58 protein-coding genes and 1 riboswitch (2 of these 59 running past the window's edge) are annotated in these 55,828 nt (G+C 72.6%); of the genes, 34 read left to right on the top strand and 24 right to left on the bottom strand.

The window, feature by feature from the left end; all coding sequences use genetic code 11:
• A protein-coding gene (gene dnaA / locus IEX42_RS10840) for a chromosomal replication initiator protein DnaA (protein ID WP_229660785.1) crosses the window boundary here: on the bottom strand, window positions 1–433 show its start. 1,046 nt of this gene lie to the left of the window's left edge; the window shows 433 of its 1,479 coding nt (coding positions 1–433); its start codon is at window positions 431–433; the stop codon falls past the left edge of the window.
• 449 nt (window positions 434–882) lie between these two features.
• Here dnaA and rpmH point away from each other — a divergent pair, with 449 nt between their 5' ends.
• From rpmH to IEX42_RS10800, 8 genes are all read left to right on the top strand, one after another.
• Window positions 883–1,020, top strand: coding sequence for a 50S ribosomal protein L34 (gene rpmH, locus IEX42_RS10835; RefSeq protein WP_188779780.1), 138 nt, complete (start codon window positions 883–885; stop codon window positions 1,018–1,020).
• A gap of 10 nt (window positions 1,021–1,030) precedes the next feature.
• Window positions 1,031–1,381 carry a ribonuclease P protein component gene (gene rnpA / locus IEX42_RS10830; RefSeq protein WP_188779779.1) on the top strand — a complete coding sequence of 117 codons (351 nt, stop codon included), beginning with the start codon at window positions 1,031–1,033 and terminating at the stop codon, window positions 1,379–1,381.
• Window positions 1,378–1,608 (top strand): membrane protein insertion efficiency factor YidD, encoded by a 231-nt coding sequence (gene yidD / locus IEX42_RS10825; protein WP_188779778.1) that lies wholly within the window; start codon window positions 1,378–1,380, stop codon window positions 1,606–1,608. Before rnpA ends, yidD begins: the two co-directional genes overlap by 4 nt.
• A gap of 1 nt (window position 1,609) precedes the next feature.
• Window positions 1,610–2,602, top strand: a complete 993-nt coding sequence (gene yidC, locus IEX42_RS10820) for a membrane protein insertase YidC (protein WP_188779777.1) — start codon at window positions 1,610–1,612, stop codon at window positions 2,600–2,602.
• Between the two features lie 38 nt (window positions 2,603–2,640).
• Window positions 2,641–3,129 (top strand): Jag family protein, encoded by a 489-nt coding sequence (locus tag IEX42_RS10815; RefSeq protein ID WP_188779776.1) that lies wholly within the window; start codon window positions 2,641–2,643, stop codon window positions 3,127–3,129.
• 71 nt (window positions 3,130–3,200) lie between these two features.
• Window positions 3,201–3,845: a 16S rRNA (guanine(527)-N(7))-methyltransferase RsmG gene (rsmG, locus tag IEX42_RS10810; RefSeq protein ID WP_308422224.1), complete on the top strand. Its 645-nt coding sequence runs from the start codon at window positions 3,201–3,203 to the stop codon at window positions 3,843–3,845.
• A 119-nt stretch (window positions 3,846–3,964) separates the two neighbouring features.
• On the top strand, window positions 3,965–4,837 hold the full coding sequence (locus tag IEX42_RS10805) for a ParA family protein (RefSeq protein ID WP_229660979.1): 873 nt from the start codon (window positions 3,965–3,967) through the stop codon (window positions 4,835–4,837).
• On the top strand, window positions 4,834–5,790 hold the full coding sequence (locus IEX42_RS10800; RefSeq protein WP_188779773.1) for a ParB/RepB/Spo0J family partition protein: 957 nt from the start codon (window positions 4,834–4,836) through the stop codon (window positions 5,788–5,790). The genes IEX42_RS10805 and IEX42_RS10800 overlap by 4 nt, the downstream gene beginning before the upstream one ends.
• Window positions 5,791–5,807: 17 nt before the next feature.
• Here the strand turns inward: IEX42_RS10800 and IEX42_RS10795 are convergent, their stop codons facing one another.
• The 6 genes from IEX42_RS10795 to IEX42_RS10770 all read right to left on the bottom strand — a co-directional run bounded on the left by IEX42_RS10795 (window position 5,808) and on the right by IEX42_RS10770 (window position 13,726).
• Window positions 5,808–6,563, bottom strand: coding sequence for a lysophospholipid acyltransferase family protein (locus tag IEX42_RS10795; protein WP_188779772.1), 756 nt, complete (start codon window positions 6,561–6,563; stop codon window positions 5,808–5,810).
• Between the two features lie 126 nt (window positions 6,564–6,689).
• The gene (locus IEX42_RS18360) at window positions 6,690–6,851 is read right to left on the bottom strand and encodes a thioredoxin domain-containing protein (RefSeq protein WP_308422223.1); all 162 of its coding nucleotides are present in this window, start codon (window positions 6,849–6,851) and stop codon (window positions 6,690–6,692) included.
• Window positions 6,852–7,054: 203 nt separating this feature from the next.
• Window positions 7,055–8,065 (bottom strand): thioredoxin-disulfide reductase, encoded by a 1,011-nt coding sequence (gene trxB / locus IEX42_RS10785; protein WP_188779771.1) that lies wholly within the window; start codon window positions 8,063–8,065, stop codon window positions 7,055–7,057.
• A 111-nt stretch (window positions 8,066–8,176) separates the two neighbouring features.
• Window positions 8,177–9,706 carry a protein kinase family protein gene (locus IEX42_RS10780; protein ID WP_188779770.1) on the bottom strand — a complete coding sequence of 510 codons (1,530 nt, stop codon included), beginning with the start codon at window positions 9,704–9,706 and terminating at the stop codon, window positions 8,177–8,179.
• Between the two features lie 73 nt (window positions 9,707–9,779).
• On the bottom strand, window positions 9,780–11,627 hold the full coding sequence (gene murJ / locus IEX42_RS10775; RefSeq protein WP_229660784.1) for a murein biosynthesis integral membrane protein MurJ: 1,848 nt from the start codon (window positions 11,625–11,627) through the stop codon (window positions 9,780–9,782).
• Complete coding sequence (locus IEX42_RS10770) at window positions 11,624–13,726, bottom strand: DUF6049 family protein (RefSeq protein WP_229660783.1); 2,103 nt, start codon at window positions 13,724–13,726, stop codon at window positions 11,624–11,626. Before IEX42_RS10770 ends, murJ begins: the two co-directional genes overlap by 4 nt.
• A 169-nt stretch (window positions 13,727–13,895) precedes the next feature.
• Here IEX42_RS10770 and IEX42_RS10765 point away from each other — a divergent pair, with 169 nt between their 5' ends.
• The 3 genes from IEX42_RS10765 to IEX42_RS10755 are packed head-to-tail and all read left to right on the top strand — an operon-like array spanning window position 13,896 to window position 18,366.
• Window positions 13,896–15,332, top strand: a complete 1,437-nt coding sequence (locus IEX42_RS10765; RefSeq protein WP_268236440.1) for a CCA tRNA nucleotidyltransferase — start codon at window positions 13,896–13,898, stop codon at window positions 15,330–15,332.
• On the top strand, window positions 15,329–16,204 hold the full coding sequence (locus IEX42_RS10760; RefSeq protein ID WP_229660782.1) for an ATP-grasp domain-containing protein: 876 nt from the start codon (window positions 15,329–15,331) through the stop codon (window positions 16,202–16,204). The genes IEX42_RS10765 and IEX42_RS10760 overlap by 4 nt, the downstream gene beginning before the upstream one ends.
• Window positions 16,205–16,263: 59 nt before the next feature.
• Complete coding sequence (locus IEX42_RS10755) at window positions 16,264–18,366, top strand: RecQ family ATP-dependent DNA helicase (RefSeq protein WP_188779767.1); 2,103 nt, start codon at window positions 16,264–16,266, stop codon at window positions 18,364–18,366.
• Here IEX42_RS10755 and IEX42_RS10750 read toward each other — a convergent pair.
• The gene (locus IEX42_RS10750) at window positions 18,337–19,611 is read right to left on the bottom strand and encodes an acyltransferase family protein (RefSeq protein ID WP_188779766.1); all 1,275 of its coding nucleotides are present in this window, start codon (window positions 19,609–19,611) and stop codon (window positions 18,337–18,339) included. The genes IEX42_RS10755 and IEX42_RS10750 overlap by 30 nt on opposite strands.
• Window positions 19,608–21,566: a glycosyltransferase family 2 protein gene (locus IEX42_RS10745; protein WP_229660781.1), complete on the bottom strand. Its 1,959-nt coding sequence runs from the start codon at window positions 21,564–21,566 to the stop codon at window positions 19,608–19,610. The genes IEX42_RS10750 and IEX42_RS10745 overlap by 4 nt, the downstream gene beginning before the upstream one ends.
• 252 nt (window positions 21,567–21,818) lie before the next feature.
• Between IEX42_RS10745 and IEX42_RS10740 the strand changes: the two genes are divergently transcribed.
• Window positions 21,819–22,676: an LLM class flavin-dependent oxidoreductase gene (locus tag IEX42_RS10740; RefSeq protein ID WP_188779765.1), complete on the top strand. Its 858-nt coding sequence runs from the start codon at window positions 21,819–21,821 to the stop codon at window positions 22,674–22,676.
• On the top strand, window positions 22,673–23,278 hold the full coding sequence (locus tag IEX42_RS10735; RefSeq protein ID WP_188779764.1) for a histidine phosphatase family protein: 606 nt from the start codon (window positions 22,673–22,675) through the stop codon (window positions 23,276–23,278). Before IEX42_RS10740 ends, IEX42_RS10735 begins: the two co-directional genes overlap by 4 nt.
• A 72-nt stretch (window positions 23,279–23,350) precedes the next feature.
• On the opposite strand, the gene IEX42_RS10730 is transcribed toward IEX42_RS10735, so the two are convergent.
• From IEX42_RS10730 to IEX42_RS10720, 3 genes are all read right to left on the bottom strand, one after another.
• Window positions 23,351–23,923, bottom strand: a complete 573-nt coding sequence (locus tag IEX42_RS10730) for an RDD family protein (RefSeq protein ID WP_188779763.1) — start codon at window positions 23,921–23,923, stop codon at window positions 23,351–23,353.
• A gap of 288 nt (window positions 23,924–24,211) precedes the next feature.
• The gene (locus IEX42_RS10725) at window positions 24,212–25,303 is read right to left on the bottom strand and encodes an inositol-3-phosphate synthase (RefSeq protein ID WP_188779762.1); all 1,092 of its coding nucleotides are present in this window, start codon (window positions 25,301–25,303) and stop codon (window positions 24,212–24,214) included.
• Between the two features lie 25 nt (window positions 25,304–25,328).
• Window positions 25,329–25,949 (bottom strand): PadR family transcriptional regulator, encoded by a 621-nt coding sequence (locus IEX42_RS10720; protein WP_188779761.1) that lies wholly within the window; start codon window positions 25,947–25,949, stop codon window positions 25,329–25,331.
• A 190-nt stretch (window positions 25,950–26,139) separates the two neighbouring features.
• Between IEX42_RS10720 and IEX42_RS10715 the strand changes: the two genes are divergently transcribed.
• Both IEX42_RS10715 and IEX42_RS10710 read left to right on the top strand, forming a co-directional pair.
• Window positions 26,140–28,383, top strand: coding sequence for a transglycosylase domain-containing protein (locus tag IEX42_RS10715; RefSeq protein ID WP_188779760.1), 2,244 nt, complete (start codon window positions 26,140–26,142; stop codon window positions 28,381–28,383).
• On the top strand, window positions 28,355–29,812 hold the full coding sequence (locus tag IEX42_RS10710; protein ID WP_188779759.1) for a glycosyltransferase family 87 protein: 1,458 nt from the start codon (window positions 28,355–28,357) through the stop codon (window positions 29,810–29,812). The genes IEX42_RS10715 and IEX42_RS10710 overlap by 29 nt, the downstream gene beginning before the upstream one ends.
• Before the next feature lie 34 nt (window positions 29,813–29,846).
• Here the strand turns inward: IEX42_RS10710 and IEX42_RS10705 are convergent, their stop codons facing one another.
• The 5 genes from IEX42_RS10705 to IEX42_RS10685 all read right to left on the bottom strand — a co-directional run bounded on the left by IEX42_RS10705 (window position 29,847) and on the right by IEX42_RS10685 (window position 35,419).
• Window positions 29,847–30,920, bottom strand: coding sequence for an alanine racemase (locus IEX42_RS10705; protein WP_188779758.1), 1,074 nt, complete (start codon window positions 30,918–30,920; stop codon window positions 29,847–29,849).
• Window positions 30,921–30,925: 5 nt separating this feature from the next.
• Entirely contained in the window at window positions 30,926–32,098 is a 1,173-nt protein-coding gene (locus IEX42_RS10700; RefSeq protein ID WP_188779757.1) for a lipid II:glycine glycyltransferase FemX, read from the bottom strand.
• 234 nt (window positions 32,099–32,332) lie between these two features.
• Window positions 32,333–33,184, bottom strand: coding sequence for an alpha/beta hydrolase family protein (locus IEX42_RS10695; RefSeq protein ID WP_229660780.1), 852 nt, complete (start codon window positions 33,182–33,184; stop codon window positions 32,333–32,335).
• Complete coding sequence (locus IEX42_RS10690; protein WP_188779756.1) at window positions 33,181–33,978, bottom strand: deoxyribonuclease IV; 798 nt, start codon at window positions 33,976–33,978, stop codon at window positions 33,181–33,183. Before IEX42_RS10690 ends, IEX42_RS10695 begins: the two co-directional genes overlap by 4 nt.
• 31 nt (window positions 33,979–34,009) lie before the next feature.
• Complete coding sequence (locus tag IEX42_RS10685; protein WP_229660779.1) at window positions 34,010–35,419, bottom strand: MFS transporter; 1,410 nt, start codon at window positions 35,417–35,419, stop codon at window positions 34,010–34,012.
• A 203-nt stretch (window positions 35,420–35,622) separates the two neighbouring features.
• Between IEX42_RS10685 and rpsF the strand changes: the two genes are divergently transcribed.
• From rpsF to rplI, 4 genes are all read left to right on the top strand, one after another.
• Window positions 35,623–35,913, top strand: coding sequence for a 30S ribosomal protein S6 (rpsF, locus tag IEX42_RS10680; RefSeq protein WP_188779755.1), 291 nt, complete (start codon window positions 35,623–35,625; stop codon window positions 35,911–35,913).
• A gap of 120 nt (window positions 35,914–36,033) precedes the next feature.
• Window positions 36,034–36,591, top strand: a complete 558-nt coding sequence (locus IEX42_RS10675) for a single-stranded DNA-binding protein (RefSeq protein WP_188779754.1) — start codon at window positions 36,034–36,036, stop codon at window positions 36,589–36,591.
• Between the two features lie 113 nt (window positions 36,592–36,704).
• Window positions 36,705–36,941 carry a 30S ribosomal protein S18 gene (gene rpsR / locus IEX42_RS10670; RefSeq protein WP_188779753.1) on the top strand — a complete coding sequence of 79 codons (237 nt, stop codon included), beginning with the start codon at window positions 36,705–36,707 and terminating at the stop codon, window positions 36,939–36,941.
• Between the two features lie 14 nt (window positions 36,942–36,955).
• Window positions 36,956–37,405 (top strand): 50S ribosomal protein L9, encoded by a 450-nt coding sequence (gene rplI / locus IEX42_RS10665; protein ID WP_188779752.1) that lies wholly within the window; start codon window positions 36,956–36,958, stop codon window positions 37,403–37,405.
• A 136-nt stretch (window positions 37,406–37,541) separates the two neighbouring features.
• Here rplI and IEX42_RS10660 read toward each other — a convergent pair whose 3' ends face one another.
• Window positions 37,542–38,132, bottom strand: a complete 591-nt coding sequence (locus IEX42_RS10660) for a hypothetical protein (RefSeq protein ID WP_188779751.1) — start codon at window positions 38,130–38,132, stop codon at window positions 37,542–37,544.
• A 490-nt stretch (window positions 38,133–38,622) separates the two neighbouring features.
• Here IEX42_RS10660 and dnaB point away from each other — a divergent pair, with 490 nt between their 5' ends.
• The 5 genes from dnaB (at window position 38,623) to bla (ending at window position 42,082) form a co-directional block, all read left to right on the top strand.
• Entirely contained in the window at window positions 38,623–40,020 is a 1,398-nt protein-coding gene (gene dnaB, locus IEX42_RS10655) for a replicative DNA helicase (RefSeq protein ID WP_188779750.1), read from the top strand.
• A gap of 109 nt (window positions 40,021–40,129) precedes the next feature.
• A complete protein-coding gene (locus IEX42_RS10650) occupies window positions 40,130–40,552 on the top strand; it encodes a hypothetical protein (protein ID WP_188779749.1) in 423 nt (140 codons plus the stop codon).
• Entirely contained in the window at window positions 40,549–40,911 is a 363-nt protein-coding gene (locus IEX42_RS10645; RefSeq protein WP_229660778.1) for a winged helix-turn-helix domain-containing protein, read from the top strand. The genes IEX42_RS10650 and IEX42_RS10645 overlap by 4 nt, the downstream gene beginning before the upstream one ends.
• Window positions 40,912–40,958: 47 nt before the next feature.
• Window positions 40,959–41,135, top strand: a complete 177-nt coding sequence (locus tag IEX42_RS10640; RefSeq protein WP_188779747.1) for a hypothetical protein — start codon at window positions 40,959–40,961, stop codon at window positions 41,133–41,135.
• Window positions 41,132–42,082, top strand: coding sequence for a class A beta-lactamase (gene bla / locus IEX42_RS10635; protein ID WP_308422221.1), 951 nt, complete (start codon window positions 41,132–41,134; stop codon window positions 42,080–42,082). Before IEX42_RS10640 ends, bla begins: the two co-directional genes overlap by 4 nt.
• A gap of 82 nt (window positions 42,083–42,164) precedes the next feature.
• Here the strand turns inward: bla and IEX42_RS10630 are convergent, their stop codons facing one another.
• Window positions 42,165–44,342: an MMPL family transporter gene (locus tag IEX42_RS10630; protein WP_188779745.1), complete on the bottom strand. Its 2,178-nt coding sequence runs from the start codon at window positions 44,340–44,342 to the stop codon at window positions 42,165–42,167.
• Between the two features lie 58 nt (window positions 44,343–44,400).
• Here IEX42_RS10630 and IEX42_RS10625 point away from each other — a divergent pair, with 58 nt between their 5' ends.
• From IEX42_RS10625 to thiE, 7 genes are all read left to right on the top strand, one after another.
• Window positions 44,401–44,874, top strand: a complete 474-nt coding sequence (locus IEX42_RS10625) for a MarR family winged helix-turn-helix transcriptional regulator (protein WP_188779744.1) — start codon at window positions 44,401–44,403, stop codon at window positions 44,872–44,874.
• Window positions 44,875–44,965: 91 nt separating this feature from the next.
• Complete coding sequence (locus IEX42_RS10620) at window positions 44,966–45,577, top strand: GNAT family N-acetyltransferase (RefSeq protein WP_188779743.1); 612 nt, start codon at window positions 44,966–44,968, stop codon at window positions 45,575–45,577.
• Between the two features lie 7 nt (window positions 45,578–45,584).
• Window positions 45,585–46,076, top strand: coding sequence for a hypothetical protein (locus tag IEX42_RS10615; RefSeq protein ID WP_188779742.1), 492 nt, complete (start codon window positions 45,585–45,587; stop codon window positions 46,074–46,076).
• A 2-nt stretch (window positions 46,077–46,078) separates the two neighbouring features.
• Window positions 46,079–46,186: riboswitch (TPP riboswitch) on the top strand.
• Window positions 46,155–47,318 (top strand): glycine oxidase ThiO, encoded by a 1,164-nt coding sequence (gene thiO, locus IEX42_RS10610; RefSeq protein WP_188779741.1) that lies wholly within the window; start codon window positions 46,155–46,157, stop codon window positions 47,316–47,318. Its footprint overlaps the riboswitch before it by 32 nt.
• On the top strand, window positions 47,315–47,548 hold the full coding sequence (gene thiS / locus IEX42_RS10605) for a sulfur carrier protein ThiS (RefSeq protein ID WP_188779740.1): 234 nt from the start codon (window positions 47,315–47,317) through the stop codon (window positions 47,546–47,548). The genes thiO and thiS overlap by 4 nt, the downstream gene beginning before the upstream one ends.
• Before the next feature lie 5 nt (window positions 47,549–47,553).
• Entirely contained in the window at window positions 47,554–48,381 is an 828-nt protein-coding gene (locus tag IEX42_RS10600; RefSeq protein ID WP_373286187.1) for a thiazole synthase, read from the top strand.
• Complete coding sequence (gene thiE / locus IEX42_RS10595; RefSeq protein ID WP_188779739.1) at window positions 48,378–49,028, top strand: thiamine phosphate synthase; 651 nt, start codon at window positions 48,378–48,380, stop codon at window positions 49,026–49,028. Before IEX42_RS10600 ends, thiE begins: the two co-directional genes overlap by 4 nt.
• 9 nt (window positions 49,029–49,037) lie before the next feature.
• On the opposite strand, the gene IEX42_RS10590 is transcribed toward thiE, so the two are convergent.
• Window positions 49,038–49,484: a VOC family protein gene (locus IEX42_RS10590; protein WP_188779738.1), complete on the bottom strand. Its 447-nt coding sequence runs from the start codon at window positions 49,482–49,484 to the stop codon at window positions 49,038–49,040.
• Entirely contained in the window at window positions 49,481–50,359 is an 879-nt protein-coding gene (gene metF / locus IEX42_RS10585) for a methylenetetrahydrofolate reductase [NAD(P)H] (RefSeq protein ID WP_229660776.1), read from the bottom strand. Before metF ends, IEX42_RS10590 begins: the two co-directional genes overlap by 4 nt.
• Window positions 50,360–50,451: 92 nt before the next feature.
• On the opposite strand from metF, the gene IEX42_RS10580 reads away from it, so the two are divergent.
• Both IEX42_RS10580 and IEX42_RS10575 read left to right on the top strand, forming a co-directional pair.
• Window positions 50,452–51,462 carry a MerR family transcriptional regulator gene (locus IEX42_RS10580; protein ID WP_188779737.1) on the top strand — a complete coding sequence of 337 codons (1,011 nt, stop codon included), beginning with the start codon at window positions 50,452–50,454 and terminating at the stop codon, window positions 51,460–51,462.
• 119 nt (window positions 51,463–51,581) lie between these two features.
• Window positions 51,582–52,814, top strand: a complete 1,233-nt coding sequence (locus IEX42_RS10575; protein WP_188779736.1) for a DUF222 domain-containing protein — start codon at window positions 51,582–51,584, stop codon at window positions 52,812–52,814.
• A gap of 8 nt (window positions 52,815–52,822) precedes the next feature.
• On the opposite strand, the gene IEX42_RS10570 is transcribed toward IEX42_RS10575, so the two are convergent.
• Window positions 52,823–53,947, bottom strand: coding sequence for a citrate synthase (locus IEX42_RS10570; RefSeq protein WP_188779735.1), 1,125 nt, complete (start codon window positions 53,945–53,947; stop codon window positions 52,823–52,825).
• A 108-nt stretch (window positions 53,948–54,055) separates the two neighbouring features.
• On the opposite strand from IEX42_RS10570, the gene IEX42_RS10565 reads away from it, so the two are divergent.
• Window positions 54,056–55,036: a DUF2332 domain-containing protein gene (locus IEX42_RS10565; protein WP_229660775.1), complete on the top strand. Its 981-nt coding sequence runs from the start codon at window positions 54,056–54,058 to the stop codon at window positions 55,034–55,036.
• Here the strand turns inward: IEX42_RS10565 and IEX42_RS10560 are convergent.
• Together IEX42_RS10560 and IEX42_RS10555 are read right to left on the bottom strand one after the other, a co-directional pair.
• The gene (locus IEX42_RS10560) at window positions 55,020–55,622 is read right to left on the bottom strand and encodes a TenA family protein (RefSeq protein ID WP_188779734.1); all 603 of its coding nucleotides are present in this window, start codon (window positions 55,620–55,622) and stop codon (window positions 55,020–55,022) included. The genes IEX42_RS10565 and IEX42_RS10560 overlap by 17 nt on opposite strands.
• 20 nt (window positions 55,623–55,642) lie before the next feature.
• A protein-coding gene (locus tag IEX42_RS10555) for an alpha/beta fold hydrolase (RefSeq protein ID WP_188779733.1) crosses the window boundary here: on the bottom strand, window positions 55,643–55,828 show its 3' portion. It continues 1,197 nt past the right edge of the window; the window shows 186 of its 1,383 coding nt (coding positions 1,198–1,383); the start codon falls outside the window, past its right edge; the stop codon is at window positions 55,643–55,645.

The raw sequence follows: 55,828 nt of genomic DNA, 5'->3' as shown, positions 1-55,828 counted from the left end.
GACCGTCGACCTGACTATTTGTCGACAAGTCTGCAGATCGATTAAGTGACTCCGGTGACTCCACGGGCGGTGGGCCCGGAGCGGGCGCGGCGGTGCCGGCCGGGTCCGGGGACACGGCGCTCGCTGCGTGGTCGTCCCGGGAGCTGTCGTCGTTCGCCGGGCCCTCGCTGAACAGGTCGGTGTCGAGGGACTCGTCGACGCTGACCAGCAACCGGGTCTGCGTCCCGTACGACACCGTCAGCGCGTCCTCGACGAACGTGCGCAGCCGACTGACGAACTGGTTCTGGGTGAACTCGTTGGGGACGGCGACGATGAAGGTGTTCTCGGCGTGGACCACCGGTCGGCTGTTGCGGAGCCAGACCCGCTGCGACGGGGAGGTCTGCTCGGCGATCTCGTCCCAGATCCGCTGCAGCTCGGTGCTGTTCGGATCCACGAGTGCGCTCACTTCCGTTGGCTCTCGGCGGACCGCTCCGTGTCCACCAGGTCGTCGCGGATCGCTTCGACCCGGCTCGCCGTGGGTCCACCCTGCTCCCCCAGCGACGGTCGTGCACAGACTTGTCCACAGGCTGTGCACGGACGCGATCCAGAAAACTAGCAACGACCTCGCCACGGCATCAACCGGATCGCGGGAACCCTGTGATGGTCGTCGGCGTGTCGCCGACGTCGTCCGAGTCGGGTGTGCGACGTTGCCCGCTTTCGTTCGCGGTGGCGCAACTTTTGACCGGCGTTTCCCGGCGCCCGTACCGTTGAGCGGTCGAGGTGGACACCGCCTCGGGCGAGATGGCGTTCGGTCGCCTGCGCCCGGCGCCCTGCGCCACCCTTCCCTGCACTCGACCTGATCACCATGGCGGCCTCGGCCGACCAGCGACACCGGAGAAACCAGTGAGCAAGCGGACCTTCCAGCCCAACAACCGTCGCCGGCACAAGACGCACGGCTTCCGTCTGCGGATGCGCACCCGCGCCGGGCGGTCGATCCTCTCCTCGCGCCGCCGCAAGGGGCGCAACCGCCTCGCTGCCTGACGCCGCCTCGGTGCTCCCCCGCTCGGCACGACTGACGCGGTCGGCCGACTTCGGGTCGACGGTGCGCGAGGGCGAGCGCGCCGGGAGCCGGCTGCTGGTCGTGCACCTCCGCCCCGCCGCCCGGACCGACGAGACGCCGCGTGCGGGCTTCGTGGTGTCCCGGGCCGTCGGTGGTGCCGTGGTTCGCAACCGCGTCGAGCGCCGCCTGCGCCACCTCGTACGGGACCGGTTGGCGGCCCTGCCCGCTGGGTCGCTGCTCGTCGTGCGCGCGCTGCCGGCGGCGGCCGCTGCCACCTCGGAGGAGCTCGGCCGCTCCCTCGACCGCGGTCTGGAGCGGGTGGCGGCGGCGGTCGCGTCGTGAAGTACCCGCTGATCTGGTTGCTCCGCGGCTACCGCTTGCTCGTCTCGCCGCTCTACGGTCAGGTCTGTCGGTACCACCCGTCGTGCTCGGCGTACGCGCTCGAGGCCGTGACCGTTCACGGCAGTCTGCGAGGCTCGTGGCTGTCGGTCCGTCGTGTGCTGCGCTGTCATCCCTGGGCGCGGGGCGGGTACGACCCCGTTCCGTCCCGATCCACCCGAGGAGCTTGAGTTGTTCGACTTCTTCAGCGACGTCGGCACGTTCATCATCACGCCGCTGTACTGGATCATCTCGGTGGTCCTCATGGGCTTCCACCACGTGCTCGGTGCCGTGTTCGGTGACGCGAGCGGTGCCTCCTGGGCGCTGTCGATCATCGGCCTGACCATCGTCATCCGGGCTGCCCTGATCCCGCTGTTCGTCAAGCAGATCAAGTCCAGCCGGAACATGCAGCTGGTGCAGCCCAAGGTGAAGGAGCTGCAGAAGAAGTACGGCCACGACCGCGAGCGTCTCGCCCAGGAGACGATGACGCTGTACAAGGAGACCGGCACCAACCCGTTCGCCTCGTGCCTGCCGCTGATCGTGCAGATGCCGATCTTCATCGCGCTGTTCCGGCTGATCGACCACGCGTCGAAGGGGGAGACGCGAGGGATCCTCACCAAGGAGAACGTCGAGAACCTCAGCGCCGCGAAGATCTTCGGCGCGCGGATCGCCGACACCTTCACCGGTGCGGACGACATCAGCGTCAAGGTCCTCGCGGGCCTGCTGATCGTGGTGATGATCGCGACGACGTTCCTGACCCAGCGCCAGCTGATGAGCAAGAACATGCCGGCGGACGCGATGACCGGTCAGTACGCCCAGCAGCAGAAGCTGCTGCTCTACGTGCTGCCGCTGGTCTTCGCTGTCGGCGGTGTGGCGTTCCCGATCGGCGTCGTCCTCTACTGGACCACGTCGAACCTGTGGACCATGTGCCAGCAGTTCTACGTGATCCGGAACAACCCTGCGCCGAACACCGAGGCGTTCCGGGCGAAGGAGAAGCGCGACGCCGAGAAGCGGCGGCGCAAGGGCGAGGACGGCCCCGAGGGTTCCGGAGGCATCGTGGCGAAGGACGCCGAGCCGCCGAGCTCCGACGGTGGGGGAGCCGCGAAGCAGCCCCCGCAGCGGCAGCAGCCGCGTAAGCAGACCCGCAACCAGCGCAAGAAGGGTGGTGGGTCGGCCAACGGCTGACCACCGCCCCACGACGACGCGCCGACCAGAGGAGAGAGATGACCACCACCGAGGGTGTGGACCCGCTCGAGCAGGAGGGCGAGATCGCCGCGGACTACCTCGAGGAGCTCCTGGAGATCGCTGATCTCGACGGAGACATCGACATGGACGTCGAGGGCGATCGCGCGACGGTCTCGATCGTGGGCGCGGAGCTGCCTCAGCTCGTGGGGGACAGCGGCAAGGTGCTCGAGGCGCTCCAGGAGCTGACCAGGCTGGCGGTGTACCGCGAGACCGGGTCGCGCTCGCGACTGATGCTCGACGTCAGCGGGCACCGCGCTCAGCGGCGTACGGACCTCGAGACGTTGGCCGCCGAGGTGATCGACCGGGTCAAGGCGTCCGGCGAGGAGGAGCCGATGGCGGCGATGACGCCGTTCGAGCGCAAGGTGGTCCACGACGTCGTGGCGGCTGCAGGACTGGGGTCGTCGTCGGCCGGTGTCGAGCCGCACCGGCACGTGGTCGTCCAGCCAGCTCCCGGTGGAGACGAGTGAGCGACGCGGTTTCACGTGAAACACCCCCGGCGCCCGAGGTGGCGGCGGGGGTTTTCTCGTCTCGGCTCCCGGTGGCGCAGGCCTACGCCGACCTGCTGGCTGGGGCCGGGATCACCCGGGGGCTGATCGGCCCGCGTGAGGTTCCTCGGCTGTGGGACCGGCACCTCGTGAACTGCGGGCTGCTGGCGGCGGCGTTCGACGACGGTACGACCGTGGCGGACATCGGCAGCGGCGCCGGCCTGCCGGGGATCCCGATCGCGATCGCACGACCGGACGTCTGCGTGGTGCTGGTTGAGCCGCTGCTGCGCCGTGCGACGTTCCTGCAGGAGGCGGTCGCCGCGCTCGGCCTCGACAACGTCGAGGTCGTCCGCGCCCGGGCGGAGGAGCTGGCCGGCCACCGCGCGTTCCCGGTCGTCACCGCGCGCGCCGTCGCCCGGCTCGACAAGCTGGCGGGCTGGACGCTCCCGCTGGTGGCGCCCGGCGGCTGGCTCGTGGCGATGAAGGGAGCGGCAGTGACCGAGGAGCTCGATGGCGCCCGGCGGGCGATCCAACGCCTCGGGGGAGAGGTGGTCGGTGTCGAGCAGTACGGTGCTGACCTGGCGACGGAGCCGACGACGGCGGTGCGCGTGCGAGTGTCGGACACTCGTGCGGCAGGATCGTCGTCAGGTGGTCGGAGCGCGCGGCGCAAGCGAGGACGAGGGAGCGGCAAGCGATGAACGAGGCGCAGGTTTCACGTGAAACCGGGCCCAGGACCGTGCCGACGGCAGCCGATCTGGACAAGGACGCGACCGGCTTCGACGACTCCACCCCGCTGGCGCGAGCGGTCGCCCAGCAGATGGCAGCCCGCGAGGGAGCGGTGCAGGACGACCCCGTCGCCCGCCCGTCGCGCACGCGAACCGTGGTGGTCGCCAACCAGAAGGGCGGCGTCGGGAAGACGACGACCACGGTGAACCTCGCGGTGGCGCTGGCCCAGCTCGGACAGCGCGTCCTGGTCATCGACCTCGACCCTCAGGGCAACGCCTCCACCGCCCTCGCCGTCGAGCACGGTCGCGGGACGCCCGGAACGTATGAGGTGCTGGTCGACGGGACCCCGCTGCGCGATGTCACGCAGCCGGTCGAGGAGGTCCCGAACCTCTGGCTGGTGCCCGCGACCATCGACCTGGCCGGAGCCGAGATCGAGCTGGTCAGCGTCGTCGCCCGGGAGAGCCGCCTGCGCAAGGCGCTCGACGCAGCGCGGCTGATCGGGGAGGAGGACACGCGGTACGACTACGTCCTCGTCGACTGCCCCCCGTCGCTGGGCCTGCTCACCCTGAACGCGCTCGTCGCCGGAGCGGAGATCCTGATCCCGATCCAGGCCGAGTACTACGCGCTCGAGGGGCTCGGTCAGCTGCTCGAGACCGTCGAGATGGTCCGGGCGCACCTCAACGACAAGCTGAGTCTCGGCGCGTTCCTGATCACGATGTACGACTCGCGCACGAAGCTCGCCTCGGGCGTGGCTCGGGAGGTCCGCGAGCACTTCGGCCCACGGGTGCTCCGGACGATGATCCCGCGCTCGGTGCGGGTCTCCGAGGCGCCGAGCTACGGGCAGAGCGTGCTGGGCTACGACCCGACGTCCACCGGGGCCCTCGCCTACCTCGCCGCTGCCCGCGAGCTCGCGGTGATCGGGCAGCGGCCTCCGGCCCCGCAGGACGGAGGTGGGCGCGGATGAGCCCGAAGCCCCCGCAGCGCCGAGGACTCGGCCGCGGTCTCGGTGCCCTGATCCCGACGGAGCCCGAGGCCCCCGAGCGTGCGTCAGCCGCCGCGTCCGGCAGCGAGTCAGCCGTCGACGAGGACGCGCCCACGGTCGGCAGCGTGCCCGGCGCTCACTTCGCGGAGCTGCCCGTCGAGGCGATCGTGCCCAACGCACGCCAGCCTCGCGAGGTCTTCGACGAGGACGACATGGCCGAGCTGGTCCACTCGATCCGCGAGGTGGGCCTGCTGCAGCCGGTCGTCGTGCGCCGGCGGGCCGAGGAGGACGGCTACGAGCTGATTATGGGGGAGCGCCGCTGGCGCGCCTCCCAGGCCGCGGGACTGGAGCGGATCCCTGCGATCGTGCGGGACACCGGCGACGAGGACATGCTCCGCGACGCCCTGCTGGAGAACCTGCACCGCTCGCAGCTCAACCCCTTGGAAGAGGCCGCGGCCTACCAGCAGCTGCTGGAGGACTTCGACTGCACGCACGACGAGCTGGCGGACCGGATCGGTCGCAGTCGCCCGCAGATCTCCAACACCCTCCGGCTGCTGCGACTCTCGCCGGCCGTCCAGCGGCGGGTCGGCGCAGGGGTGCTGTCGGCCGGCCACGCCCGTACCCTGCTCGCCGTCCAGGACCCGGACCTGCAGGACCGCCTGGCCCACCGGGTCGTGGCCGAGGGCATCTCCGTGCGCGGGCTCGAGGAGATCGTCGCGGTCGGCGACGACCGACGGGACAGTCGCGCCCAGCGCGCTCGCCCGGTGGCTCCGGGCCTCGCCGACATCGCCGACGAGCTCAGCGACCTCCTGGAGACCCGGGTCCGCGTCCAGCTCGGCAAGCACCGCGGCAAGATTACGGTCGACTTCGCCAGCCTGTCGGACCTCAAGCGGATCCTCGAGGTGATCAGGAGCGACTCGTCAGCAAAACCATGAAGTGATTTGTCGACAAGTCAGTTTTTTCGCCGACGCTCGGCCCGTCGGCGCTTCTCGGCCGCGTCCAGCTCCTCGGCCTCGGCGGGCGTAGGAGCCGACCCGCCGTACGACGCGGGCAGCCACCAGCTGCCCTCGGGCTGCTCGTCGGCCGGGTACGCCTCGATCGCCTCCCGCACCAGGGCGGACATCGCCTCGTGCAGCGCAGCGGTCTCCGCCGCCGGGTCGTCGCCGGTGGGGTGCATCGGCTCGCCGACGAGGATGCCGATCGTCTTGCGCCCGGCGAGGTCGCGCGGGTGGTCCTTGGTCATCAGCCGCTGGGTGCCCCACAGGACGACGGGAAGGAGCGGGACGCCCGCCTCGGCCGCGATCCTCGTGGCACCGGACTTGAGCTCCTTGACCTCGAAGGAGCGCGAGATGGTCGCCTCGGGGAAGATGCCGACCAGCTCACCCTCGCGCAGGTAGCGCACCGCGTCGCGGAAGCTCCCGGCTCCGTCGGACCGGTCGACCGGGATGTGGTGCATCGAGCGCATCACCGGTCCCGCGACGGAGTGGTCGAAGATCTCCTTCTTGGCCATGAACCTGACCACGCGACCGGCCGGGACAGCGGCGTAGCCGGCGAGCACGAAGTCGACGTACCCGATGTGGTTGATGGCCAGCAGCGCGCCCCCCTCGCGCGGGACGTGCTCGGTGCCCGAGCGCTGGAAACGCAGTCCGAGCAGACGGAACATCACCTTGCCGAAGGTGATGATGGACGGGTACGTGAAGTCGCGCACGGGGCTCCTCGTCGAGGATCGGGGGTCGGCGCCCATCCTCGCAGCCCGGACCCGGCGTAGCGGCGCCGCACGCACGAACGGCGTGCGCCCCGCAGGGACGCACGCCGTCGCGTGGAGGGGCCGGGATCAGCCGATGAACTCCTCGAGCTCCTTGAGGATCGCGGACTTGGGCCGCGCGCCCACGATCTGGCGCACCTGCTCGCCGCCCTGGAAGACGATGAGGTTCGGGATGCCGGTGACGCGGTACGACGACGGCGTCACGGGGTTCTCGTCGACGTTCATCTTCACGAACGTCACCTTGTCGCCGTGGCTGGCGTTCAGCTCGTCGAGGATGGGGGAGACCTGGCGCGGGCTTGTCGGACTTGAGCACCTCCGCGTCGAAGGTGTCGTCGGTGACGGCCTGGAGATCAGCCATGGTGTGCTCCTTGATCAGTGGTGGGTGTGTCGTGCAACGGCGCTCGTGGCCGTGGTGTTCCCCGGGGTGAGGACGCTCAGACGACGCCGGCGCCGGCGACGACCTCGTCGCGGGTCTCGGCCGCGTCGCCCGCGGTCGAGGCCTCGTGGTCCCGGGCGGCGAGCCAGCGCTCGGCGTCCAGCGCTGCGGCGCAACCGGTCCCGGCGGCGGTGATGGCCTGGCGGTAGTGGTGGTCCACGAGGTCACCGCAGGCGAAGACGCCGTCGAGGTTGGTCGCCGTCGACGGAGCGTCGACGAGGACGTACCCCTCGTCGTCGAGGTCGACCTGGCCCGGCAGCAGCTCCGAGCGCGGGTCGTGACCGATCGCGATGAACAGGCCGGTGGCGGGCAGCGTGCGCTCCTCGCCGGTCTCGGTGTCGCGCAGGACGACACCGGTGAGCTTGTCGTCGCCCTCCAGCGAAGCGACCTCGCTGTTCCAGGCGAAGTCGATCTTCGGGTCGGCGAAGGCTCGCTCCTGCATGATCTGCGACGCACGAAGCTCGCCACGGCGGTGGATCAGGGTGACCTTCGAGCCGAAGCGCGAGAGGAACGTCGCCTCCTCGATCGCCGAGTCGCCACCGCCGACGACGGCGATGTGCTGCTCGCGGAAGAAGAAGCCGTCGCAGGTCGCGCACCAGGACACGCCGTGGCCGGAGAGCCGGTCCTCGCCCTCGACCCCGAGCTTGCGGTAGCCCGACCCCATCGCCAGGATCACCGACCGGACCGCGAACGTTCCCTCCTCGGTGCGGACCGTCTTGGTCTCCCCGCGCAGGTCCACCTCGACGACGTCGTCGGCCACCAGCTCGGCGCCGAACCGCTCGGCCTGGGCTCGCATCTCGTCCATCAGGGCCGGGCCCATGATGCCGTCGCGGAAGCCTGGGTAGTTCTCCACCTCGGTGGTGTTCATCAGCGCACCGCCAGCGGTGACGGCGCCCTCGAAGACCAGCGGGCGGAGCCCAGCACGGGCGGCGTAGACCGCCGCGGTGTAGCCGGCGGGGCCGGAACCGATCACGATGACGTCTCGGGTCTCGGACAAGGTGGCGGACATCGGCAGTGCTCCTCCTGATGGGTACGACGTCCCGCCGCGCGGTCGCGTCGCGGGACGATCACGTGAACACAGCCTAGGCAGGCTCCATTCCACCCGGGCGCACCGAACGGGTCAGGAACCGCCGCCGTGGAAGGCCAGCAGGAACGCCACCACGATGGCGAGCACCGCGACCAGCCCGAGGATGAGCGGCAGCCGGAGCCAGTGCGACTGCGGCTCCGCGTCGGGAGGCAGGTCGGGCAGGGCGTCGACGTGGTCCCCGCCGAAGGGCCAGCGGGGCTCCTCGTCGCGGCGGTCACCGGCCTCCCACTCGCGGACCGGGTGCGAGCGCGACCAGTCCGTGGCCCCCCAGGACTCGGTGGCGGACGAGCGCACGGCCGCCGGGCGCGTCCGGCGGGGGCCGTCATCGGGGGCGAACAGCGGCCTCTCCGGAGGAGCCTCGAGGTCCGGCGCGGGTGGGCGCGGTCCGGGGCGCGGCTTGTGCCAGTCGGGGTCGTCGTCGGGCCCGGTCGGGCGGTGCTTGCCCACCAGCGTGCGGTCGGGGTCGTCGTCCGCGACCTCGGCGGCCCGGTCGGCGCCGTCCTCGACATCGTCCGCGGTCGCCTCGGCGGCGCGGTGGTTCCCGGGCAGCTCGGAGCCCTCGTCGGCAGTGGTGGTGCCGGAAGCCGCCGCGGGGGTCGCCGAGGACGGTCGGGGCTCGGGCCGTTCCCCCACGGGGGAGCTCACCGGCGGCACCGGCACGTCGTCCGGCACCACGGCCGGCTCGCGGTCCTCGGTGACCGGCGCAGCGGGATCGCCGGAGTCGGACGGTCCGCCGTCCTCGAGCACGGGCACGCCGGGGGTCGTCGCAGGCAGCAGCGAGGGATCGGCGGCGGCGAGCTCACCGAGGTACTCGGTCAGGACGGCGGCCATCCGCTGCGCGTCCAGGTCTCCACGGCGCCGCGAGAGCACCCGGTCGCACAGCGCGTCGAGCGGGCGGGGTACGCCGGCGCGTACCTGGCGGGGGCGCAGCGGTCCGTGGCCGTCGCGCGGTGCGGCGTCGACCCGTGAGCCCGACGCGCCGGGCCACCGGCCGACGAGACCGGCGTAGAGCAGGCCGGCGAGGTCGAGGACGTCCGCCTCCGCGTCGGTGACCTCGGGGTAGTCGCCGCTGCGGCGCAGCGTCTCCTGCACCGCGGCGTCGATCGCGAAACCCACGAGCCGGACGGTGCCCGAGGTGGTGACCATGACGTTCTCGGGGGCGAGGCGCCCGTGGGCGAGCCCGTGGCCCGCGGCCGAGGCGATCGCGGTCGCGACCTCCCGGGTCAACCAGGCGGAGCGGTCCGGCGGCAGCACCCCCCGACCGACCATGTCGGCCAGGGTCCTGCCCTCGCCCCACTCGCTGACCACCCAGGCGAGCCCGTCGCGCACGTCGGCGTCGAGGACCCGGAGCAGGTGCGCGTCGGTGACGCGCGCCGAGACCCGCGCCGCCTCGAGGACCGCCTCCACCCGAGGGTCCTCCTCGGGCAGTGCCCACACCCGGACGTCACGGACCAGGACGGTGTCGGTCGCGCGCCACGCGCGCGCGCCGTCGACGTCGTCGAGGAGGTCCTCCAAGCGGTACCGGCCGCCCAGCACGACGCCGGCGCTGCTCGCGGTGCTCACGTTCGCCTCCTCCTGGCAGGGCGTGTCGCGAGTCTAGGGCGTGGTGGCGCCGTCGGTCGCGGGACGCGCCAGGTCACGCACGGTGTCCGCCGCGGCGGCGCAGGCCCAGCCGCCGGCCGATCAGGTCCAGCACGCTGGTCAGCTCCACGATCCCGGCCATCCGGGCGAGGACCAGCAGCACCGCCCCGTCGACGGCGGCGGTCACGAGCAGCGAGACGAGGGCTGCGACCTTGCCGTCGCCGGACAGGAGGCTCCCCACCGCCTCGTGGGCGGCCCAGGCGAGACCGGCGGCGATCGCGGCAGCGGGCACGATGCGCAGCGCGAACTCGAGCAGCCGGCCGCCCTGCAGCCCTCCGACGAGCCTGGAGAGGACGACGTACGAGAGCACCGCGCCGACGGCGTACGCCCCCGAGTAGGCGAGGACCAGCCGCGGTGAGGTCTGGCCGGCGGTGATGCCGCGGGTGAGGGCGACCGCCAGCACGATGTTGACCGCGGAGACCACCACCTGGATGAAGAACACCGTCCGCGTGCGCTCGAGGGCGTAGAACCCGCGCAGGACGAGGTAGTGGCTGGTGAAGAAGACCAGGCCGAGCGCGAAGAGCGACAGGGTCGGCCCGAACAGTCCCGCGGTGCCGCTGCCGGCTCCGTACCCGAAGACCAGGGTGGGGACGTCGCGGGAGACGACCGGGATCAGCAGGGCGAACGGCACGATCAGCGCGAAGGTCGTCCGCATCATCTGCCCGATCCCGCGGCCCACCTCGCCGAGGTCGCGGTCCGCGGCGGTCGACGAGAGCCGCGGGAGCATCGCGGTCGCGAGCGAGACGGTCACCACGGCGTGCGGGACCATGATGAGCAGGAACGAGTTGGAGTAGACGGTGTAGCCGGTCCCGCCCGAGGAGCCGGACGCGGTCCCGCTCGAGGCGATCCGGACGACGACCGTGTACGCGACCTGGTTGGCGATCACGAACAGCACCGTCCACACACCCAGACGCAGCGTGTGCCCCAGCCCCGAGCCACGCAGGTCGAAGCGCGGGCGCAGCCGGACCCCGGCGCGGCGCAGGTACGGGACGAGGACGGCCAGCTGGGCGGCGATGCCGAGCGTCGAGCCGAGGCCGAGCACCAGCTCCTGCGCCGAGGTGAACGCGCTGCTCAGCTCGGACTTCGACACCGGGCCGAAGGTGCTGAGGTACGCCACCAGCACGACGACCGAGATCACGTTGTTGGCGATCGGGGCCCACATCATCGGGCCGAAGCTGCGCCGGGCGTTCAGCACCTGGCCGAGCAGCACGAACATGCCGTAGAAGAAGACCTGGGGCAGGCAGTAGCGGGCGAAGGCGATCACCGAGTCGCGCTGGTCGGCCAGTGCCGGCGAGTCGTAGGACGGGTCGAGGAACAGTCGCATCAGCAGCGGCGCCGCCACCACCAGCACGACCGAGACGACGAGCAGGAAGACCGCGGCGACGGTCACCACTCGCTCGGTGTACGCCGTACCGCCGTCGGCGTCCTGCTTGGTCGCCCGGACCAGCTGCGGCACGAGCACCGCGTTGAACACCCCGCCCGCCAGCAGGATGTAGAGCATGTTCGGCACGGTGTTGGCGACGTTGAAGATGTCGGCGTGCAGCTGCGCGCCGAGCGCAGCCAGGAGCAGCGAGCTGCGGGCGAACCCGCTCAGGCGCGAGACCACGGTGCCGGCCGCCATCACCGCGCTGGAGCCCAGCAGGCCGCTCGCGGAGTCCTTGCCCTCCACCGTGACAGCGGCCGTCTCCGCGGCCGGCCCGTCGGCGCGGTCCTCGGCGGACCCGAGCACCGGTGCCTGGATCGGGGGGATGCTCCCGGTCTCGACCTCGGCGTCCAGCCCGGCCTCGTGCACCGCGCGGGGCCGGTCGAGCGGCCGGTCGGGCGGACGGCCGGTCGTGCTCACGCGTCGGGCCCGGGCTCGTGGGCGGGCCGGCGCAGGCCGTTCCGGCTGCGGATCCGGCGTACGACCATGGCCACCACCAGCAGCACCCCGGCGGCCAGCACGGCCCAGATCAGCGAGCTGACCTGGCTGTCTCGGACGTTGAAGGTCATGCCGGTCCCGATCGGCGTGCCGTCGGGCGTGGTCGCGCGCAGGGTGACCGAGCGGACCCCGGTCTGCTGGCTGCTGGCCTCGATGGGGACGGTGGTGCGCTTGCGGGCCGGGAGCGTCACGGACTTCGGCAGGCGCAGCGACAGGTCGGCGTTGCTGGTCGTCGCGGCGAGACCCACCGTCACGGGGCGGTCGAGGTCGTTGGTCATCGAGATGACGAACGAGCCCGACCCGCCGGCCAGCGTGACCAGGTTCGAGCCCGAGACGCGTACCCGGTCGAGCCGCGACCGCACCGAGGCGTCGAGCGCGCGGACGTCGGCGTACGCCCGGCTCCGGTCGTCGCGCGCGGCGTACGACACCCCGCGCAGCGCGAGCCGCTGGTAGGCGTCGGCGACGTCCCCCGGGCGCTGCAGCGCCGAGGCGAAGGTGCTGCCCGAGCGGCTGGCGGCGCGGCTGGCGTCCACCAGCCGGTCGCCGACCTGGGCGGCCGCGTCGGAGCCGTCGTACGCCGGGTCGCGGACGGTGCTCGTCCCGCTCGTCCCGAGGGAGGACCACCGCAGCCACGGCACGTCGAGGGAGGAGAAGAACGCCGAGGAGCTCCACTGCGAGCCCGGGTCCCAGTCGGCCGGCGGGACGACGACCATCGTGCTGGTGTCGCCCTCGGCCTGGCGCAGCGCCGCCTCGCAGAGGATCCGCTGGCGGTAGCTGAGCGCGTCGTCCACCGGGCCAGGACCGGGGCCTCGAGCGGTGGCGTCGGTGTCGACCAGGGCGAGCGGCTGGCCCTGGGCGGTGCGGGCGTAGCCGGGGGTGCCGTCGGGCGCCGCGCGGCGCGAGAGGAGGACCTGCGTCCCGGCGGAGAGCGTCGCGAGCGCCGAGGCGGGCAGGACGCCGTCGACCGGGGCGGCGGTCGGGGACGTCGAGTCGACTCCCCGGGCGGAGAACGACGTCCGCGACAGGCGTACGGCGTCGTCGAGCAGCCGCGGTGCGCGGCGCGCCAGCGAGGCGGTGTCGGGATCGGCGTAGCCGAGGGCCAGGGTGCGGTTGCGCTGCGCGAGGTCGACCACGCGCTCGAGCCAGCCCTGGGCGAGGTCCGCCGTCGCCTGCTCGTCGTCACGGTCGTCGTCGCCGGAGTCCTGCTGCGCCGCCGTCCTGCTGTCACGGGCGAGAACGGCCGCGGCGTCGAGCACGGCGGGGTCGGCGAGCAGGGTGAGAGGTATCGCTCCCGCGGTGCGGCCCAGCCCGAGGATGCGACCCAGCCGGCCGTCCTCCCCGAGCAGGCGGGTCCACTCGGCGGGGTCGACGAGGTGGCCGCTCGGGTCACGGCGCACCTCCTGGCGCACCGGCAGCACGAACGCGGCCGGCACGGGCCTGCGCCGGGCCCCGTCCTCGACCACCGGGATGAAGGTGCGTGCCCTGCCGTCGGCCACGCTGTCGCGGCCCTCCGTCGAGGTGCCCAGCGCGTGCACGCCGATCCAGTACGCGCCGGGTGTCTGCGGGATGTCGAGCTTGTCGCGCGGCACCCGGATGGTGAACTCGGTGCTCTGCCCGGCGGCCAGGTCGCCGATCGAGACGAACGTCGACGGGTCCTCCGAGCGCATGCCGACCTCGGCGTCGTACGGCGTCTGCGAGGCCTCCTCCAGCTCCTCGCTGCTGCGCATGGGGGTCGAGGAGACCCAGGTCGAGACGTTGACGTCGCGCCAGGGGTCGGTGTCGAGGTTGGTCACCGTGCCCGACAGGGTCACCGTCCCGCTGCGCGGCAGGACCGCCGGCGACAGCGTGGTCAGCTGCACCTGGAGCGGGCCCGGCTCGCCCTGGTCGGGCGGGTCGTCGGCCGCACTCGCCGGCGGCGGCGTGACGAGCAGGCAGCCGAGCAGCACCAGGACGAGGAGCGCCAGCAGCCGTCGGGTGGACCGGGGTCGTCGCGCGGGGCGTGCCACGGACCCGGTGCTCATCCCTCCCACTCTAGCCAGCGCGGACTCGCCGTCTCGCGACGCCGAACCGCCTGGCCTAATCTGGACCGTCGTGCCGACCGAGATCCCCGAGCCCGCATCCGCGTCCGCGGCTGGACCCACTGCTGGACCGACCGGTGGGCCGACTGGTGGGCCGCTCACCGTCGTCGAGGTGCAGCAGCGCGTCGTCGCCGCGCTGGAGCGGATGGGCGACGTGCTCGGAGAGCTCGGCCGCCGCTTCGCCGACGCCGGCGAGGAGATCGCGCTGGTCGGTGGGCCGGTCCGCGACGCGATGCTGGGCCGGCTCCAGCAGGACCTCGACCTCACGACCTCGGCGCGCCCGGAGGTGACCGAGCGGTTGCTCAAGGGGTGGGCCGACGCGATCTGGGACGTCGGGCGGGCGTTCGGGACGATCGGGTGCCGCAAGGGGCCCTGGCAGGTCGAGATCACGACGTACCGCTCGGAGGCCTACGACCGCACCTCCCGCAAGCCGACCGTGGAGTACGGCGACACGCTCGCCGGCGACCTGGGGCGCCGGGACTTCACCGTCAACTCGATGGCGCTCGTCCTCGGCCCGGACGGGGTCGGCGAGCCGCACCTGGAGGATCCGTTCGGCGGGCTCGTCGACCTGGCCCAGCGGACCCTGCGCACGCCCGGCGCACCGGAGGACTCCTTCTCCGACGACCCGCTGCGGATGATGCGTGCGGCACGGTTCGCCGCCCAGCTCGGCTTCGAGGTGGACCCCGACGTGGTCGCGGCGATGACCGACATGGCGCAGCGGGTCAGCATCGTGTCCGCCGAGCGGGTCCGCGAGGAGCTGGTGAAGCTGGTCTGCGCGCCGGAGCCCCGACGCGGGCTGCTGCTGCTGGTGCGCACCGGGCTGGCGTCGTACGTCCTCCCCGAGCTGCCCGCGCTGGCGCTCGAGCGCGACGAGCACCACCGTCACAAGGACGTGTACGAGCACACGCTCACGGTGCTGGAGCAGTCGATCGACCTCGAGGACCGGCTGCCCGAGGGCGGCCCTGACTTCGTGTGCCGGTTCGCGGCGCTGATGCACGACATCGGCAAGCCGCGGACGCGGAGGTTCCTCGACGACGGCTCCGTGACGTTCCACCACCACGACGTGGTCGGCGCCAAGCTGACCCGCAAGCGGATGCAGGCGCTGAAGTTCTCCGGCGACGTCACCGACGCCGTCTCGACGCTGGTCGAGCTGCACCTGCGCTTCCACGGCTACGGCTCGGGGGAGTGGACCGACTCGGCCGTGCGGCGCTACGTCCGCGACGCCGGCCCGCTGCTGCCCTGGCTGCACGTGCTGACCCGGGCCGACTGCACCACCCGCAACGCGCGCAAGGCGGCCCGGCTGCGGCGGACGTACGACGACCTCGAGGCCCGCATCGAGCGGCTCGCGGAGCAGGAGGAGCTCGAGGCGGTCCGTCCCGACCTCGACGGCAACCAGATCATGGAGATCCTCGGGATCGGGCCCGGCCGCGAGGTGGGCGAGGCCTACCGCTTCCTCCTCGAGCACCGGCTCGACCACGGGCCGGTCGACCCGGAGCAGGCCGAGAGGGTGCTGCGGGACTGGTGGGCCTCGCGAGGGGAGCAGCCGTGAGGGTCGCCCTGGTCACCGCCGCGGAGGTCCGTGACCTGGACGACGAGGGCCGGCTGCTGGCACAGGCGCTGCGCTCGCGCGGTGCCGACGTCGTGGCGGCCGTGTGGGACGACGCCGGGGTCGACTGGACGTCGTACGACGTCGCGGTGGTGCGCTCGACCTGGGACTACGCCGAGCGGGTCGCAGACTTCGTGTCCTGGGCACAGCGGGTCTCGGGGCAGACCCGGTTGGCGAACCCCGCCGACCTGATCGCCTGGAGCACCGACAAGCACTACCTCGACGACCTGGCGTCCGCCGGGGTGCCGCTGGTGCCGTCGGTCTTCCTCGAGCCGGGGGACGGCGCGTCCCACGAGCTGCTCGGCGTCGAGCACGTGGTCAAGCCCGCCGTCTCGGCCGGTTCGCGGGACACGCTGCGGCTGACCGCCGAGGAGCCCGAGCGGTCGCTCGCCCACGCGGAGCGGCTCCTGGGCGAGGAGCGCAGCGTCCTGGTCCAGCCGTACCTCGCCGAGGTCGACACCGCCGGGGAGACCGCCGTCGTGCTGGTCGACGGCGAGGTGTCGCACGCGATGCGCAAGGCACCGCTGCTGCAGCGCGGCATGGCGCTGGTCGAGGGACTGTTCGCGCAGGAGGAGATGTCGGTGCGCAAGCCGTCGCCGGCGGAGCTCGACGTGGCCGCGGCCGCGATGCGGGTGGTCGCGGACAGGGCGACGACGGCGGGCACGTCCCGGCCACCGCTGTACGCGCGCGTCGACCTGCTGCCGAGTGCCGACGGCCCGGTGGTGCTCGAGCTGGAGCTCGTCGAGCCGTCGCTGTTCCTCGACCACGTGCCCGGCTCGGCGGACCTGCTCGCCGAGGCGATCCTCGCCCGCTGACCCGGCCGTCCACAGGCGGAGAGTCGCGGGTCCCACAGCGTCGGCGGGCGCTGGTAGGCATGTCCCTCGTGAGCACCACACCCGAGACGGACGGACGACACGTACGAGACCAGGCGCAGGCGCACCTGCGTGCGCTGGTCGGCCGCGACGACGCCGAGCTGCGCGACGACCAGTGGACCGCCATCGAGGCGCTGGTGGTCGAGCGCCGCCGGGCGCTGGTGGTCCAGCGCACCGGGTGGGGGAAGTCGGCGGTCTACTTCGTGGCGACGCTGCTGCTGCGGGCGCAGGGGGCCGGACCGACGGTGATCGTCAGCCCGCTGCTCGCCCTGATGCGCAACCAGATCGCGGCCGCGGAGCGGGCCGGGGTCCGTGCGGTGACGATCAACTCCACCAACGCCGAGGAGTGGGAGCCGGTGCACGCCGCCATCGCCGCGGGCGAGGTCGACGTGCTCCTCGTGAGCCCCGAGCGCCTGAACAACCCCGGCTTCCGCGACGAGGTGCTGCCTCGGCTGGCCGCGACCTGCGGGCTGCTGGTGGTCGACGAGGCCCACTGCATCTCCGACTGGGGGCACGACTTCCGGCCCGACTACCGGCGGATCCGCACCCTGCTCGGCGACCTCCCCGACGGGATCCCCGTCCTGGCCACCACCGCGACCGCCAACGCCCGGGTCACCGAGGACGTCGCCACCCAGGTCGGCCGCGACGCGCTGGTGCTGCGCGGGTCGCTGGACCGGGAGTCGCTGCGGCTGGCGGTCGTACGCCTCACCACCGCGGAGCAGCGTCTGGCCTGGCTGGCCGACCACCTCGACGAGCAGCCGGGGTCGGGGATCGTCTACTGCCTCACGGTCGCGGCGACCCAGGAGATCGCCGACTACCTGCGCAGCCGCGGGCACGACGTCGCGTCGTACTCCGGCGCGACCGAGACCACCGAGCGGCAGGAGCTCGAGCGCCGCCTGGCGGCGGGCGAGATCAAGGCGCTGGTCGCCACCAGCGCCCTCGGGATGGGCTTCGACGCGACGCTCGGCTTCGTGGTCAACGTCGGTGCTCCGCAGTCGCCGGTGGCGTACTACCAGCAGGTCGGCAGGGCCGGCCGCGGCACCGACCGCGCCGACGTGGTGCTGCTGCCGCAGCTCGAGGACCGCGACATCTGGGCGTACTTCGCCTCGTTGGCGTTCCCGCGCGAGGAGCGCGTGCGCGAGACGATCGGCGCGCTGGTCGATGCGGGGAAACCGCTGAGCACCGCCACCCTGGAGACGTACGTCGACCTCGGGCGCAGCCGTCTGGAGACGATGCTCAAGGTGCTCGACGTCGACGGGGCCGTCCGCCGGGTGCGCGGTGGCTGGGAGGCGACGGGCCGGGAGTGGACCTACGACGCCGACCGCTACGCCCGGGTCGCCGAGACCCGGGACCGTGAGCAGCGGGCCATGCTCGACTACCTGACCACCGATGAGTGCCGGATGCGCTACCTGCGCGAGCAGCTCGACGACCCCGGCGCCGAGGACTGCGGTCGTTGCGACACCTGCGGCGGTTTCACCCCGGCGACGACGGTCTCCGACTCGGCTCGTGAGGAGGCCGGCGCGCGCCTGGCCCGTCCCGGCGTGGTCGTCGAGCCGCGCAAGATGTGGCCGACCGCCCTGGCCAACCTCGGCGTCGACCTGAAGGGGAAGATCGCCGAGGGCGCCGCGGAGGGCCGGGCGGTCGCGCGGCTCACCGACCTCGGCCACGGGCAGGCGCTGCGTGAGCTGTTCCGCGACGGTGCCCCCGACGGGCCGGTGCCCGACGCACTCGCCCGCGCGGTGGTCGAGGTGCTGCACGACTGGCGCCCGCACGTGGACGGGATCGTCGCCGTCGAGTCCGCCACCCGGCCTGCGCTGGTGGACAGCCTCGCGGGCGGGCTCTCGCGCTTCTTGAAGAAGCCGGTCGTCGGACGCTGGGCGATCGTCGACCCCGGCGTCGAGCCGGGCCGCGGGGCCAGCAACTCCGCCCAGCGGGTCGCCGCCGTCGGGCGCAGGTTCACGCTCGACGCCGACGTACCCGCCGGTCCGGTGCTGCTGGTCGACGACCGGGTCGTCACCGGTTGGACGCTGACGCTCGCCGCACGCGCGCTCCGGGCGGCGGGCGCGACCGAGGTGCTACCGCTGGTGCTGGCCTCGGGAGGCTGACGCCGCCGCGCCGGCGCGGTGGGAGCCGCTGCCGTCCTCGCCGAGATGGCTGTAGTAGTCCCGCGAGGCCCCGTCCGAGTCGAGCGTGCCCAGCATCCGTACCCCCACGGTCTCCACCGTGCGCGAGGACAGCCAGGCCAGCAGCACGGTCGGCACCGCGACCAGGACGGCGGTGAGCAGGAACCACGCACCGGGGCGCGGTCCCGGCAGCAGCCCGAAGCCGTCGAGGACCCGCATCACGGGCTCGTGGATCAGGTAGATCCCGTAGCCCAGCCCGCCGAGCCAGGCCAGTGTCCGCCCGTGCATCCACGCGGGCCAGGGGCCGTCGGTGAGCACGACCGCCGCCAGGCCCATGGCGATCGTGAGGCTGAAGGCCGGGTGCCACCACTCGCCGGTGGTCGTGGAGGTGTCGCGGGTCAGGACGAGGGCGAGCAGGGAGCCGACGCCGAGGACGGCCAGACCCGACCGGACCCGACCGCCGGCACGTACGCCGACGGCGACGAGCACCGCGAGACCGGTGCCGAGGCCGAAGTCCGCGGCCCGGCTCAGCGGGGAGAACCAGATCGACCAGTTGTCCTGGTCCTGGGGCGAGACGACGATCGCCCACGTCAGGTAGGCCAGGCCGACGACGACCAGCAGCGTCGGCAGCGCGGCGGCCGCGACCGTGCGGGCGGTGCGGCTGCCGAGGCGACGCACGGCCGCGTTGAGGACGGGGACCGAGAGCGCCATCAGCAGGTAGAAGTGCATCTCCACCGCCAGCGACCAGGCGGGGCCGTCGGTCCAGAAGACGTACTGGTCGGAGTAGACGTGCAGGAACGTCAGGTGCAGCAGCAGGTCCCCCCAGTGCTCGCCGGGGAAGACGGGGTTGCTCAGCGCCCAGACCAGCAGCACCACCGCGTAGTACAGCGGCAGCAGCCGCGCGACCCGCTTGAGCAGCAGCATGCGCCCCGAGCGACTGGTGTCGCCGGCCACCGCCGACCGGGCCACCGGCAGCCAGAGGACCAGTCCGCTCAGCACGAAGAACATGTCCACGAACGCGTCCGAGCCCAGCATCAGCCGGTGCCAGAGGCCGCCCAGCGGCCAACCCCCCGCGGCGCCGTCCGGGCCGCGGTGGTGCTGGTAGGCGTGGAAGGTGACCACGACCAGCGCGGCGAGCGCGCGCAGCCACCCCAGGGGGTAGCGCGGCGACCCGCTCGGCGGGGTGCCCGTGCCGGCGCGGACGTCGTCGTACGTCGGCGTGCTCATGCGGTGCTCCTCTCGCTCGTGACGGTGTCGGTCGCGCTTTGGCTGGCGGCCGTGCGCGGCGTGACCACCCACTGGTGCTCCCCGCGCAGCTGCTTGAGGTGCGCGACGCGGTTCACGAGGTTCTTCAGCTCGGTGTAGGCGACGAGGTTCGCGATCGCGGCCCCGACGAACCACCAGCGGTGACGGCGGACCTCCGGGACGGCCAGACGCCACCCGACGAACGTCTGCAGCGGCCCGGAGACCGTGACGAAGAGCGTGATCAGGAGGAACAGCGGCGTGCTCATCGACAGGCCGCCGTCGCGCCAGGCCAAGAAGCCGAGCAGCGGCCAGGCGAGGATGGAGAGCCAGGGGTAGACCTCGCGCCAGCCCAGGAGGTACGTCGCCCCGACCTTCTGCCGCAGCGAGAGGTACGGCGAGGCGAGCACCGGCGGCAGGTGGCGCGCCGAGACCTGGAACCAGCCCTGTGCCCACCGCATCCGCTGGCGCCACAGCGCCTTGGGCGTCTCGGGGGCGAGCTCGCGGCTGATCAGCCCGGGGTCGTTGACCAGCCGCCCGCCGTTGGCGAGCAGCCGCATCGAGGCCTCGATGTCCTCGGTGAGGTACGACCCGCGCAGCCGGATCTGCTCGAGGGCGCTGGATCGCCAGTAGCCGTTGGAGCCGCCGAAGATGCCGAACCCGGAGACCGCCGCGCGGCCGGGGTGGGCGACTGCGTAGATCTGCTCGAACTCGACCGCGACCAGCCTGGCCAGGGCGGAGTCGGCGCCGTTGCGGATCACGCAGTGGCCCTGCACGACGTCGACGCCGTCGGCGATCCAGCGCCAGGCCCGGTCGAAGGAGCCCTGCGCCGGCTGGTGGTCGGCGTCGAAGATCCCGACGAACTCGCCGGTCGCGACCGCCAGCGCGGCGTTCACGTTCTGGGCCTTGGAGGTGCTGTCCGCCACGCGCAGGACCGTCAGCGACGGCTCGCGGGCGGCCAGCGCGTGCAGGTCGCGCTCGACAGCCAGGTCGACCGGGGTGTTGTAGGCGAGCACCACCTGGAGCTCGCCCTCGTACTCCTGGTCCAGGAAGTGCTCGACGGTCTCCAGCACGGTCTCCGCCTCGTTGGGGAGGTACGCGGCGATCACGGCGCTCGCCCGCGGTGCCGGACGATCGGGGGCGGCGGGGAGCCGGGGAGGGTCGAGCGCGGCGACGCACTCGGCCCAGATGCCGAGCGCGGTGATGCCGAGCGCGGCGACGAGGGCCCAGTACAGCGCCCCGGAGACGTCGAGGCCGACCGCCCACAGCCCGACGAGGGCCAGGAACGGCAGCACGACCGACCCGACGGTCGCCCACAGCACCTGGCGCCCGGCGCTGAACCACCAGATCTTCGGCTGTCGCTTGGCGGACCGGCCGTGGCGGGGCTGCAGGTCTCGCTGGCGCAGCGACTCGGTCGCCGCCTCCGCCGCCCGCTCCTCGGCCAGGTCCGGCGTCTGGCGGCGGGTGATCGGCGACCAGCCGACGCCCAGGTCGATCACGCCGTCGTGGTCGCGCAGCCGCTCGAGCACCTCGACCGCGTGGTAGGCCATCTCCTGGAGGCGCACGGGGCGTGCGGCGCGGTCCTCCCGGCGCAGCCGCAGGGTCAGTCGTCCGCCGTCGGCGGCGACCAGCTCCCCGGGCTGCAGGTGGGCGGTCAGCCGCTCCGCCGCCTCGCGCACCAGGTCGGGCTCGGCGTGGACGACGTCGAGGTCGGCGCGACCCTCGGTGTCGGCCGCCCGGGCCCAGGTGGGCTCGATGACGGCGACGATCTCCCGTCGGCGCGCCGGCCGGGTCAGGCGCCGTCGGGCGTCGGGGGAGACGACGCGGTCGAGGGGCGCGACCTGGCCGGTGCGCTGGGCGGGCACCGGGGTGGGGTGCGGGTCGTGGTCCCGGCCAGGATCCGGCTGGGGGGTCGGGGCAGGGGTACGCGTCAGCGTCACGGTCGGGGACCTTCCGTCGGGAGCTGCTGGAGGGGGTGTGCGGTCGTGGGGGAGTCGAGCGCTGCCAGGGCTGCCGATGCGCACGTCTGCGTGCGTCCGGGTCGTACGACGCGGTCGGGGGACCGCGCGCCGGGGCGGACCGTCTCCGTCCCGGGTAGTCGCCCACTGTGCCGAGAGCCGTTGGAACGATCAACGCATCGAGGCCGTGTTCCCGCTCACGCCGGGGCCCCCTCCCGGTCCTACGGTGTCGGTATGCGGATCGGAGTCGTCGTCCTGACCGACCTGCCCTGGGCGGAGGCGGCACCGCGCTGGCGCAGCTGCGAGGAGATGGGGCTGGACCACGCCTGGACCTACGACCACCTGGTCTGGGGCGGGCTGCCCGACGCGGACTGGCGCGGTGCGATGCCGGTCCTCGGCGCGGTGGCCGCGACCACCTCGCGGATCGGGCTGGGCACCTTCGTGTCCTCCCCGAACTTCCGCCACCCGGTGCCGCTGCTGCGCGACGTCCAGGCCCTGGAGGACGTCTCCGAGGGCCGGTTCCTGCTCGGCATCGGCACCGGCGGCGACCGGGACTCGGCGATCCTCGGCGGGCCGGACCTCTCGGTGCGTGAGCGGGTCGACCGGTTCCAGGAGATGGTCGACCTGCTGGTCCGGCTGCGTGCCGAGGACCACGTCGACGCCGAGGGACGGTGGTTCTCCGCCCACGACGCGCGCACGCTCCCGCCACTGCGGCGCACGCCGCTGCTGCTCGCCGGGAACGGCCCGCGGTCGGTCCGGTACGCCGCCCGAACCGGTGACGGCTGGGTCACGACCGGCACCAGGGCGGACAGCGTCGAGGAGTGGTGGCAGGGCCACGCCCGTGCCCGCGAGGTGCTCGAGGAGGCGCTCGCGGCCGCTGGCCGGGACCCGGCGTCGTACCCGCGCTACCTGAACCTCGACGCCGGTCCGTCGTACTCGCTGGAGAGCGTGGGCGCGTTCGAGGACGCCGTGGGCCGCGCCGAGGAGCTCGGATTCACCGACGTGGTCACCCACTGGCCGCGGCCCGACGGCCCGTACGCCGGTGACGAGCAGACCCTCGTCGACGCGGTCTCGGCACGAGGGCGGCCGTGAGCGACCTGGCCTGCGCGGCCACGGTGCTCGTCGCTCGGCACGGGGCGACGGACTACGTCGAGACCTGGTTCTCCGACGAAGGTGGGTGGCTCTCCGCCGAGGGGCGCTCCCAGGCGAGGGGACTCGCGGACGCGCTGCGGGACCGCAGGCTCGCGCGTGTCTGGTCGAGCGACACCTCGCGGGCCGTGCAGACTGCCGAGCTCGTCGCCGCGCGCGTCGGGGTCGCTGCCCAGGTGCCGGTGCTGACGAGGCGGTCGCTGCGCGAGGCGGACGCCGGGGACCTGCGCGGGCAGCCCTTCGACGTGCACCGGTTGCACGAGGTGACCGACCGCTGGTTCGCCGGCGACCTGGACGCCCGCTTCCCGGGTGGTGAGTCCGGACGCGAGGTCGTCGACCGGTACGCCGCCGAGCTGGCCGCCGTCGCCGACGAGCACCGCGGTGAGACCGCCCTCGTCGTCGGCCACCAGACCGCGCTGTCGATCGTGGTGCCGGTGCTCACGGGCCGGACCGACCGCAGTCGCGCCCACGAGCTGGCCAACGGCGAGTACGCCGAGCTCGCCGTCGACGCCGACGGCTGGCGACTGGTCGAGGATGCGCAGTGACCGCCCGACGACGAAGGGCCCGGTCCACCCCTGGACCGGGCCCCTCGCCGTGCAGATCGTCGTGTCGCGGGCTCAGCCCTCCTTGACGACCTCCGTGCCGCCCGCGAACTTGTCGTGCCAGCCCTGGCGCTTGACCGGGTCGCCGTTGATCTGGACGGCGATGAGGATCACCGCGACGAGCCCGAGGATCCCGCCGATGAAGCTGCCGACGAACGGGATCAGACCGAGGATCCCGTAGCCGTTGAAGATGTTGCGCTTGAGCGCCTGGGTGAAGTCGGGCTTGCCACCCGTGGGGCTGAGGGTGTGCAGCTTCATCACCATCTTGCCCAGCGTGCGGCCCTGCGTGGACTCCATCAGGGTGAAGTAGCCGAGGGAGATCACGACCCCGACGACCGCGGAGAGCGCCTGCAGACCGTAGCCGGCGGACCCGCCCGACATCACGGTCCCGGCGCCGATGATCCCGCCGATGATGGCGCTGACGATCCCGACGAGGATGCTGTCGAGGAGTCGGGCGACGAAGCGGTCGAGGAGTGATCCCGGCTGGCGGCCGCCCGGGGCGGCTTGCGGCTGGCCGTACGGGCTCTGGCCGTAGGGGTTCTGGCCGTACGGGTCGTGGGGCGGCGGAGGCGGCGCGGAGTCGGTCATGGGCGGATCGTAGGGGTACGTCCGCCCGGTGACCAGCGCTTCGCAGTGATTCGTGACGCCGAGTTCGCACCGGATCCGGCGAGGTACGGCATTCGCGGTCGTGGTCGGCGCTGGGCTGAGGGGAGAAGCACGAGACCCCCGCACCGCCGGGGGCGGTACGGGGGTCTGCCGGCGCTCGGCCCGGGTCGGTGCGCCTAGCCCGGTGGGTTTCGACAGCGCCGTTGCGACCTCGTTCCTCGGTCGCAGGCGCAGCTCAACCTGCGGGCGAGACGTGGCCCGCTTCGTTCCTCAGCGGTCCACGTCGCCCTTGATGAAGGCCTCGACGCTGGCGCGGCCCTCGTCGTCGGGGCGCTGCACCGGCGGGGACTTCATCAGGTACGACGACGCCGAGAGCAGCGGGCCGCCGATGCCGCGGTCCTTGGCGATCTTCGCGGCGCGGATCGCGTCGATGATGATGCCGGCGGAGTTGGGGGAGTCCCAGACCTCGAGCTTGTACTCCAGGTTCAGCGGGACGTCGCCGAACGCGCGGCCCTCGAGGCGGACGTACGCCCACTTGCGGTCGTCGAGCCACGCGACGTGGTCGGACGGGCCGATGTGCACGTTGTGGTCGGAGACCTTGCCGGCCAGCTCGCCCTGCAGGTTCGAGGTCACGGCCTGCGTCTTGGAGACCTTCTTGGACTCCAGGCGCTCGCGCTCGAGCATGTTCTTGAAGTCCATGTTGCCGCCGACGTTGAGCTGGTACGTACGGTCCAGCGTCACGCCACGGTCCTCGAACAGCTTGGCCATCACGCGGTGGGTGATGGTGGCGCCGACCTGGGACTTGATGTCGTCGCCGACGATCGGGATGCCCGCGTCCTCGAACTTCTTGGCCCACACGGGGTCGGAGGCGATGAACACCGGCAGCGCGTTGACGAAGGCGACGCCCGCGTCGATGGCGCACTGGGCGTAGAACTTGTCGGCCTCCTCGGAGCCCACCGGGAGGTAGGACACGAGCACGTCGGCCTGCGACTCCTTGAGGGCGGCCACGACGTCGACCGGCTCGGCGGCGGACTCGTTGATCGTCTCGCGGTAGTACTTGCCCAGGCCGTCGAGGGTGTGGCCGCGCTGGACGTCGAGACCCAGGGTCGGGACGTCGGCGATCTTGATGGTGTTGTTCTCGGAGGCGTTGATCGCCTCGGAGAGGTCCTTGCCGACCTTCTTGTCGTCGACGTCGAACGCGGCGACGAACTCGACGTCCCCGACGTGGTAGTCGCCGAAGGTGACGTGCATGAGTCCCGGAACGGTGGCCGAGGAGTCGGCGTTCCGGTAGTACTCGACACCCTGGACCAGGGAGCTGGCGCAGTTGCCCACGCCGACGATGGCTACTCGAACCGAACCCATGGGTTCTCCTTCTTCCTTGTCTTCTCTACTTGCGTGTCTCGGTGTTGGTGCTCGGGTTGGTGCTGGGGTTGGTGCTCGGGTCCTCCGACCCACCGGGCTCGACCTCGGGACCCTTGCGGTCCGAGGCCTGCCGCTCGGCCTCGATGAGGTCGGTCAGCCACGACAGCTCGCGCTCGACCGACTCCACCCGGTGGCGCTGCAGCTCGGCGGCGTACCGGTCGGACCCCGACGAGGTCTTGCCGAGGCGCTCCAGCCGCTCCTCGAGCCGGGTGCGCCGGCCCTCGAGGATCCGCAGCCGGACGTCGAGGTCGGAGCGGGCGAAGAACACGAACCGGACGTCGAAGCTGTCGTCCTCCCACGAGGCCGGGCCCGACTCGGTCATCTGCGAGGCGAAGTGCTCGCGGCCGGCGTCGGTGATCTCGTAGGTGATCCGCTGGCGGCGGGTGACGGCCGTGGGCTCGAACTCGTCGCTGATCCACCCGGCCCGCAGCATCTTCTTCAGCGCGGGGTAGAGCGAGCCGTACGACAGCAGCCGGCTCCAGCCGAGCAGCAGGTTCAGGCGCTTGCGCAGCTCGTAGCCGTGCAGCGGTGACTCGAGCAGCAGTCCGAGGACCGCCATCTCCAGTGAGTCGCCCCGCTTGGCCATCGCTGCTCGCTCCTGATCTGCTCGGTGTGTCGGATGCACCGATCAGAACGGTGCATCGCGAGAACCTATCGTATCGATACATCGAGAGAGTGCAATTCCGCGGCGCGACCCGTGGCTGGCGGTGAGGGACGTCACCCGTCGGCGGGCTGCACGGGCTGGAACGGACAGGGCCAGCCCGTACCCTCGTCGGGTGACTCCACCGAGCAACGCGGGCCCAGGGCCCTCGCGCGCCCGCGCCGCCGGCGGGCCGGTCAGCCGCAAGGGCGGACGCCCGGGTGGGCGCAAGCCCCAGAAGGCCAAGGGGCGACGCGGCTGGCGGCGGCTGGTCCGGGTGTCGCTGATCGGCGTCCTGGTGCTGGTCCTCGTCGGTGCGCTGGGCTTCATCGTGGCCTACACGACGACCACGATCCCGGACCCGAACGCCGACTTCCAGACCCAGACCACCAACGTCTACTACCGAGGCGGGAACACCACGCTGGGCCGGTTCGTCGACCAGAACCGCGAGTCGGTGTCGTACGACAAGGTGCCCAAGCACGTGCGCGACGCCGTGATCGCCGCCGAGGACCGCACGTTCTGGACCAACAAGGGGATCGACCCCAAGGGCATCGTCCGGGCGGCGTTCTCCAACGCGCGCGGCAACTCGACGCAGGGCGCGTCGACGATCACCCAGCAGTACGTCAAGATCCTCTACCTCTCCAGCGAGCGCAGCCTGACCCGCAAGGCCCGTGAGGCACTGGTCTCGCTGAAGCTGCAGAAGCAGCAGAGCAAGCGGGAGATCCTCGAGGGCTACCTCAACACCATCTACTTCGGCCGCGGCGCGTACGGCATCCAGGCCGCAGCGAAGGCGTACTTCGACCGCGACGTCACCGAGCTGACCGTGAAGCAGGGCGCGGCGCTGGCCGCGGTGCTGAACTCCCCGGGCAACTACGACCCAGCGGAGGGGCCGGACGCGGCCCAGCGCCTGCTCAGCCGCTACCGCTACGTCCTCGACGGGATGGGCAAGCTCGGCAGCATCGACCCGGCGACCGCGCAGCAGGACGCCGAGAAGCTGCCGACGTTCCCGAAGATCGAGAAGACCCAGACCTACGGCGGCCAGCGCGGCTTCATGCTGGAGATGGTCCGCAAGGAGCTCAAGGAGAAGGGGTTCTCCGACTCCACCATCGACGGCGGCGGGCTGAAGGTCACGACCACCTTCTCCCGTCCGGTGATGCGCGCCGTGCAGGAGGGCGTCGAGGAGGAACGGCCCGAGGGGCTCAAGGCGCTGCACGTCGGTGCGGTCTCGATCGACGTCAAGACCGGCGCCGTCCGCGGGCTCTACGGCGGCCAGGACTACCTCAAGAGCGCCTTCAACTGGCCCGAGGCCGGTGCACAGCCGGGCTCGTCGTTCAAGCCGTTCGCGCTGGCGGCCGCGCTCGAGGACGGCTTCAGCCTCAAGGACTCCTTCGAGGGGAACTCGCCCTACCGCTACCCCGACGGCACGACGGTGCGCAACGAGGGCGGCGGCAACGGCACGTCGTACGGCTCCTCGATCAGCGCGCTCAAGGCGCTCGAGGAGTCGGTGAACACCGCGTTCGTCGACATGACGGTGTCGATGAAGAACGGCCCGACCAAGATCCGCGACATGGCCAAGCGGCTCGGCATCCCGGTCGAGAAGGACAAGATCCCCGCCAACACCGGCATCTCGCTCGGCTCGGAGCGGGTCTCGGCGTTCGACATGGCCAACGCGTACGCCACCATCGCCGACGGCGGCGTCTCGCACCCGTGGCACGTCGTGCAGAAGGTGACCAGGCGCAGCGACGGCAAGGTCCTCTACGACGCGCCCGACGACGACAAGCGGGTGCTGTCCAAGGACATCGCCTCGGACGTCTCGTACGCCATGCAGAAGGTCGTCACCTCCGGCACCGGCACGGCCGCGCTCAACCTCGGTCGCCCGGCCGCCGGCAAGACCGGCACCGCGACCAACGACAAGGACCAGGTCTCCAGCGCCTGGTTCGTCGGCTTCACGCCGCAGCTCTCGACGGCCGTGATGTACGCCCGCGGCGACGGCAACGACCAGCTCGACGGGTGGCTGCCGTCGTACTTCGGCGGCGACTACCCCGCGCGCACCTGGACCTCGATCATGGGCAAGGCGCTCGACGGCACCGACACCGAGGACTTCCCGGAGCCGGCGTACGTCGACGGCGACGCCCCGAGCGAGGGCCACGCGCCGGTGCCGACGTACACGCCTCGGCCGACGTACACCCCGGAGCCTCAGGAGAAGCCGGAGAAGAAGCAGCCCAAGAAGAAGAAGTCGCAGGCGCCGAAGCCCAGTCCGACGCCGACCGAGCCCAGCACGCCGCCGAAGCCCGGTGGTGGCAACACCGGGGACCCGCCCGGCCAAGGCGACGGGAACGGCGGGAGGAACGGTGGCGGTCTCCTCGGCAACGCCGGCTGACGAGCCCGTCGCCCCGACCCGCGCCGACCCGCTGGCCCGGGACTGGAGCGAGGGGATCGGCGGCCCGCCGGGCCGCCACCACCGCCCGCACACCTGGTGGACCCCGCTGCGGGTGATCCTCGCGCTGGCGACCGTCGTCGCCGCGCTGTCGCTGGTGCAGAAGGCGCCGTGCGTCCAGACGCAGTGGAGCGACGCAGGCGTCCGCTACTCCCGGATGTGCTACTCCGACGTGCCGTACCTCTACACCGGCCGCGGGCTGGCCGAGCGGGTCTGGCCGTACACCGACAGCGCGGGCGAGGCGGCGCGGTATCCCGCGATGGAGTACCCCGTCGTGATCTCGTACGTCGCCTGGGCGACCGCGCTGGCCCTGGAGCCGGTCGCCCCGGGACCCTCGGAGCAGGTGCGCGCGCAGACGTCCGTCGACGGGCTGTTCGGGCTGCCGGGGATGGCGCGCGAGGTGAACGCGTACTTCCTGCTGACCGCGATCGTGCTGCTCGCCGCGGCGCTGGGGACGACGTACCTCCTCGCGGGGGTCCACCGGCGGCGGCCCTGGGACGCCCTGCCGTTCGCGCTGTCGCCGGTGCTCCTGGTCACCGGCCTGGTCAACTGGGACCTGCTCGCGGTGGTCGCGGTGGCCGGCGCGCTGTGGGCGTGGGCGCGCGGTCGTCCGGTGCTCACCGGGGTGCTGATCGGTCTCGGGACCGCCACCAAGCTCTACCCGCTGTTCCTGCTCGGCGGGGTGCTGGTGATCTGCCTGCGGCGACGCGACTGGCCGACGCTGGCGCGGGTCGTGGCGGGGGCGGCAGCGTCCTGGCTGGTGCTGAACCTGCCGGCGCTGCTGAGCAGCGCGGACCGCTGGAAGGTGTTCTGGACCTTCAACTCCGACCGCGGCCCCGACCTCGGGTCGCTCTGGCTGGCCGCGAGCCTGCTCGGCCACCCGGTGAGTGCGCAGACCCTGAACCTCGCCTCGGGCGTGCTGTTCGTGCTCGGCTGCCTCGCCGTGCTGGTGCTCGGGCTGCGCGCCCCGCGGACGCCGCGGCTCGCCCAGCTGGCGTTCCTCGTCGTGGCGGCCTTCCTCCTGGTCAACAAGGTCTACTCGCCGCAGTACGTCCTCTGGCTGCTGCCGCTGGCGGTGCTGGCGCGGCCGCGGTGGCGCGACCTGCTGATCTGGCAGGCCGGCGAGCTGGTCTACTTCGCAGCCGTCTGGCTCTACCTCGACCAGACCACCGCGTCGGCGACGACCGGGGCTCCGGACCCGCTGTACCTCGTCGCCATCGCCGTCCGGGTGCTGGCCGAGATCTACCTCGTCGCCGTGGTCGTCCGTGATGTGCTCGAGCCGGAGCACGACCCGGTCGCCGAGGAGCGGGACGCCGAGCCGGTGGTCTCGACGTCTTCCCTCGCTGGCGCTCGGTCGGCCTCGACCACCTAGCGACGAGCGCGTCGAGACCCGGTGAGGTGCGCGCTCACCCCAGCCTGACCTCGTCGACGTCCGTGGCGGTGAACCGCACGCGGACGGGCACCTCGTCCCCGATCGCGGGTGGGGTGACGCCGGCGGGCAGGAAGAGCATCGAGGCCTGCATGTGCGGCGGCTCGGCGAACAGCCGCGCCTTGCCCGCGACGGTGTACGGCGAGCGGACCAGCCCGGCGGCGTCCAGCCCGCCCCGCGCCACCGAGGCCGCGCGCGAGCGGAAGGACGCCTCGCCCAGCGGCGCCTCCAGGCCGATGCCGTGCGCCGTCCCCCCGGCCACGACGACGAGGTGGCCCTTGCGCGGCGCGGAGCGGCCGCGGTAGCCGTACGTCGTGCCGCGCTCGACGGGGTGCACGTCGAGCACCGTGGCCCGGACCTCGAGCGCGCCGCGGTCGCCGAGCCAGAGTCCGGTGCCCGTCCGCGGGCGGAAGGTGAAGTCCGGCCAGCGGGCGCGCAGCGTCGCCAGCTCGGTGGGCGAGAGGTGGGAGACCCAGATGGCGCGGGTCTCGAGGTCGGCGGCCACGACGTCGGTGAGCAGCCGGTCGACCTCGCCGACGTGCCCGGGACCACCGGCCTCGGCCAGCGGCAGGTGCAGCGCGACGCCCTCCACGGTGACGTTGCCGGCCGTGGAGTCGGCGATCTCGCGCAGCCCGGCGGCACTGAGCCCGTGCCGCCGCATCGACGTGAGCAGCTCGAGGACGACCCGCGGGCCGGTTCCCGGCAGGTCGGAGCGGCGGACCAGGTCGCGGAGGTCCTCGATCCGGCCGACCGTGTGGACCACCCGCTTGCCGGCCGCGCCGGACAGCGGCGCCGCGTCGGCGTGGAAGGCCCGCCACGGGGTCAGCACGAGCAGCGAGCCGCGGAACCGCGAGGCGACCGAGTCGAGCTCGTCGTACTGGCCGACCGCGACGGTGTCGACGCCGAGCCACTCACTGCGTCGGGCCAGGCTGGCGCGGCCGAAGCCGTAGCCGTTGCCCTTGATCACCGGCACCGTCCCCGGCTCGGCGTCGACCACCGAGCGCAGGTGGGCGCGCCAGCGGCCGCCGTCGACGTGCAGCACGAGGGGCACTCAGCTCACCGCCGGCTCATGTAGAGGGCGAAGGCGGCGTACGTCGCCCGGCGCAGCGGGAGGTCCCACTCGCCGACGTACTCGACGGCCTCGCCGCCGGTGCCGACCTTGAACTGGATCAGCCCGACGTGGCTGTCGTTCGCGTCGAGCGTGTCGGTGATGCCGCGCAGGTCGTACACGTCCGCCTTCGCGGCGATGGCGTCGCGGATCATCGCCCACTGGGTGGCGTTGGAGCCGCGGACCTCGCGCTTGTGGGTGGTGGAGGCGCCGTAGGAGTACCAGGCGTGGGTGCCGACCCGGATCGCGATCGTCGCGGCGACGAGGTCGCCCTCGTGGCGGGCGAACCAGAGCCGGATCCGGTCGGGGTCCTCGGCCGACAGGGCGTCGACCATGGTGCGGAAGTAGCCGAGGGGCCGGGGGGTGAAGTGGTCGCGCTCGGCGGTCTCGACGTACAGCTCGTGGAAGGCCTCGACGGTGTTCTCGGGGTGCTCGGGACCACCGGGCCCGTCGGTGGTCACCTCGACGCCGGCCTTGGCCGCCTTCTTGATGTTGCGTCGCCAGAGCTGGTTCATCCCGGCGAGGACCTCGTCCTCGGTGCGAGGGGTGCCGTCGGGGTGGCGCAGGGGGATGGCGAAGTTGTACTGCGGCTGCCCGGCGGCGAACCCGCCCTCGGCGCCCTGGTGGCGCCACCCGTGCGTCCGCAGCGTCGAGAGCACGCGCGCGCCCTCGACACCCCGCTCGGCCGGGGGCAGCTCGGTCAGGGTGGTGACCGCGTCGTCGGCGATGCCGTCCTTGACCTGCTGGGCCGTCCACCGCCGGGTGACCACGGGCGGGCCGATCCGGATGCCGAACGCACCCTGGGACCGCAGGTGCGCGGCCATCGGGTCCAGCCAGCCGGCCAGGTCGGGCGCCGACCAGTCGATCACCGGGCCCTCGGGCAGGTAGGCGAGGTAGCGCTTGAGCCGCGGCAGCTGCCGGTACAGCACCAGCGCCACCCCGACCAGGTCCCCGCTCGCGTCCTCCCAGCCGATCGACTCCGGGCGCCACTCGGGCTTCACCTGCGCCCACGCAGGGGTCTGCAGGAAGCTCGCCGACCCGCCGTCCGCGGCGACCCGGTCGAGGTACGCGCGGTGCTCGTCAGGGCTGATCGTGCGCACGCGTGCGGGGGTCTCGGACATCGCAGGCGAGCCTAACGCTCAGCCTGGCCCGCTGTGGGAGCGCTGGTGCGGAGGTCTCCACGTCCTCCCTCGCAGAGCTCGGTCGGGCTCGACCACCTACGAGGTGGTCGAGCAGCGAGCGCCAGCGAGCGCGTCGAGACCCGGTGAGGTGCCAGCGCACCTACGAGGTGGTCGAGCTCGTCGAGACCCGGTGAGGTGCCAGCGCACCTACGAGGTGGTCGAGCTCGTCGAGACCTACCGGCCCGCCAGGCCCGCCAGCTGCGTCGTCGCGACCTTCCACGACTCGCCCTTCGGCTCGATCAGCGTGAAGTGGTCGCCGGGCACCTCCTCGAAGCGGGCCTTGCCGCCGGCGGCCGTGTCGGCCTCGACGTACGCCGTGGACTGCGTCTTCGGGACGGTCGTGTCGTCGACCCCGCGCAGCGCGACGACCGGGCAGGAGGCCGGGACCAGGCGGGTGGGGTCGCCGAGGTCGTACCGCTCGGGGTACTCCTCGGCGGTGCCGCCCATCAGCTTGTTGACCGCGTCCTGACCGATGCGCTCCTGGGAGCCGGTGGTGAGGTCGAGGGCGCCGGCGAGGGACAGGCACCCGTCGAGCCGGTACGCCGGCGCCCCGCCCGGGGTCCTCGCGGTGCGCGAGGCCGCCCAGACGGCAAGGTGCCCGCCGGCGGAGTGCCCGAGCACGACGACGGAGTCCATCGCCCCGTTGGGGAGTCCCTCGAGGTCCGGCAGCGCGTCGATCCCGGCGGCCACGTCCTCGAAGGTGGCCGGCCAGCCGCCGCCGCCGCCGATCCGGCGGTACTCGAGGTTCCAGACCACCGCGCCGTCGTCGACCAGGCTGCCCGCGATGGGGTTCATCAGGTCCAGGCCGTAGCCGTCGTACCAGTAGCCGCCGTGGATGGTGACGACCGTGGCGACCGGCTTCTTCTTCTTCGGCAGCAGCAGGTCGCCGTACTGATCCTCGCCGGGGCCGTACGTCCGTCGCCCGCCGGCGACGTCGGGCCGGTCGTCCCCGCAGCCGGCGAGACCGATCCCGGCCGCGGTGGCCAGGGCCCCGAGGAGCAGCGAACGGCGGTCGAGACCGGTCACAGGTGCTCTCGCAGCCAGGCGAAGTCGGCCTTGTGCTCGTCCGCGCCGCCGGGCGTCTCGCAGACGACGGGCGCGCCGGCCTCGCGGACGATGCCGGCGAACTCGTCGGGCGGCAGGTGCCCGGCGCCGAAGTTGGCGTGCCGGTCGGCACCGGAGTCGAAGTCGTCGCGGCTGTCGTTGGCGTGGACCAGGTCGATCCGACCGGTGATGCCGAGGACCTTCTCCACCGCGGTCGCCAGCTCGATCCCGCCGGCCCAGGCGTGGCAGGTGTCCAGGCAGAAGCCGACGTTCTCGGCGCCCTCGGCCTTGCCGACCGCGTCCCAGACCCCGGCGATCCGGTCCAGCCGGCGCGCCATCGCGTTGTCGCCGCCGGCGGTGTTCTCGATCAGCAGCGGGACCGTGATGTCGGTGGCCTCGATCGCCTTGCGCCAGTTGTCGAAGCCGGTCTCGGGGGCGTCGGACTTGTTCACGTGTCCGCCGTGGACGATCAGTCCCTTGGCGCCGATCTCGGCAGCCGCGTCCATGTGCTGCTGGAGCAGCTTGCGGCTCGGGATCCGGATCCGGTTGTTGGTGGTGGCGACGTTGACGATGTACGGCGCGTGGACGTACACCGCCACACCGGCCTCCGCCGCGGCGCTGCGCAGGGCGTCGGCGCCGCCGGCGTACCGGATCTCGGGGCCCTTGTAGCCCTGCGGGTCGCCGAGGAAGATCTGCACGACGCCAGTGCCGCGCGCCTGGGCCTCGGCGACCGGGTCGTCCTGCTCGACGTGGGCTCCGATGACCAGCTCGCTCATGCCGGCCACCCTAGGACGCGCCACCGACCCTTCAGGCCGGAGCGGGGGCGGTCGCTGGTGCCCGGCCCGGGCGAGGCGGCTCGGGGTCCCAGTCCTCGGCGTCGACGTCGTGCTGCGAGGGGTCCCAGCGGATCAGCAGCAGCGTGAGGAGCCCGAGCGCCGGCGCGAGGGCGACGAACCAGTACGCACCGGTGGCGTACGCCGTCGACAGCAGCGGGAACACCAGCAGCGACACGATCGAGCCGACCCGGTCGATCGAGTGCCCGAAGCCCGACCCGATCCCGCGCAGCGAGGTCGGGTAGCTCGTGGTGCAGAAGACGCCGCCCTGCGAGCCCGGGCCGTAGGCGTGGAAGAACACGAAGATCCCGAGCAGGAGCCCAACCCCGACGATCGCCCAGGTGCCGCTGGGCTTGCCGATGACGGCCAGCAGCACCATGACGGTCAGGGTCACCGCGAAGCCGGACGTGGCCAGCTTCCAGGTGCCGAGCCGTTGGGCGAGGGCGACGCCGGCGAAGCCGCCGGTGATGCCGAACAGCGCGTTGAAGACCAGCGAGCCGATGATCGTCTCCAACCGGCCCTCGGCCAGGATCCCGGCGATGATGGTGGGGATGCCGAAGCCGACGGCGTAGTACTCCGCGGACTGGCAGGCCGACACCGCACCCGCCTGGATCGTCCGCCACCGGTAGCGCGGCGTCCACACCTTCGCCATCGACGCCGGCGTGACCGCGGAGTGCGTGACGGGGGTGCGGTCGGCGTCCTCGGCGACGGTGACCTCGACGTCGTACCCGCGGTTGAGGATCGCGGCGGCGCGGTCCAGGTCGCCGTGGTTGGCCGCCCAGGTCGGCGACTCGTCCATGTACTTCCCGCGCACGCTCATCACGACCAGGGCCGGCACCGCACCGAGCCCGACGACCCAGCGCCACAGGTCGTCGGCGGGGACGACGGCGTACAGCACCAGGAGGACCAGGAAGGTGCTGGAGGTGGCGACGTACCACATCGGCTGCCACAGCCCGACCCGTCCGCCGCGCCCCTTGCTGGCGGAGTACTCGGCGATGAAGGCCAGCGCGACGGGGAAGTCCATCCCGATGCCGATGCCCATGAGGAACCGGAAGACGATCAGCGTCTCGACGTTGGGGGAGAGCCCGCAGCCGATCGCCGCGACGACGAAGAACAGCATGTCGGCCATGAACACCTGGTAGCGCCCGAGCTTGTCGATCAGGAAGCCGCCGGCCAGGGCGCCGATCAACGCGCCCAGCATGATCGCCGACCCGACGACGCCGACCATCAGCGACGACAGGTCGAACTGGTCGGTGATGTCGGAGAGCCCGAAGCTGATCGAGGTGAAGTCGTAGGCGTCGATGAAGATGCCGCCTAGCGCGATCATGAGGATCGGCGTCGCGTTGCGCGCTCGCGCCGCTCCGGACCCGACGAGCTCGGTCACGTCCCTCGCGCTCCGCAGGACGTGGGTCGATCGTTCACCTGCTGTTCCCGAGATGTTCACGTCGGCCACTGTGCGCCCACCTCGCCGATTTCGTCCATCCTCCCCGGAGGCGATAGTCTCTGTGGCGGTGCCGGAGCTGCCGGCGCCCACCTCCTGCCACGGATCGTCCGTGGCCGCCTCTAGTCCGAAGGAGGGCCACGCTGATGCGTGCCTACGAGCTCATGCTGATCCTCGACCCCACTCTCGAGGAGCGCACCGTCCCGCAGTCGGTCGACGGTTTCCTCGACGTCGTCCGCAAGGACGGTGGCGTCGTCGACGGCGTCGACGTGTGGGGCCGCCGCCGCCTCGCGTACGAGATCGACAAGCACGCCGAGGGCATCTACGCCGTCGTGAACGTGCAGGCCGAGCCGGCCACCGTCAAGGAGCTGGACCGACTGCTCGGGCTCAACGAGTCCGTGCTGCGGACCAAGGTCCTGCGCCCCGCGGCCCACTGAGGCTGCTCCAGGCCCGACGGCCTGTCCACAGGCGCCGCGCACGCACTGTCGCGGTGTCGGTGGTCGGTCGTAGCGTCGTCGCCACCGTCGACCCACCGTTGTAGACCCCAGGAGAACCCCATGGCAGGCGAGACCGTCATCACCATCGTCGGCAACCTCGTCGACGACCCGGAGCTGCGCTTCACCCCCTCGGGGGCGGCCGTGGCGAACTTCCGGATCGCCTCGACCCCGCGCACCTTCGACCGGCAGACCAACGAGTGGAAGGACGGCGAGGCGCTGTTCCTGTCCTGCGCGGTCTGGCGCCAGGCGGCGGAGAACGTCGCCGAGTCGCTGACCAAGGGCATGCGCGTCGTCGTGCAGGGACGGCTGAAGTCCCGCTCGTACGAGACCCGCGAGGGCGAGCGCCGCACCGTCAACGAGATCGAGGTCGAGGAGGTCGGCCCGTCGCTGAAGTACGCGACGGCCAAGGTCACCCGCGCCTCGCGCGGCGGTGGCGGCGGTGGCTACTCCGGCGGCGGCTCGTCCTCGGGTGGCGGATACTCCGGTGGCGGTTCGTCCTCGGGCGGCGACGACCCGTGGGGCGCCCCGGCGGGTGGCTCCGGTGGCGGCTCGTCCTCCGGCGGCTCCGGCGGCGGGAACGACCCCTGGGCCGGCTCCAACGACGAGCCCCCGTTCTGATCCACCTGCACCACCGCACGACCTGCTAGACCTCCCGGGCCCTCCGCCCGGACCACCACCATTCCGGCCCCCCGCATCGCGGGGCCGGGCTCTTCCAGAAAGGGAGCACCGCAATGGCCAAGCCAGTGATGCGCAAGCCGAAGAAGAAGGTTTGCCAGTTCTGCAAGGAGAAGGCGACCGGCGTCGACTACAAGGACACCGGTCTGCTGCGCAAGTTCATCTCCGACCGCGGCAAGATCCGTGCGCGTCGGGTGACCGGCAACTGCGTGCAGCACCAGCGCGACGTCGCCACCGCGGTCAAGAACGCCCGCGAGGTCGCCCTCCTGCCCTACACCACCACCGGTCGCTGAGGAGGCTGCACCAGATGAAGCTCATCCTCACCCAGGAGGTCACCGGCCTCGGGAGCCCGGGCGACGTCGTCGAGGTCAAGGACGGCTACGGCCGCAACTACCTCGTCCCTCGCGGCCTCGGCATCCGCTGGACCCGCGGCGCCGAGAAGACCATCGAGTCGATCCGCGCGTCTCGTGACGCCAAGGCCGTCCGCGACGTCGACCACGCCAAGCAGGTCAAGGCCAAGCTGGAGGCCGACACCGTCAACGTCCGGGTCAACGCCGGCGCCGGCGGGCGCCTCTTCGGCTCGGTCACGGTCGCCGACATCGCGGCCGCCATCAACGAGTCCGTCACCGGCGACTCGGTCGACAAGCGCACCATCGTCGTCGCGAACCCGATCAAGTCCCTCGGCACCCACACGGTCACCGTGCGGGTCCACGAGGACGTCGAGGCGACAGTCGACCTCAACGTCGTCTCCGCCTGACGCACGTCTGCCCGGCGCCGCTCGCCCCCGTGGGGCGGGCGGCGCTGTCGCGTGCAGGTGGTCGAGGCAGCGGGTGCCTTGGGGACGGGCCCTGGTGGTTGAGCAGCGAGCGCCAGCGAGCGCGTCGAAACCACCCTCACTCGTCGCGCGGTCGACCCGGTCCCGCCGCCGGCACCTCGAGTGGCCCGGGCCCGCCCAGCCAGGTCCGCCGGTGCACCCGGAACAGGAACCACACCGCGGCGACCACGACGACGAGCTTCACCAGGTCGGCGGCGGGACCGAGCCCGCTGAGGCCGCCCCCCTCGACGAGCGCGGGCAGGACCAGCACGACCGCGAAGCCGTACGTCAGCAGGCCGAAGCGCTTGGCGGCGTACGCGTCGCGCGGCTCCTGCTCCGCGGCGAGCCGTCCGATCCCCACGCACAGCAGCAGGCAGGCCAGTCCCTGGGGGACCTGCACGGCCCACGCGCCGGCTCCGCTCACCTCGTGGTTCAGCTGCGGGAACCACAGCGGCACGCTGACCAGCCCGGCGACGACCGCGGCCCGGTGGGCACCCGTGAGCTGGGGGTGGCGCCCGGCGAGGTCCTTGGTGCCGAGCAGCACGAGTGCCCAGCCCACGGGGTCGGCGAGCGCGTCGTACGACTCCCAGCTCGGCGTCGGGTGGGCCGGGAACATCGCGATGCCGAACACGATCACCAGGCCCATGGCCACGCGCTGCAGCGGCGTCACCCGCCCAGGGTAGGCAGCGCGAGGACGTGTCGCGCGCGAGCCGTCCCGGCAGAGTCTCAACCTGTGCACAAGGGTTGGGGATAACGGGCCCGTTCGACGACGAGCCGCACGTGGACACCCGCCGTCCAGATGGCGAAACGATGAACGACTTCCTCGAGAGACGCCCCCTGTGAACTGTGTATCCCCAGGTCAGAGCGGGTTTGCTCGATGAACTGCAATCGACATGCACAGTGCTGTCCACAGCATGTGGCCTCGCCACGCCGGGTTAGCCACAACGACCCACCGTTCTCCACAGCGACTGTGGAAAAGCCGGCTTGGTCGAGGACTCCCCGGGCGCCTAATCTCGCGCAGATCCCGGCACCGGGGCCTCCGGGGGTGGTCCTTCGTCGGCCGAAAGCGTCGGTGGCCCCCGCCAGGCTGGGGACCAGTGCGAGGACAGGTCGAGACCGGTGCGACGAGACCCCTGCGGGGACCCGGAAGGAGTGGCGGCATGAGCCAGATGCTCGACCCTCGGGATGCGTACGATGCGCCGTCCTACGAGTCGTACGACTCCGGCGCGGGCGAGGGCTACTCCGGCCGGGTGCCCCCGCAGGACGAGGCGGCCGAGCAGAGCGTGCTCGGCTCGATGATGATGTCGAAGGACGCCATCGCGGACGTCCACGAGCACCTGCGCGGTGGCGACTTCTACCGCCCCGTGCACGAGACGATCTTCGCCGCGATCGTCGACCTGTACGCGAAGGGCGAGCCGGCCGACCCGGTGACGGTGGCCGCCGAGCTGCAGCGACGCCAGGAGCTGGGCCGGATCGGCGGCGCGCCGTACCTCCACACGCTGACGGCCAACGTCCCGATCGCCGCGAACGCCTCGTTCTACGCCGAGATCGTCCGCGAGAAGGCGATCCTGAGGCGGCTGGTCGACGCGGGCACCCGGATCGCGCAGATGGGCTACGCCGGCGAGGGCGACGTCGACGACACGGTCGACGCCGCGCAGCAGGAGGTCTACTCGATCACCGACAAGCGCTCCGGCGAGGACTACGCCCCGCTGAGCGCGCTGATGGAGGCGACGCTCGACGAGATCGAGGCGATCTCGTCCCACGACGGGTCGATGCGCGGGGTGCCGACCGGGTTCGCCGACCTCGACGAGCTGGTCAACGGCTTCCAGGGCGGGCAGATGATCATCGTCGCCGCGCGGCCCGCGATGGGGAAGTCGACGCTGGCGCTGGACTTCTGCCGAGCCGCGTCGATCGCGAACAACCAGGCCTCGGTCTTCTTCAGCCTGGAGATGTCGCGCACCGAGATCACGATGAGGCTGCTGTCGGCGGAGTCGAAGGTGGCGCTCAACCACATCCGCAACGGCGGGATGCGCGACGAGGACTGGACCAAGGTCGGCACCAAGATGGGCCAGGTCTCCAGCGCGCCGATGTTCATCGACGACAGCCCCAACATGACGATGATGGAGATCCGCGCCAAGGCCCGGCGCCTCAAGGAGCGGCACGACCTGAAGCTGATCGTCATCGACTACCTGCAGCTGATGACCTCGGGCAAGAAGGTCGAGTCCCGCCAGGTCGAGGTCTCGGAGTTCTCCCGGCAGATCAAGCTGCTGGCCAAGGAGCTCGACGTCCCGATCGTCGCTCTCTCGCAGCTCAACCGAGGCCCCGAGCAGCGCGGCGACAAGCGACCGATGATGTCCGACCTGCGCGAGTCCGGCTCGATCGAGCAGGACGCCGACATCGTGATCCTCCTGCACCGCGAGGACGCGTACGAGAAGGAGTCCGCTCGCCCCGGCGAGGCCGACATCATCGTGGCCAAGCACCGCAACGGGCCCACCCGGGACGTCGTCGTCGCCTTCCAGGGCCACTACAGCCGCTTCGTCGACATGACGATGGGCTGACGCCGAGCAGACCTCGGCCCCGGACGCAGAGATCGAGCACGTGCGCGTACTTTAGTGACGCTAATGTATGTTCGGCGCAGTTGAGTCGAAGCTCGAGGGGTAGAGGGATATGTCCGACGACACGACGCCGGCGGCCATGTGGGGCCAGGCCGAGCAGGTGCAGGCCCGGATGCGCCGTGGCGGGCGCTGGTACCCGGTGATGATGACCGCCTACGGCGTGGTCACGATCGGTCTGGTGGCGTGGATACCGTTGCTGCGGAGCACGCGGGCGGGAGTCGCGTTCGCCCTGGTGGTCGTGGCGTGGGCAGTGGTGATCTTCTGGTGGAAGCATCGTCAGGACGTCCGCCCCGTCAGCCGCAGGGACACCCGGGTGTGGGTGGTGTCCTGGGTGGTGCTCTACGTCGCCGGGGTGTCGTGGTTCGGTCCCACCTACCTGGATCGCAGCGTCGGCTGGTGGGCTCTGATGGGAGTGGTGGTGGCGGTCCCGGCGTTCGCCGAGGCGATCCGGGGATGGGCACGGGTGCGGTCGTGAGCCACCCCCGTCACCGCCTGGACGCCCGCATCCACACGCCGGTGCGGTTCTCGTTGATGGCCGCGCTCGCGGCGACCGGAGAAGCCGAGTTCAAGGTGCTGCGCGAGACCCTCGAGGTCAGTGAGTCGTTGTTGTCCCAGCACGTCCGGGTGCTCGACGAGGCCGGGTACGTGCACGTCCGCAAGGGGTACGTCGGCAAACGTCCGCGGACCTGGCTGTCGCTGACCCGCGCGGGCACGGACGCCTTCGAGGAGCACTGCGAGGCCCTGCGGGTCATCTCCACGACCCCGGTCGGTGCGCTGAACGAGCCGGCCAGCGAGCCGCAGGGTCCCGTGCCCGCGAGCTGCGACTCCGCCTGAGAGACGAACGACGACGTACGAGAGAGGGATGACTGGGAATGGGATGGTTGAGCGCACGGAAGGCCCGTCGGCAGGCTCGTGAGCAGCACGCCTTCGAGAAGGCGTACGACAAGGCGGTCAGTCGGGGGCAGTCGCCGGACGAGGCGACGAGCACGGCTGAGCGCGCGGTGCGTCGCCGGCGGCGGATCAAGCGCGCTGCGGTGATCACTGCCGTCGGCAAGTGACCCCCGCTGGGCCGATCGCTCCGTGGCCCGTGTCGCGACGACTGGTGCTCGCGACCGGGGTGGGAACCGTTCTGGCAGGGTGCGCCCCGTCGCCCTCACCGTCCGGCACGGTGTCGAGCTCGTCGAGCCCGTCCTCGACGGAGCGGGTAGCTCGCGCGCAGGCGGAGCTGGCGGACCTGGAACGAGAGCTCGGCGGGCGACTCGGTGTGCACGCGGTGTCCACGGCCACCGGTGTCGTGGTCGGGCACCGCGCGGACGAGCGGTTCTTGATGTGCTCGACACACAAGGTGCTCGCGGTCGCAGCGGTCCTCCGCCTCGCCGAGCAGCGACCCGGACTCCTGGGTCGTCGGATCCGCTACGACCGGACCCAGCTTCTCGACCACGCCCCGGTGACGTCGCAGCACGTCGACGAAGGCATGGACGTGGCGGCTCTCTGCGAGGCGGCGATCACCCTCAGCGACAACACCGCGGCCAACCTGCTGGTGGACCTGGTCGGGGGGCCGGCGAAGGTCACCGAGTTCGTCCGCACCCTTGGTGACCCGGTGACCCGGTTGGACCGCACCGAGCCGGACGTCAACGTCGGCGCACCCGGCGACCAGCGGGACACCACCACCGCGGCCCACATGGGAGCGAACCTCCGTGCGCTGGCACTGGGGAGCGGCCTCCACCCAGCGAGCCGGCGCCGGATCGTGGGCTGGCTGAGGGCCAGCACGACCGGTGCCCGGTCCATCCGGGCCGGCCTCCCCGATGACTGGGAGGTGGGTGACAAGACCGGCAGCGGCGCTCACGGCGAGGTCAACGATGTCGCCGTGGTGTGGCCGCCTCGGCACCCGCCGCTGGTCGTCGCCGTCTACACGGCACCGAGCGACCCCGACTCCACGTCCGGGTACGAGACAGTCGCCGCCGCCTATCGCATCGTGTCGAGAGCCCTGGCTCCGACGGCCTGAGCCCGCTCTCGGCCAAGCCTCCCTGGCCGCGTGAGCACCCATGCCTGAGGAGTCGACGACCGCATCGCCGCAAGGGTGGGGCTCACGCCCGGTGCTCGGGCTCGCGTACGTGGCCACGCCGCCCCGGTGCCGACGATCCCTCCGATCGGGGCAGCAGCAGGCCGCGCGACAGCCAGGTCGGGATCGTCCAGTTGGCGCGGCCGAGCACACCGACCAGGGCGGGGGCGAGCAGTCCGCGGACGATCACGGCGTCGATGGCGATGCCGAGCGCGAGCGCCGTCGCGAGCACCTTGACCTCGATCGTCGGCACGGTCGAGAGGGCGAGGAAGGCGAAGAACAGGATGAGGGCCGCGGAGGTCACCAGCCGACCGGTGTTGGCCGTGCCCTCGACGACTGCCGCATCGGTGGCGTCGCGCTCGCTGGGCAGAGGAGACGGCTCCGCGCCGGAGGTCCGGTCGAGGATCCGGTCGCGTTCCTCCCGCATCCGGGAGAGCAGGAAGACCTCGTAGTCCATCGAGAGGCCGAACAGGAAGGCGAAGGCGGCGATCGGCACCCAGATGGTGATCGCCCCCGAGGCGGGCTGGCCGAACAGCAGCTGCGAGCCGTAGCCCTGCTGCCAGATCAGCACCGTCACTCCGTACGCGGCACCCAGCGACAGCGCATTGAGGATCAGGGCCTTGACCGGCAGCCACAGGGATCGCAGAGCCCTGGCCAGCAGGAGGAACGTCACCACGACGACGCCGAGCACGACCCACGGCACGTCGGAGTACACGGCGGTGATGAAGTCGGCGTCCTCGGCGGGCGTGCCCCCCACGGCGACGGACCTCGCGTCGTCGGCGACGTCGCGGACCTTCTCGAGCGTGGCCCGTCCGGCCTCGCTCCCCGGGTCGGAGTCGAACCAGACCTGCAGGAGTGCCTGGCGGTCGGTGCGCCACCCCGGCCCCTGTGGAGCCAGGACCGCAGCCACGCCGTCGACGCGCTCCAGGCGCTGCAGCACGCCCGCTGTCCCACCGGAAGGCACGAGTACCTCGGTGGGCCGGACGACGCCGGCGGGAAGCCCCGAGGACACCGCTCGGCTGATCGACGTCGATGCCGGTGAGGAGGAGGAGACCCCGTCGAGGGTCGCGGTGCCGAGGGTCAGGCTCGCCACCGGGGCGGCGAGCGCGAGCAGCACGACGACCGCCCCCAGCGCCGTCGCCCAGCGGTGCCGCAGGACGCCACGGGCGACCGCTGCCCACAGCCGGCTGCGCGTGACGGCGGGCTTGCGACGCGGCCAGCTGAGCCGCGGCCCGGCCGCGCTGAGGACGGCCGGCACGAGCGTCAGCGACACGGCGACGCTGAACAGGGGGATCAGCAGCCCGCCCAGGCCGATGCTGCGGAGGAAGGGGAGCGGCACCAGGACGAGGGCCGCCAACGAGACCGCCACCGTGACGCCGCTGAACACGACCGACCGTCCGGCCGTCCTCATCGCGATGCGTACGGCCTCGTCCGTCGCGGCGCCCTTGGCCGTCTCCTCCCGCCACCTGGTCACGATCAGGAGGGAGTAGTCGATCGCGACCCCGAGCCCGATCAGCGCGATGAGGTACTCCACCACCGCGGAGACGTCGCTGACCGCGGTCAGACCGAGAAGGGCGAGGAAGGTGCCGAGGATCGAGAACGCCGCGACCAGCAGCGGCAGTCCGGCGAGCAGCGACCCGAACACGAGCGCGAGCACCAGCAGCGCACCGACGGCGCCCAGTCCGAGCTCGACCAGGAGGCCACGGTCGTTACCACCGCCCTCCTCCAGCAGGCTGAAGCCGCTGAGGGTGACCTCGTCGCCGCCACCCGAGGCCTGCTCGGCGACCTGCTGCAGCCGGGGGAGCGCTGCGGCGTACGGGTCCGGACCGGGGACCACGCGTGGGTAGACGAGCGTCACGGCCGAGTCGTCCGCGATCGACAGCACCCCCGCCCCGTCGTCGCCGGGGGACACCGTGCGGGTGCCCGGCACGGCTCGACGGGCCTGGGCGGCGAGCTGGTCAGCCCGTCCGCTCGCGCCGTCACCGTCGACGACGAGCAGGAGTGGGTCGTTGAGCCCGCCGCCGCCGAACTGCTCGACGATCTGCTGGTTGGCCTCGTACGCCGGCTGCCCGGGCAGCGCGAAGTCGTAGGAGAGCCGGTCGACCGTGGTCGACGCGGTCGTGGCACCGGCGACAGCCACGACGAGCCAGCCGAGCACGACGAGAAGTCGGTGTCGTAGCACGATGTCTGTCAGTCGGCCCACGGCTCGGTCTCCTAGGTGTAAGGCGCCTTACGGGTGGCAAGGACCTTACACTCGCCTCATGCCCGGTACGACACGACCTCAGGGGTGGACCGGCGGCGATCCCGATGACTTCGCAGCGCTGACGCTCGTCCGCGTGGCCACGGTGATGCGACACGTGTTCGTCGCGACGCTGGCGCCCCACCGCCTCGCGCCCCAGCAGTTCAGCGTGCTGATGCACCTGGTCGAGCGACCTGGGCGCAGCCAGGCCGATCTCGCTCGGGAGGTCCTCGCCACTCGACAGTCCGTGGGGGAGCTGCTCCGCGGCATGGAGGAGCAGGGACTGGTCGAGCGCACGCCACCGGCGGGTCGCGGGCGGTCGGCAGCCGTCTACGCGTCCTCGGCAGGTCGAGCCCTGCTCGAGCAGGTCACGCCGGACGTCCTCGCCGCCTTCGCCCCGGACAGGCTCGGGTTGGACAGCGCTGCCACCGACCGCCTCAACGATGACCTGCACACCGTGCTGAGCGCGCTCAGCGAGCGCGACCCCGCCCAGTGAGGCTCAGCCTCCGCGAGGCGTAGGCACGGCGGCTCGGAGGAGCTCGGCGCGGTCCAGCCCCGGGTGTCGTCTCGTGGGGCACCATCGACCTGTGGCCGACCTCATCGATGCCGAGAGCGCGTTCGCCTACGGCGAGACGATCCTGACCGGAGACCGGGTCAGGCTGCGCGGTCTGCGCGAGGCCGACGTGCCCGTGCTGGCGCAGTGGGAGATGGACCCGGGCCGGATGGTCACGTCCGCGAACCAGGTGCGGCCGCCGTCCGAGGGCGCGGCTCGCCAGCAGGTGGCCGGCTGGTGCGCCAACGACCGCGACGACAGCATCGGCTTCGCCGTCGAGACGGCGGGGGAACCGTCGGTGCTGATCGGCTGCCTCGGGCTGTCCGGCATCCGGCCCAAGGACCGGGTCGCCACCCTCGCGATCTCCTTGGGCCGCGAGCATCTCGGACAGGGGTACGGCACGGACGCGATCCGGGTGCTGGTCGGGTACGCGTTCCGCGAGATGGCTCTCCACCGCATCCAGCTCGACGTCTGGCCCTTCAACCAGCAGGCGATCCGCGCGTACGAGAGCATCGGCTTCGTCGAGGAAGGGCGCCGGCGCAGTGCCGTGTGGCACGACGGCCAGTGGTACGACCAGGTGCTGATGGGGATCCTCGAGTCCGAGTGGGCCGGCGGCCGAGGTACGACCGAGGCCGCGGGGGACTGAGCGCGGCGTGGACCTGAGGGCGGCCGGGGAGTTCGCACGAACGCCGGCTCAGCGGCGCGACGAGCACCTGTCGTGGCTGCGGCCGGATCGCGCGTTCTTCGCGTCCGGGGCCTGCCACGTCCTCACCTGGGCATGTCGCCGAGCCAGTCCGGAGCTGGATGTCGAGATCAACGCCATGGTGCGCCCGGGCGACCCACAGGTCTTCCACGTCTTCGCGTCCGTCGACGAGTGGGCCTTCGACCACTGCGGGTGGCACCGGATCGCCGAGCTGGAGCACGTCAACGCCGTCTTCGAGGGCTGCGCCGTCGAGAGCGTCCGAATCGCCTCGACGTTCGAGGTGTTCTGCAGGGAGCACAGGCACCGGCCGCTGTCGGCGTTCTGGAGCGATCCGACCGCGCGGGCGAACCGGTACGTCGAGCGGCTGCCCGGACCGGGCCACCGCACCGAGTCCTGTCACCCCGGCACCGACGGTCGCGGCGTCCGATCGGAAGGGGCGTAGGTTCGTCGGTGCGCGGGAGCCCGGAACCGGATCGGGCTGAGAGGGCAGTGACGCCGACCGCAGAACCTGATCTGGGTCATGCCAGCGAAGGGAGCACGGGTGGGTCACGACCGCAGCGACGTCCTCGTCGTGGGCCTCGGCGTCGTGGGGGCGCTGGCCGCCTGGAGGGCGGCAGAGCTGGGTGCCCGGGTGACGGTGCTCGACCCGGCACCGATGGCCGGATCGACGTACGCGGCCGCCGGCATGATCGCCCCCGTCACCGAGACCGAGTTCGGCGAGAGCGACCTCGTCGCACTGAACCTCGCCGCCGCCGCGGCCTGGCCGGGCTTCGCCGCCGAGATCGAGCGTCGCGCGGGCTCGGCCGTCGGTTTCAGTCCTACCGGGGTGCTGGTCGTCGCGTACGACGCCGACGACGCCCGTGAGCTCGCCCGGCTGCGCGACCTCCAGCGCTCGCACGACCTGGACGTCACCGAGCTGACGGCCCGTCAGGCCCGCGAGCGCGAGCCACTGCTGGGGCCTCGCATCGCGGCGGCGACCTGGGTGCCCCACGATCACCAGGTCGACCCTCGTCGCCTTGCCGTGGCCCTGCGCACGATCGTGGACGACTGCGGGGTGCAGCTCGTGCACCGTGCTGCCGACCGCCTGCTTCTCGACGGGGACGGGGCCGTCACCGGGGTCGTCGACGACGAGGGCCGGGAGCATCGCGCCGGGACGACGGTGCTGGCCGCCGGCGCGGCGACACGGTGGCTGCTGGCCGGCCTGGACGACGTCGACGTGGCCCTGCGGCCGGTCAAGGGCCAGATCCTTCGTCTGGACGCCTCGCACCTGCCCTGGTTGCGCGGGCCGCGGATCGTGCGCGGCCTGGTGCAGCACCGCCCGGTCTACGTGGTCGGCCGCGACGACGGTGAGATCGTCGTCGGCGCGACCAGCGAGGAACGGGCCGACACCGACGTCACGGCAGGCGGCGTCTTCGCCCTGCTGCGCGACGCCCGCGCCCTGATCCCCGGCCTGGACGAGGCGAGACTGGTCGACCTCACCGCACGCTCGCGCCCGGCGACGCCGGACAACCTCGCGCGCCTGGGACGGACTGCTCGTGCGGGGCTCGTCCTGGCCACGGGCCACTACCGGCACGGCGTGCTGCAGGCGCCGATGACCGCCGCCGCCTTCGACGACCTGTTCGCCGGTCGCGACCTCGACCCGCTCTGGACACACGCAGGTCCCCGACCGAAGGAGACAGCATGAGAACGACGGTGCACGTCAACGGCATCGAGCGCGATCTGGCGCCGGAGACCTCCCTCGAGAGGCTCGTCGCCGATCTCGTGCCCCGTGGTCGCGACGCCGACGCGGGAGACCGGGTCCGAGGCGTGGCCTCGGCTCTCAACGGCACCGTCGTGCCGCGAGGTGACTGGGCCAGCACCACCCTCAGTGACGGTGACCGGGTCGAGGTCGTCACCGCTACGCAGGGAGGGTGACCGCGATGAGCGAGCTCATGGGTTCGACGGGTGTGGACGACGAGCCGTTGTCGGCCGACCCCTTGGTGATCGCCGGGGAGTCCTTCGGCTCACGGCTGATCATGGGCACTGGTGGCGCGCCGAGCCTGATGGGTCTGGAGCGCGCGCTCGTGGCCTCCGGCACCGAGCTGACGACCGTGGCGCTTCGCCGCGTGCAGGCCGGCGGCGACGCGTCGGTGTGGGGACTGCTCGAGCGGCTCGGCATCCGCCCGCTGCCCAACACGGCCGGCTGCCTGTCGGCTCGTGAAGCGGTCCTGACCGCACAGCTGGGCCGCGAGGCCTGCGAGACCGACTGGGTGAAGCTGGAGGTGGTCGCGGACGACACCACTCTGCTGCCCGATCCCGTCGAGCTGGTCGCCGCGGCCGAGGCGCTCGTCGCGGACGGCTTCACCGTCCTTCCCTACAGCAACGACGACCCGATCCTGGCTCGCAAGCTCGCCGACGCCGGTTGTGCCGCGGTCATGCCGCTCGGGGCTCCGATCGGCTCCGGTCTCGGCATCCTCAACCCCCGCAACATCGAGTCGATCGTCACCGACGCCGTGGTGCCCGTCGTCCTGGATGCGGGCATCGGCACCGCGTCGGACGCTGCCCTCGCCATGGAGCTCGGCTGCGACGCGGTGCTGCTCGCGACGGCCGTGACCCGCGCGGCCGATCCACGGCGGATGGCCCTGGCGATGCGGTACGCGGTCCGGTCCGGCCGCCTGGCCGCGGGTGCCGGACGGATACCTCGTCGCGACCGGGCACTGGCGTCCTCCTCGCCCGGAGGCCGCGCGAACCTGGACCTGGCGCTGTGAGCGGCGCTCGGCGCCGGGAGCGGCTGGCCGCCTCCCGCCTGTACCTCTGCACCGATGCCCGGCGCGATCGTGGTGACCTCGTCGACTTCGTCTCTCGGGTGGCCGGGGCCGGCGTGGACGTGCTCCAGGTGCGCGACAAGACACTGACCGTGGTCGAGGAGCTGCGCGTCCTCGAGGAGGTCCGCGGTGTCTGCGAACGCACCGACACCCTGTTCTGCGTGAACGACCGAGCCGATCTCGCGGCCGCAGCGCTGGCCGAGGTGTTCCACACCGGCCAGAGCGACCTGCCGATCGCGGTGGGGCGAGAGCAGCTGGGAGCAGACGTCGTCCTCGGTCGTTCCACCCACAGCCCCGACCAGGCGGCCGCGGCCGAGACCGATCCCGACGTCGACTACTTCTGCGTGGGTCCGGTCTGGGAGACCCCGACCAAACCCGGGAGACCGGCGGTCGGCCCCGACGCCGTGCGGGCCGTCGCCGCGACCCGGCCCACGACGCCCTGGTTCGCGATCGGTGGGATCGACGAGCGGCGCCTGGGCCAGGTGCTCGACGCCGGTGCGGAACGCATCGTCGTGGTGCGCGCACTCACCGAGGCCGACGACCCGGCCGCGGCCGCGCGGTCCCTGCGCAACCGCCTCGACACGGCCTGACGAGCCCTCTCAGCCCGCCGGCTCGATCAGCTCGAGCGTGCAGCCGTCCTCGTCGTGGAGGTAGGCGAACGTGGTGCCGGCACGTGGGCCGTCGGCCATGGTCCGCGGGCGGCCGGCCAGCCGCCAGTCGTACTCCTCGCAGCGCCGGGCGACCTCGGCGAGGTCGGCCACCTCGACCGCCAGGTGCCAGGAGCCCAGGTCGTTCGGGCGGGGGCGTACGTGGTCCCGCTGCGCAGGGGCGAGGTACTCCAGGAGCTCCAGCCGGTGCTGGCCGAGCAGCAGGACCGCCGCACTGATCCGGGCGCCGGGCACGCCGGTCACGTCGGCGGCGAACTCACCCTCGAGCACGAAGCGGCGCTCGACCTCGGCGCCCAGCACGTCCACCCAGAAGCCCACCGCCCGGTCGAGGCTCCGGACGGTGATCCCGGTGTGGGCCACGGCGAGCACCCCGCTCATGCGGGGACCGAGACCTGCCCGAGCACCTCGCGCGTCGCCTTGGCGAAGTTCATGGTGATGAAGTGCAGGCCGGGCGCTCCCTCGTCGAGCAGCCGCTGGGCGAGCTCCACGGCGTGGGTGATGCCGAGCGCACGCAGCGCGGCCGGGTCGTCGCGCGCGGCGTCGTACTGCGAGAGCAGGTGCGGGGGGAACGGTGCGCCCGAGAGCTGCTCGGAGCGGGCGACGGTCCCCCAGGTCGTGACCGGCATCAGGCCGGCGATGATCGGGGTGTCGCAGCCGGCCGCAGCAACACGGTCGCGCAGGCGGAGGTAGTCCTCGGCGTCGAAGACCATCTGGGTGATCGCGTAGTCGGCGCCCGCGTGGCACTTCTCGACGAACCACCGGGTGTCGCTCTCGACGGACTCCGAGCGCGGGTGCTTGTACGGGAACGCCGCCACGCCGACCGACTGGTCGCCGCCTCGCACGATCAGCTCGACCAGGTCCGAGGCGTACTCGACCCCCTCGGGGTGCTTGACCCACTCGCCGCCCACGTCGCCCGGCGGGTCGCCGCGCAGCGCGAGCAGGTCGGTGACGCCCGCGTCGGCGAGGCGGGCGACGATGGCGCTCAGCTCGGTCACCGAGTGGTCGACGGCCGTCAGGTGCGCGACCGGCAGCAGCGAGGTCTCGCGGGCGATCTGCTCGGTGACCCCGATGGTGTGGTCGCGGGTGGACCCGCCGGCGCCGTACGTCACGGACACGAACGAGGGGTCCAGCGGCTCCAGCGCGCGGATCGTCGTCCACAGGCGCTCCTCGTCCGCCGCCGTCTTCGGTGGCATGAACTCGAAGGAGATCGTCGGCCGGGGGTCGGTCAGGCGGTCTCGCAGCGTCTGGCTCACGCCCGCGAGGGTAGAGCAGTTCCTTGACCTTGACCGTGGGGGAAGCCACAACCTCCGTCCACCGGTGAGAGGCACCGGCGAGGATGGTGACGATGTCCGAGGCGCTCATGACGATCGGCGACTTCGCGCGGGAGGCAGGTCTCTCGGCGAAGGCGCTGCGCGTCTACGACGAGCTCGGCCTGCTCGTGCCGGCGGAGGTGGACGCGTGGTCCGGCTACCGCCGGTACGCACCGTCCCAGCTCGAGCGGGCGCGCACGGTCGCGATGCTCCGGCTGCTGGGGATGCCGCTGGCGCGGATCCGGGACGTCGTGGACGCCTCGGACGCCGCCGCCGCGCGGGAGGTCGAGGCGTACTGGAGCCAGGTGGAGGCCGACACGGTCAGCCGTCGCGACATCGTCACCACCCTCGTTCGTCAGTGGAAGAACGAGGAGAGCACCATGAGCACAGCAACGCAGACACTGCGCGCCGAGGTCGGGACCGGCCACCGGCAGGGACGCCGCGAGCGGCAGCAGGACGCCTTCCTCGCGACCCCCGGGCTTCTCGCGGTCGCCGACGGCTTCGGAGACCGCGACGACCTCGCGGCGGCCGCGCTGAGGGCGTACGCCCGCGGCGGGTTCGCAGCCGCCGTCGCCGAGGTCGCCCCCGCCTTCCACGAGGCGCTGCCGGGCCAGCCGTCGGCGGGGACGACGCTCACGGCGGTGACGCTGGACGGAACGCTGGGACGGTTGACGCACGTCGGCGACGCCCGGGTCTGGCTCGTCCGTGACGGTGAGGTGCGCTGCCTGACCCACGACCACACGATGGTCGCGGCGCTGCTCGACGCCGGGCAGCTCACCGAGGAGGAGGCGCGCGCCCACGACCACCGCAGCCTGCTGAACCGTGCGCTGACCCCGGGTGTGGTGCCCGACGAGGTCGAGGTGGAGCTGCGGTCGGGGGACCGGCTCGTCCTGACCACCGACGGCGTGCACGCCCACGTCGACCATCTCGAGCCGCTGCTCTCGGCGGAGACCGGGCCGCAGGCTGTCGCCGACGCCCTTGCCGCCGCGGTGGCTGCCGCGGGCGAGCCGGACAACCACACGGTGGTGGTGGCGGACCTGGGGTGACCGGCTGCCGCGCTCACGGTACGACGCGGCGGAGCAGCCTCGACCCCTGGTGTTCGAACGTGTGTTCGACTACGATGAAGGCATGACCCCCTCTTCCCGCCACTGATCTGCAGCAGCAGGTGCTGGCGTGCGTCGCGGACGCGGTGGAGGACGCCGAGGTGGTGGAGCTGCTCGGTGAGCTGGAGTCGTTGACGAACACCATCGCTGCCGGGCAGGCGCGGCTGGCGGTCCGATTGCGGGAGCTACGGGTCGCGCAGCGTGGGCACCTGCCGGCGCCTCAGCGGGCCCGTGGGGTGGGTGCGGAGGTGGGGCTGGCCCGGCGGGAGTCCCCGCACCGCGGTGCTCAGCACCTGTCGCTGGGGTGGGTGCTCGTCCGGGAGCTGCCGCACACGCTGGCCGCGATGCAATCCGGCCGCTGTTCGGAGTGGGCGGCCACGATCCTCGCCCGTTCCACGGCGTGCCTCTCGCGAGACGACCGGCGCGTGGTCGACGAGCAGCTGATGGCCGACCCCGCCACCACCGAGGGGTGGGGAGCACGCCGTCTCGGTGCGGAGGCTGACGCGCTCGCCTACCGGCTCGACCCCGAGGCCGCGCTGCGTCGCCGGGAGCGTGCCGTCGCCGACCGGCACGTCTCACTGCGCCCGGTGCCCGGCGTCGAAGGAGCGGGGATGACCCGGCTGTCGGCGCTGCTGCCCCTGGCCGACGGGGTCGCGGTGATCGCGTCCCTGGGCGCGGCCGCCGAGGCGGTCCGCCACACCGGCGATGCCCGCAGCCGCGGCCAGGTCATGGCCGACACCCTGGTCAACCGGCTGCTGGGCCGCATCGGCGAGACGGGTGAGCCGGTGGTCGGGGTCAGCGTCGACGTCGTGGTCTCCGATGCCGCGCTGCTCAACACCGACGGGCCGGCCGGTGACCAGCCCGGCTGGATCGACGGTGTCCCGCTGCCCGCCGAGACCGTCCGCGAGCTGATCGCCCGCGCCGGCGAGCACGGGCTGTCGTCGCTGCGGCGGCTCTACGCCTCCCCGGCCACCGGACAGCTGGTCGCGATGGACGCCCGCTCGCGCTGCTTCCCGAAGGGACTCGCCATGTTCCTCGAGCATCGCGACCGGACGTGTCGCACCCCGTACTGCGACGCCCCGATCCGCCACCACGACCACCTCGAGGCGTTCCTGACGGTCGGCGCCACGTCCGCCGCCAACGGGCAGGGCCTGTGCGAGGCCTGCAACTACGCCCGCCAGTCACCCGACCACGGGCCACCACCTGCCCGGGCACCCAGCCCACCCAGACCACTGCGGCCCTCGGCACCGCTGCCCCGGTTCACCATCGACCTCGACTGGCGCCACGCCGCCTGAACCGCGCCTCAGCCCTCGGGGTCCCGGGCCCGCCAGCGCAGGGGGACCTCACCGAGCTCCTCGACGACGTGTGCGGCGATCCCGGTGGTGCGCCCGACCTGGAAGCAGACCTCCCCGGTCTCGTCGGGGAGGTCGCAGGCGAGGGTCAGCGCGGCGAGGGCCGCGTCGATGTTGGGTCGGCGCTCGAGCCGGTCGGCGAGGTCCTCGAGCGCGTCGAGCACCGGGCCCGCCCCCTCGACGAGGGCGACCCGGGCCAGCAGCGTGTCGGCGCGGGGGTCGCCGGCCGGGTGGCGCCAGTGCCCGAATCCGGGAACGGGCGCCTGTCCTGGTGCGTCGGCTGGTCTCGAGAGGCTCGACCGGCGGTGGTCGGGCGCGTCGAGACGGTGCGGCTCGAGGTGGTCGCGCAGCACCTCGAGGGCGGCGGGGGCGATCGCGCCGTGCAGACGGCCGGCGAGGGCGGCGTACCCGGCCACGACGCAGTCGTACGACGAGGAGCGCGCGGACGCCGCCACCCGGGCGGCCACCACCGAGGCCGCCAGCCCGTGGTCGACCAGGGCGACGAGCGCCGTGTTCAGGGCGGCCACCTCGCTGGGTCGACCCGGCCGACCGGCGACGGCCACGAACAGTGCGGACGCCGTCGGGCCGGGGGAGCCGCCCATCACCGTGGGTGCGGCGGTGACCAGCCCGCGGGCGGCAGCATCGACCGGGACGTCGGGTCGGGTCGCCGCGGCCCACTGCGCCAGCGCGGGCAGCCGCCGGTGCCGCGGCACGTCCGCCAGGTGCGCAGGGACCTCGACGGAGTCGGCGTCACCCGGCCCGAGCACCAGGTCGACCACGTCGTCGTACGCCTCGTCGGCGAGGTCGGCCAGTGCGGTCCCGCGCAGGAAGAGCTCGCCCTCGCGCACCTCGCTGACCGCAGACCGGACCGAGCGCATCCGCAGCACCCCGGCCGGCGCACCGGGGTGGCGGCGGCCGGCGGCGAGCGCGTCGACGTCGGCACGGGAGAACCGGCTCTCGCCGCCCCGGCGCCGAGGGGTCAGCAGCCCACGACTGACGTAGGTGTAGAGCGTCGTTCGCTTCACCCCGAGACGCTGCGCGGCCTCGGGCGCGGCGATCCAGCCGGTCTCGGTCACCGCGCCAGTCTCGGGCACCGTACGGCCGTGCGCGAGGTCGACTCGATCGACCTCGCGGACCCACGTCCGGTCGCGGAGCCTGGCACCACCGAGACGAGGGGAGAGCCCATGAGGCCGATGACCGACGGCAGCCACGTCGCCCGGGACTACCGCTTCCACGCAGCCGAGATGAGCAGCTCGCCGAGCTACCGGGCGTGGGCGCTCGGGATCGCCGAGGACCCCGAGACGCAGGCGGTGATCGCCGCCCTGCCTGCCGCGAAGCAGCAGGCCAACCTGGTCTTCGCCGCCGCGCGCTGGCACGGCGCCCGGCCGGGCTCGTACGACGCGCTCCGGGCGACCCTGCTGGGACCACGGTGGCCCCAGGTCCGCGCGACCATCCTCGAGCGCCGTACCCAGACCAACGAGGTGGGGCGGCTGACCGCACTCGTACCGGCCCTGGGAATGCTCGGGCCGGGCCCGTTCGCGCTGGTCGAGCTGGGTGCCAGCGCGGGGCTGTGCCTGTACCCGGACCGCTACGACTACGACTGGGGTGAGCGCGGCTGCCTGACCGGCTCCGGCGGGCCGACCCTCGCGACGCTCGCCACCGGGCCGCTTCCGGTCCCCGCCGCCCACCCGCGGATCGCGGCACGGGTCGGGGTCGACCTGCACCCGCTCGACGTCAGCGACGCCGGCGACCGGGCATGGCTGCTCACCCTCGTCTGGCCCGAGCACGAGGAGCGGCGCACGCGCCTCGCCGCGGCACTCGACCTGGCCGGGGCCGATCGACCGACGATGATCGCCGGCGACATGCTCGGCCACTTGAAGGAGGCCGTCGCGCTCGCGGAGTCCTGCGGCGCCACGCCGGTGGTGCACCACAGTGCGGCCGTGGCCTATCTCGACGGCGAGCAGCGCGAGCGGCTGGACCAGCGGCTGCGGGAGCTCGTCGCTGCCGGCCGGTGCCACTGGGTCAGCCTCGAGGGCGCACGCGTCCTCCCCCGGGTGACGGCGACCGCGCCGGTCGCGGACGAGCACCGCCTGTGCCTCGCCGTCGACGGCCGCGCTGTCGCCTGGGCGCACGGCCACGGGGCCGACCTCAGCTGGTTCGGCTGACCTCCGAGGCCATCACCCAGAACGCCCGCTCCATCTCGGCGACCTCGAGGAACGTGTCGTCGCCGGCGACCGGGCTCGCGTCGCACGCCCGGGCCAGCCCGTCGACGTACGCACCGAACTCCGGGGTCGTCCAGTGCTCGACGTACTCGCGCAGGTGCGCGGCACCGGGGGAGGCGTACGTCCAGGCGTCGAGGTAGGCGCGCTCGATCGCCCACAGCCCGAGCAGCGCCGTGGAGACGTCCGCCGCGTCGAGCCGGACCATCAGCTCCCGCGCCCGCTCGGTCGCGGGCCGCCGGGGCGAGGTGAGGTCGAGGCCGCGCCGCTCGGCGATGCCCTCGAACCACGCCAGCTCGTCGCGCAGCGCGGCGAGGCCGTCGCCGAGCACGCGCCGGGCGTGCGCGGGCGCACGCTCCAGCAGTCGCTGCTGGAAGCGCTCGAGGTCGGTCACGAAGTGGTGGTCCTGGACCAGCCAGGTGTCGAACGCCGGGTCCGGGAGCGAGCCGTCGCGGACCTGGTCGAGGAAGGGGTGGTGGACGGCGCGGTGCCAGGGCTCCTCGTGTCGGCGGAGCACGTCGGCGACGCTCACGCCGCCGACCGTAGCCGTCCTCAGCCGGCCGGGCAGCGGGGGTAGAGGCTCCGGGTCGGGTACGCCTTCGGGTCGTCGTACGCCGCGGGGTCGGTGAACCGGCAGCCGTACGACGGGTCCGCCACCGCCGCCGGCTTCAGCACGTCGTCGCCCTCCGGCCTCAGCACCGGGCCCTTGGCGTCGCGCGACTCGACCCACCGGGTCAG

The sequence above is a fragment of the Marmoricola endophyticus genome (assembly GCF_014644415.1).
GTDB classification, from domain to species: Bacteria; Actinomycetota; Actinomycetes; order Propionibacteriales; family Nocardioidaceae; genus Marmoricola; species Marmoricola endophyticus.
Note: the sequence above shows the minus strand (reverse complement) of the source record. Positions and strands in the feature narration are given on the sequence as shown.

What these genes read in the sequence shown, in the direction of transcription:
- IEX42_RS10815 (WP_188779776.1), top strand. Translation starts at nt 2,641, where the DNA reads ATGACCACCACCGAGGGTGTGGACCCGCTCGAGCAGGAGGGCGAGATC.
- IEX42_RS10805 (WP_229660979.1), top strand. Translation starts at nt 3,965, where the DNA reads ATGGCAGCCCGCGAGGGAGCGGTGCAGGACGACCCCGTCGCCCGCCCG.
- IEX42_RS10800 (WP_188779773.1), top strand. Translation starts at nt 4,834, where the DNA reads ATGAGCCCGAAGCCCCCGCAGCGCCGAGGACTCGGCCGCGGTCTCGGT.
- trxB (WP_188779771.1), bottom strand. Translation starts at nt 8,065, where the DNA reads ATGTCCGCCACCTTGTCCGAGACCCGAGACGTCATCGTGATCGGTTCC.
- IEX42_RS10770 (WP_229660783.1), bottom strand. Translation starts at nt 13,726, where the DNA reads ATGAGCACCGGGTCCGTGGCACGCCCCGCGCGACGACCCCGGTCCACC.
- IEX42_RS10755 (WP_188779767.1), top strand. Translation starts at nt 16,264, where the DNA reads ATGTCCCTCGTGAGCACCACACCCGAGACGGACGGACGACACGTACGA.
- IEX42_RS10750 (WP_188779766.1), bottom strand. Translation starts at nt 19,611, where the DNA reads ATGAGCACGCCGACGTACGACGACGTCCGCGCCGGCACGGGCACCCCG.
- IEX42_RS10740 (WP_188779765.1), top strand. Translation starts at nt 21,819, where the DNA reads ATGCGGATCGGAGTCGTCGTCCTGACCGACCTGCCCTGGGCGGAGGCG.
- IEX42_RS10730 (WP_188779763.1), bottom strand. Translation starts at nt 23,923, where the DNA reads ATGACCGACTCCGCGCCGCCTCCGCCGCCCCACGACCCGTACGGCCAG.
- IEX42_RS10725 (WP_188779762.1), bottom strand. Translation starts at nt 25,303, where the DNA reads ATGGGTTCGGTTCGAGTAGCCATCGTCGGCGTGGGCAACTGCGCCAGC.
- IEX42_RS10720 (WP_188779761.1), bottom strand. Translation starts at nt 25,949, where the DNA reads ATGGCCAAGCGGGGCGACTCACTGGAGATGGCGGTCCTCGGACTGCTG.
- IEX42_RS10700 (WP_188779757.1), bottom strand. Translation starts at nt 32,098, where the DNA reads ATGTCCGAGACCCCCGCACGCGTGCGCACGATCAGCCCTGACGAGCAC.
- IEX42_RS10690 (WP_188779756.1), bottom strand. Translation starts at nt 33,978, where the DNA reads ATGAGCGAGCTGGTCATCGGAGCCCACGTCGAGCAGGACGACCCGGTC.
- rpsF (WP_188779755.1), top strand. Translation starts at nt 35,623, where the DNA reads ATGCGTGCCTACGAGCTCATGCTGATCCTCGACCCCACTCTCGAGGAG.
- IEX42_RS10675 (WP_188779754.1), top strand. Translation starts at nt 36,034, where the DNA reads ATGGCAGGCGAGACCGTCATCACCATCGTCGGCAACCTCGTCGACGAC.
- rpsR (WP_188779753.1), top strand. Translation starts at nt 36,705, where the DNA reads ATGGCCAAGCCAGTGATGCGCAAGCCGAAGAAGAAGGTTTGCCAGTTC.
- rplI (WP_188779752.1), top strand. Translation starts at nt 36,956, where the DNA reads ATGAAGCTCATCCTCACCCAGGAGGTCACCGGCCTCGGGAGCCCGGGC.
- dnaB (WP_188779750.1), top strand. Translation starts at nt 38,623, where the DNA reads ATGAGCCAGATGCTCGACCCTCGGGATGCGTACGATGCGCCGTCCTAC.
- IEX42_RS10650 (WP_188779749.1), top strand. Translation starts at nt 40,130, where the DNA reads ATGTCCGACGACACGACGCCGGCGGCCATGTGGGGCCAGGCCGAGCAG.
- IEX42_RS10625 (WP_188779744.1), top strand. Translation starts at nt 44,401, where the DNA reads ATGCCCGGTACGACACGACCTCAGGGGTGGACCGGCGGCGATCCCGAT.
- thiO (WP_188779741.1), top strand. Translation starts at nt 46,155, where the DNA reads ATGCCAGCGAAGGGAGCACGGGTGGGTCACGACCGCAGCGACGTCCTC.
- thiS (WP_188779740.1), top strand. Translation starts at nt 47,315, where the DNA reads ATGAGAACGACGGTGCACGTCAACGGCATCGAGCGCGATCTGGCGCCG.
- IEX42_RS10600 (WP_373286187.1), top strand. Translation starts at nt 47,554, where the DNA reads ATGAGCGAGCTCATGGGTTCGACGGGTGTGGACGACGAGCCGTTGTCG.
- IEX42_RS10590 (WP_188779738.1), bottom strand. Translation starts at nt 49,484, where the DNA reads ATGAGCGGGGTGCTCGCCGTGGCCCACACCGGGATCACCGTCCGGAGC.
- IEX42_RS10580 (WP_188779737.1), top strand. Translation starts at nt 50,452, where the DNA reads ATGTCCGAGGCGCTCATGACGATCGGCGACTTCGCGCGGGAGGCAGGT.
- IEX42_RS10565 (WP_229660775.1), top strand. Translation starts at nt 54,056, where the DNA reads ATGAGGCCGATGACCGACGGCAGCCACGTCGCCCGGGACTACCGCTTC.